Origin of the sequence: Streptomyces sp. NPDC005202, from assembly GCF_040608235.1 — a bacterium.
Classification (GTDB): domain Bacteria; phylum Actinomycetota; class Actinomycetes; order Streptomycetales; family Streptomycetaceae; genus Streptomyces.
This window is the reverse complement of sequence record NZ_JBEXHW010000002.1, coordinates 394,229-450,392: the sequence shown is the minus strand read 5'-3', so window position 1 is coordinate 450,392 and position 56,164 is coordinate 394,229. Positions and strand designations below refer to the sequence as shown.

Below are 56,164 nucleotides of genomic sequence, written 5' to 3'. Positions count from 1 at the left end.
CAGGGCGAGGAGCCGCGCGTCCCGCGCCGGGCCGGGCAGCACCCCCGCCGCGGCCAGTACGTCCCGCGCCCGTGCCTCGTCCATCGTCCGCCTCCGTGTCCGTGTCCGTGCTCGAAGCCCTCACCACCGTCCGTGGCCAGGACGTCCGCCGACGCCCGCGCACTGCCGCGCGCCCACCGGCGGATTCCCGCCATCCGACGGCCAGTGTCGCATCCGCACAGGTAGGACCCGGTGCGCGGTGCCTTGACGACGTATCCCGCCTTCACGACCATGACGGGGGCCCGCCGGGCCCGGACCGTCACGAGCCGCGCAAAGGAGCCGCTCACGTGACCTCGGTGACCGCGACGAGCCGGTCGGTACGGCAGGCGCCCCGCGCCCACGGGCAGGGGCGGCCCTCCGACCGCGGCGCCTGGTTCCTGGTGCTGCCCGCCCTGCTCCCCATCCTCGCCCTGAGCGTCGGGCCGCTGCTGTACGGGATCCTGCTGGCGTTCACCGACGCGCAGTCCGGCCGGACCGCGCCCACGCAGTGGATCGGCGGTCTCAACTTCCGGGACCTGCTGCACGACACGCTGTTCTGGGAGTCGTTCCGGATCGGCCTGGTCTGGGCGGTGGGGGTGACCGTGCCGCAGTTCCTGCTGGCGCTCGCACTCGCGTTGCTGCTGCATCAGGACTTACGGCTGCGGTGGCTGGCCCGCGCCCTGGCGATCATCCCCTGGGCGATGCCGGAGGTCGTCGTGGGCATCATGTGGCGGCTCGTGTACAACCCCGACGCCGGCGTCCTCAACGAGACCCTGCGCGACCTGGGCCTCGGCGGCGGCCGCGACTGGCTGAGCAGTCTGACGACCGCGTTGCCCGCGGTGATCGTCGTCGGCGTCTGGGCGGGCCTGCCCCAGACGACCGTTGCCCTGCTCGCCGGTCTGCAGAACACCCCGCGCGAACTCCACGAGGCGGCCGCGGTCGACGGCGCGGGTGCGTGGCGCCGCTTCCGCACGGTCACCTGGCCCACCCTCAGGCCGGTCGCCCTCGCCATCACCGCGCTCAACCTGATCTGGAACTTCAACTCCTTCGCCCTGGTCTACGTCCTGACGGGCGGCGGACCCGGCGGCCGCACCCGCCTGCCGACGCTCTTCGCCTACGAAGAGGCCTTCCGCTACGGGCAGTTCGGCTATGCGGCGGCCATGGGCTGCGTCATGGTCGCGGTGATCTCGGTGCTGCTCGCCGTCTTCCTGGTGGGCCGGCTCAGGGGAGGCGAGGACGCATGAGGACCAGCGCGAAGGCCCGCATCGGCCAGTACGCCGCCCTGCTCGCGTATCTGGTCTTCCTGGCCTTCCCCTTCCTGTGGCTGGTCTCCACCGCGTTCAAGTCGCCACGTGAGCTGGGCAGTCCGCACCCCACCTGGATCCCCGGGCACCCCACCCTGGACAACTTCCGGCAGGCCTTCGACGAGCAGCCGCTGCTGCATGCCGCGCTCAACTCCCTGCTCGCGGCCCTCGGAGCCGCGGTGATCGCCGTACTGATCGCGACCCCCATGGCGTACGTCATGGCACGGCGCCGCACCCTGCTCGCGCGGGCCGCCACCGGGTGGATTGTCGTCAGCCAGACGTTCCCGTTGGTGCTGGTGATCGTGCCGCTGTTTTTGGTGCTGAAGAACCTGCGACTGATCGACTCCCTGCCGGGTCTGGTCCTGGTGTACGTGGTGTGGGCGCTGCCGTTCGCACTGTGGATGCTCGTCGGGTACGTACGGGCCGTGCCGGCTGAGCTGGAGGAGGCGGCCGCGGTGGACGGGGCCGGGCGGGTTCGGACGCTGCTGTCGGTGACGGCGCCGCTGCTCGCGCCGGGGATCGCCGCGACGGCGCTGTTCGCGTTCGTCACCGCGTGGAACGAGTTCTTCTTCGCGCTGGTCATGCTGAAGACCCCGCAGAAGCAGACCCTGCCGGTCGTCCTCACCCACTTCATCGGCGCGGAGGGCGTCGCGGACCTCGGCCCGCTGGCCGCGGCCGCCTTCCTCGCCACGCTCCCCTCGCTGGTGGTCTTCGCGGTCGTCCAGCGGCGGATCACGGGCGGGCTGATCGCCGGGGCGGTGAAGAGCTGATGCGCACCAGACTCCTGGCCGGGCTCCTCACGGTCCTCCTGCTCCTGGCGGGCTGCTCCTCCGGCAGCGGTCACGGCGACGGCCGGATCACCCTCCGCTTCCAGTCCCTGGCCTGGCAGAAGGAATCCGTCGAGGCGAACAAGGAGCTGGTGCGGGAGTGGAACGCCGCGCATCCGGATGTGCGGGTCGAGTACGTCCAGGGCAGTTGGGACAGCGTCCACGACCAGCTCCTCACCTCCTTCGAGGGCGGTGAGGCACCCGACATCATCCACGACGCGTCGGACGACCTCGCCGACTTCGCCTACGGCGGCTACCTCGCCGAGCTGAGCGACCTACTGCCCGCACGCCTCAAGTCCGGTATTCCCAAACGCAGTTGGGAGACGGCGACCTTCGGGGGCGGAATCTACGGCGTGCCGTTCCTCCAGGAGCCGCGGGTACTGATCGCCAACGCGACCTGGCTCAAGCGGTCCGGCGTACGGATACCGATGCCCGAACACCCCTGGAGCTGGGCGGAGTTCCGGCAAGTGACCAAGCGGCTGAGCGGCAACGGCCGGTACGGCGTCGCCTGGCCGCTGAAGGAGCCCGTCTCCGCGACACTCAACCTGTCGCTGTCGGCGGGCGGGCAGCTGTTCCACCGGGGAGCGGACGGACGGGTGACCGTCCGGGCCGAGGCGGCCGACCAGGTGGTGCCGCGCACCATCCACGACCAGGTCAACAACGATCGCAGCGCGCCGAGTTCGACGCTGGGCAGCGGCGGCTCCGACACGCTGCCCGGGTTCTTCGCCGGCAGGTACGCGATGGTCCCGCTCGGCTTCTCGTACCGGCAGCAGGTCGTGCAGCAGGCACCCGAGGGCTTCGACTGGCAGGTGCTGCCCGCCCCGGCGGGCGCCGTCGGGCTCGCCCAGGGCGTCAGCCCGCAGACGCTGTCCATCGCCGCGGACAGCCCGCACAAGAAAGAGGCGGCCGAGTTCGTCGACTTCCTGCTGAGGCCGAAGAACATGGTCCGCCTCGCCCTCGGTGACTGGATGCTGCCCACCGGCACCCAGGCCCTGAAGGATCCCGCCCTGCACACCGCCGAGAACGGCTGGGCCACCGGTACCGCCCTCGCCGCCCGCCTCCACCCGGCGCCCGCCCAGTCGGTGCGCGGCTACCCCGAGTGGAAGGACAAGGTGGCGACCCCTGCCTTCCAGGAGTACTACAGCGGAGCAATCGGCCTCGCCGAGCTGCGCCGCCGCCTGGAGAAGGACGGAAACCTGGTGCTGGCCCGGTACCAGCGCTGACCGCCCCGAGGCGCCGGAACATTCCGTTGTCCGTCACCGCCGGACCGGCCCGGCGTGACGTCCGTGGCAGCTTGCGACGCGATCTTCGTCTCCGGTCACGGCCGGGGCTGCACGTACTCCCAGCGGGTGCGTAGCCGCCGTGGTGCCCTGACCGGCCCGGGGAGCCACGTCCCCGCCGTACCGCAGGCCGTCGACCAGTTCGGCAACGCCGACATGCTCCGCTTGAGCCGGTCACTGTCCTTGACATCCACCCCGCCCGCCGCCGAACCGAGCCCCATCGCCAGGACGACGAACAGCACCCATATGCCGACCGCCGCCCATCGGTGCCGGGCGCTCAAGCCGCCGGCCCGGGCGGCGAGGCCCCGCACCCGCGATTCTCCGTTCCCCATGACGGGCTTGCTCCCTCGTGTGCGGTGGCAGCCCGCTGCCGCCACCTTCCGCTTCGACGGTGTGGGCGGGACAAGGACGTCTCGTCGTGCTGTCCGGTGAAGTGCCGCGGGCGCGGGTCCTCCCCTCGGACCCCGGCTCCTCCGAGGAGGACAGCGGCCCCTTACAACTGTCCGGGCTTCTCGGGGGGGGGATGATCAGGGTGTCCGTTCCGCCGGGAGCGCTCGGCTTTGTTATTACGAAACCTTGTTGAACAAGTCACAGCTGCGTGTAGGAGTTGATCCGCGGGGCACGATCGGCAAGGGTTTCGTCCACCCCCACCCCACGGTCGGCGGCCGTCGTGCCCACCCCCACGGGGCACGACGGCCGCTTTATGGTGTGCGGATGACGACGTATGACGGCCGCTTAAGGTGTGCGGATGACGACGTATGCGGCGCTGCTGCGCGGAATCAACGTGGGTGGCAGCAAGAAGGTCCCGATGGCCGAGCTGCGCACCCTCATGGAGGGGCTCGGCCACGACGGCGTCCGCACCTATCTCCAGAGCGGCCAGGCCGTCTTCGCCTCCGGGCAGGGCGACGAGGAGTCCCTGGCGGCACAGCTCACGGAGGCGATCGAGGAGCGGTTCGGCTTCTCTGTGGACGTGATCGTGCGCGACCACGCCTATCTGAAGGCGATCGCCGGGGCCTGCCCGTTCCCGGCCGCCGAGCTGGAGGCCAAACAGCTGCACGTCACGTTCTTCTCCGCCCCCGTCGACGAGGCGCGCTTCGCGGAGATCGACCGGGCCGCCTTTCTCCCCGAGGAGTTCCGGATAGGCGACCGGGCGCTGTACCTGTACGCGCCGAACGGCCTCGGCCGCTCCAAGCTTGCCGAGCATCTGTCCAAGCCCCGGCTGAACAAGGGGGTGGTCGCCACCACCCGGAACTGGAACACCGTCGTCAAGCTGGTCGAGTTGACGGCTGAGGGAGGGTGACTTTGCGTATGCCGGTGTAGGTGGTGTAGGAGGTGATCACGTCCGGCACGGTCAGGCGCGGATCCTCGTACAGCCGGTGCAGCTCGTCCTCGGAGCGGGCGGCGGCGACCATGTCGACCAGCGCGAGGTCCTCCTCGGTGAGGGAGGCGTCGTCCAGGATCTCGGGGCCCCAGGCGTCCCAGGGGAGCAGCTCGACGCCGTGCAGCGCGGCCAGGTCGCGCTGGACGTCGGCGCGTACGAACCACAGCCCCCTGACCCAGTCGAGCCCCGTCACGCCGAACGTCCGCGGGTCGGTCCGCCCCTCGCGGCAGGCCCGCCAGGCGTCCCCGGCCACCAGGAACCGGTCCCGCGGTACGTCCATGGGGTCGAAGTCCACGTCGTACCCGTGGTGGACCTGCAAATCGGCCAGCCGCCAACTCCCCTCGCGCGTCCGGTACTCGGTGACCCAGTGGTCGTCGTGGAAACCGTCGTTGAAGTACGTCGCGAAGTCGCAGCGGATCCGCGCGGGCGTCCCCGTGGCCCGCAGCAGCGAGCAGTGCAGCAGCGCGAAGTCCCGGCAGGTGCCCACGAAGCGCTCCTCGGGCGGCCGTCGCTCGGTGAGCGGCGTGTCCCCGCGCTCGCGCAGGATGCGCAGCAGCTCGGTGACGTACCGCGACTCGGCGTCCTCGTGCAGCCGCTGCTCGGGGATGGCGTAGCCGAAGCACTCGCCCTCGCCCCGGTGGATGATCACGTCTCGTACGACGCGAGCGAGCTCCCCCACGTCACGCGGCAGGTCGCTGACGTCCAGGTCCCCCGGATCGCTGTACGGCGTCTGCTTCAGGTGGAAGTCGTCCATGCCCAGAACTCTCGGCCCTGCCCCAGGGGCAAGGTCAACCCAGGGCATCCAACCGGGACAGCTCGGCAGGGGAGAGCCGCAGGGCACCGGCGTCCAGGTTCTCCTCCAGATGGGCGAGCGTGCCCGTGCCCGGCGTCGGGCAGAGCACCGGGGAACGGTGCAGCAGCCAGGCCAGTGCGATCTGCCCCGCGGTGGCATCGTGCGCGGCGGCGATCTCAGATCGACCACGTCGGCTACTCGGCGATCTCCCTGGGCTGGGGCGGCTGGCCCGACAAGATCGGCGACCCGGCGACCAGTCACGACAACGCCGTCCGCAACAACCTGATCTTCGACTACATGCAGATGTGTACGACGCGTCGGGCTGGCAGGTGGGTGAAGCGGCCGTGACCGCCGCCGAGTTCCAGCGGACCGCGCTGCTGCGCATCGGCCTAACTGCCGTCGTCCGGTGGCCCGTTCACCGTGACGGTTACCGCGAGCAACGCCTATGGCAGCAGCGTCCCGTCCCTCGCCTCGGCGTCCCTGACCCCGACGGCCGCGAGCGTCCTGCCCGGCGCGCCGACGAGCCCCAAGCTGCGTACGGCAGCCACGGCGGCCACCGTCGGCTGGACCCCGCCGACGGCGACGGGCGACGCCAAGGTCGTCGGCTACCGCGTGACGGTCTCCGACGGCCGGGATCCGATCGACGTGACCGGCCGGGACGTCCTGGTCACCCAGCCCTCCGCCAAGGGCATGTTCCGGGTGATCGGCGGCCTGAAGCCCGGCCGGTCGTACACCGTGACCATCTCGGCGGTGACGGCGGCGGGCACGGGACCGGCGGCGACGGTCACGGCGACGACCGGGGCCTGAACGGCCGTGCCGTGACATGTACGTCCTGCCGGACGCTGACGTAAGAGCCGGCCACGGCACGTCGACCTCCGGCGGGCAGTGGTAGGCCCGTCCGCGGACCGGCACCACGGGGGAGTGCCGGGCCGCGGACCGGGGCCGAGGCCGGAAACCCTCCCCGCCACTCTCCGTCCCGTCCCGCCCAGCGCACGGCGGGACGCACCGTGAGCCCGGCCGGCGCGAACAGGAGCCCGGCGCCGCCCAGCCCGCCGTGCCGTGCCGGATGGCGGTCACCGAGACCAGGGGCCGGACCGTGCTGTTGGTGGCGGCATCCGCGAACGTCAAGCGCAGGCACCGGAAAGGCTGTTGGGCGTCCGTAAAGCCGTCGTGCTGCGGGGGCGGCCGCGTGCGGCCGTGGCCTCAGGCGCCCACGGCGGCCAGTACCGGCGTCCGCGCCGCGTCGTACCGCTCCAGCAGCACCCGCGCCACCTCTGGTGCCGGACCCAGCACGTCGGCGAGGACGTCCGCCTCCGCCGCGCCCCGCGCGATGCGGTCCGGCAGGAAGCCGGGGGCCAGGACGTACGGCGCCACCGCGACCTTCTCGCAGCCCAGCGCCCGCAGTTCGCGCACCGCGTCCTCGGTGCGTGGAAGGGATGCGGAGGCGAACGCAGGCCGCACGGCGCACCAACCGGTGTGCCGCCACTCCCGCGCGATATCTGCGATCACTGCGATCGCCTCCGGGTCGGTGGACCCCGCCGAGGCCAGCACGACCCCGGTCGAGGACTTGTCGGCGGGCGTCAGCCCCGCCTCGTACAGACGCCGTTCGAGGGCGTCGAGCAGCAGTGGGGACGGGCCCAGCACCTCCGCCTGCCGGATCCGCAGCCGCGACGGCGCCTCCCGCAGGACCGCCGGGATGTCCGCCTTCGCATGGAAGGCACGCGTCAGCAGCAGCGGCAGGGACACCACGTCGCGCACCCCCTCCGCCGCCAGCGACTCCAGCACCCCGTGCACGGAGGGGACGTTGAAGTCCAGGAAGCCGGTCTCCACGCGCAGGCCGGGCCGCATCGACCGCACCCGCCGGACGAGGGCGTGCACGGTCGCGGCGTGCCGCGGGTCGCGGCTGCCGTGGGCGATGACGAGCAGAACCGGCTGCTGGTGCATGGGGGTCAGCCCTTGACGAGGAGACCGCGGCTGCGTAGCACCCACCGCTCCAGCGGGCTGAAGATCAGCAGGTCGATGGCGATGCCGACGATCAGGATGAGCAGGATGGCCTCGAAGACCATGGCCATGTCGCTGGCGTTGCGGCCGTTCTCCAGCAACTGGCCAAGACCCACGCCGAGATCGGGGAAGGAGGCGATGATCTCCGCGGCCATGAGCGAGCGCCACGAGAACGCCCAGCCCTGCTTCAGACCCGCCACGTAGCCGGGGAGCGCGGCCGGCAGCACGATGTGCCAGGTGCCCTTCAGGCCCGTGGCGCCCATGGTGCGGCCCGCCCGCAGGAACAGCGGCGGCACCTGGTCGACGCCGGACACCAGGCCGTTGGCGATCGAGGGGACGGCGCCGAGCAGGATCACCGCGTACATCATCGAGTTGTTCAGACCCAGCCAGATGACGGCCGGCGGCACCCACGCCACCGACGGCAGCGACTGCAGGCCGGACAGGATCGGCCCGATGGCCGCGCGCACGAACTTCACCCGGGCCACCAGCAGCCCCAGCGGGGTGCCGATGATCAGCGCGAAGAAGAAGCCCAGCAGACCACGCGAGACGCTGGTCCAGATGTAGTCGAGCAGTGTGCCCTGCAGCCAGGCGTTTTGGACCGTGTGCCACACAGCGGACGGGGAGGGGAGCTTGGTGGGATCGGTGACGATCTTGAGGGATATCAGGGTCTGCCAGACCACGAGGACCACCGCGATCGCGACGATCGGCGGCAGGATCTTGTTCACGAAGGTCTGCCGGAAGGGCGGACGGCCCGTGACGGCGACCTCCAGTGCGTCGAGGCCCGCCTCGACGCTCGCGGCGTCCTGAGCCGTCTTCGTCTCAGTGCTGGCCATGGCGACGGATCTCCCCCCGCAGTACTTCGGTGATCTCGATGGACAGTTCCGCCACGGGGGCGTCCTCGATGCGGCGCGGCTGCGGAATGTCCACCGTCCACTCCCGGGCCACCCGGCCCGGACGGGAGGACAGCAGAACGACGCGCTGGGCGAGCCGCACCGCCTCGCGCACGTTGTGCGTGACGAACAGGACGGACAGCCCGGTCTCCTGCCAGATCCGGGTGAGCTCGTCGTGCAGCACGTCCCGGGTGATGGCGTCGAGGGCCGCGAACGGCTCGTCCATCAGCAGCAGGTTGCTCTCCTGCGCGAGCGCGCGGGCCATCGCCACGCGCTGACGCATACCACCCGAAAGCTCGTGCACCCGCTTGCCGTACGCGCCCCTCAGCCGCACGAGTTCCAGCAGCTCCTCGGCCTTGCCGCGCCGCTCGGGCTTGGCAACCCCCCTGAGCTTCAGGGCGAGTTCGATGTTCTTGCCCGCGGTCAGCCACGGGAACAGGGCGTGCTCCTGGAACATCAGAGCCGGGCGGCCGTCCGTCGTGATGGAGCCGGCGGTGGGCCGGTCGAGGCCCGCCACCAGGTTCAGCAGCGTGGACTTGCCGCAGCCCGAGGCCCCCAGGAGGGTGACGAACTCGCCGGGCGCGACATCGAGGCTGATGTCGTCCAGCACGAGCTGCTGCCCGCCAGGTCCCGCGAAGGACTTCGAGACATGCTCAAGGCGAGCCGCGTGCTCAACCGACTCGTCGGCCTTGGCGAGGGTCGTGGCCATGGTCGTCACCTCCTGGGTAATCATCGGGGTCGTGCGTCAGCTGGCGCCGAGACCGGCGTCGGAAACGGTGGTCTCGCCCTCGGCCTTGAGGACCTTGTTGAGGATCGTGAGGTCGTAGATGCCCTTCAGGTCGGGCTTGTCCAGCAGACCGGCCTTGACCGCGTGCTCCGCCTCGGTGTTGAGGGTGGCGGCCAGGGGGTCGTTGGTGATCTGGATCGACTGCCACGCCGGGTCGAGGACCTTCGCGGGCAGCGCCTTGCCGGAGTCCGCCTCGAGCCGCTTGTTCGCCGCGGCCTTCGCCTCGTCCGGGTTGGCCTTGATCCACTTGTTGGTCTCGACCGAGGCCTTCAGCACGGCCTCGACGACCTTCGGGTGATCCTTGAGGAAGCTCTGGCGCACGATGATGTTCGTGATCACGAACTTCTTGTCCGGCCACAGCGAGGCCTCGTCGAGCAGCACCTTGCCGCCCTCGGCGACCAGCTTGGAGGCGGTCGGCTCCGGCACCCAGGCACCGTCGACGGAAGCGGCCTTGAAGGCGTCCGGGGTCACCTTGTTGTCGCTGCGGACGACCGTGACGTCACCCTTGCCGCTCTGCGCATCGACCTTCCAGCCCTGGTCGGCGACCCAGTTGAGGAACGCCACGTCCTGCGTGTTGCCGAGCTGAGGCGTGGCGATCCTCTTGCCCTTGACGTCCTTGAGGGACGTGATCTTCTTCGGGTTGACGACCAGCTTCACGCCACCGGACGCCGCACCGCCGATGATCTTGAGGCTCTTCCCGTCGGACTTCGTGTAGCCGTTGATCGCCGGGGACGGGCCGATCCAGCCGATGTCGATGGAGCCGGAGTTGAGGGCCTCGATCTCGGAGGGGCCGGCGTTGAAGGTCGCGTACTGGGCCTTGGTGGCGCCCAGCTCCTTCTGGAAGAAGCCCTTCTGGCGGCCCACGAGCGCGGTCGCGTGGGTCAGGTTGCCGAAGTAGCCGATCTTCACGGAGTCGAGGCCGTCGATCTTCTTGGCCCCGGCGGCGACCTTCTGGTTGGACGAGTCGTCCTTGGCCTGGGAGCCGTAGCCGCAGGCGGCGAGCGTGAGGAGGGGAAGAGCGGCGGCCACGGCCAGACCGCGGCGAAGCAGGGACGAGCGGTTGGCAGGCACGGGAGGTGTTCCTCTCGTTGGCCCGGCGGTCACGGTCTTTCAGGTCGTGGCCGGGAGTTCGGCAGGGGTCTTCGTCGCTTCGGGGACGTCCGGTGGGGGGACAGGGCGCGCGGGCAGTGCGCGTACGTCAGCGCACACATCGGGCCACTCCGCCCTGTCCGCTGCCGAGGGCGCCGCCGCCGACACGGCCGCCCTCCTTGGCGAACGTCGAGTAGAAGTCGGTGATCTCCATACTCAGAAGTCCCACCCGTCGTCGGCGTCGTCCTTGACCGGCTTCGGAGCGGCGAACGACTCGCCGACCATGCCCGCGGTCAGCGTGGTGCCGTCGTTGGGGTCGATCAGGATGAACGAACCGGTGCGGCGCGAGTCGGCGTAGGAGTCGAGCGGCAGCGGCTCGGCGGTGCGGATCTTCACCCGGCCGATGTCGTTGGCGACGAGCTCTCCCGGGTGCGGGTGCAGGGACAGGTCGTCCAGGGTCAGCCGGGACGGGATGTCCTTGACGATCGCCTTCACCGTGCGGGTGCCGTGCTTGAGCAGCACCCGGTGGCCGACGGTCAGCGCCTGGTCGGCGACGTGGCACACGGTCGCCTCGACGTCCTGGGTGGTGGCCGGCGCGTCCTTGCTCGGCACGATCAGATCGCCGCGCGAGATGTCGATGTCGTCCTCGAGCAGGAGCGTCACCGACTGCGGGGTCCACGCCACGTCGACCGGCCGGCCCAGCAGGTCGATGCCGGAGATCTTCGACGTACGACCGGACGGCAGGACCGTGACCTCCTCGCCGACCCGGAAGGTTCCGGCGGCGATCTGGCCGGCGTAGCCCCGGTAGTCCGGGTGCTCCGCGGTCTGCGGTCGGATCACGTACTGCACGGGCAGGCGCGCGTGGCAGTGCGTCAGGTCGTGGCTGACCGGGACCGTCTCCAGGTGTTCCAGGACGGTCGGGCCGCCGTACCAGTCCATGTTCGCGGACGGTTCCACGACGTTGTCGCCCTCGAGCGCTGAGATCGGGATCGCGGTGACCTCCGGAACGCCCAGCTCGGTCGCGTACGCCGTGAACTCCTCGGCGATCGCGGCGAACACGGACTCCTCGTAGTCGACCAGGTCCATCTTGTTGACGGCCAGGACCACGTGCGGCACGCGCAGCAGCGCGGCGATCGCGGCGTGGCGGCGGGTCTGCTCGACGACGCCGTTGCGGGCGTCGACCAGGATCACCGTCAGCTCGGCGGTCGAGGCGCCGGTGACCATGTTCCGCGTGTACTGCACGTGGCCCGGCGTGTCGGCCAGGATGAACCGGCGGCGCGGGGTCGCGAAGTAGCGGTAGGCCACGTCGATGGTGATGCCCTGCTCGCGCTCGGCGCGCAGGCCGTCCGTCAGCAGCGCGAGATCCGGGCCCTCCTGGCCGCGGCTCGCCGAGGCGCGCTCCACGGCCTCCAGCTGGTCGGCGAGGACCGACTTGGAGTCGTGCAGCAAGCGGCCGACGAGTGTGGACTTGCCGTCGTCGACCGAGCCGGCGGTGGCGAACCGCAGCAGGGTGGTCGCCGACAGCTGCTCGACCGACAGCGGCTCGGTGGGTTCGGTGGTGCTGGTCATGGCTAGAAGTACCCCTCGCGCTTGCGGTCTTCCATCGCGGCCTCGGAGAGCTTGTCGTCGGCGCGGGTGGCGCCGCGCTCCGTCAGGCGGGAGGCGGCGATCTCCGCGATGACCTGGTCCAGCGTCACCGCGTCGGAGTCGACGGCGCCGGTGCAGGACATGTCGCCGACCGTGCGGTAGCGCACGAGACGCTTCTCGACGGTCTCGCCGTCCTTGGGGCCGCCCCACTCACCGGCGGTCAGCCACATGCCGTTGCGCTGGAAGACCTCCCGCTCGTGCGCGAAGTAGATCTCCGGCAGCTCGATGCCCTCGCGGGCGATGTACTGCCAGACGTCCAGCTCGGTCCAGTTGGACAGCGGGAACACGCGCACGTGCTCGCCCGGCGCGTGCCGCCCGTTGTACAGGTTCCACAGCTCGGGCCGCTGCCGGCGCGGGTCCCACTGCGAGAACTCGTCCCGCAGGGAGAACACCCGCTCCTTCGCCCGCGCCTTCTCCTCGTCCCGGCGGCCGCCGCCGAAGACCGCGTCGAACCGCTCCGACTGGATCTTCTCCGTCAGCGGCAGCGTCTGCAGCGGGTTGCGCGTCCCGTCCGGGCGTTCCTTGAGCACGCCACGGTCGATGTAGTCCTGCACGGAGGCGACATGCAGCCGCAGGTTGTGCTTGGCCACCGTGCGGTCGCGGTAGTCGATGACCTCCGGGAAGTTGTGCCCGGTGTCCACGTGCAGCAGCGAGAAGGGCACCGGGGCCGGGGCGAACGCCTTCAGCGCCAGGTGCAGCATGACGATGGAGTCCTTGCCGCCGGAGAAGAGGATCACCGGCCGCTCGAACTCGCCCGCCACTTCGCGGAAGATGTGCACCGCCTCGGACTCCAGCGCGTCCAGGTGGGAGAGGGCGTACGGGCTGTCCGTGCCCTCCTCGGCCTTGGCGACGGTCGTCATGCCAGTCCCCTTTCGCTGAGCAGCGCGTACACGGACGCCGCGGACTCCTGCACGCTCTGGTGCTGCGACTCGATCCGCAGATCGGGCGAGACGGGCTCCTCGTACGGGTCGTCGACCCCGGTGAGCCCCGTCAGCTCGCCGGCGGCCTGCTTGGCATACAGGCCCTTCACATCGCGCACCGAGCACACCTCGACCGGGGTCGCCACGTGCACCTCCAGGTACGCCGTCCCGTTCTCCTCGTGGCGCTTGCGCACCGCGTCGCGGCTGTCGGCGTACGGCGCGATCACCGGGACCAGCGCCTTGACGCCGTTGCGGGCGAGCAGTTCGGCGACGAAGCCGATGCGCTGCACGTTGGTGTGCCGGTCCTCGCGGCTGAAGCCGAGGCCCGCGGAGATGAACTCGCGGATCTCGTCGCCGTCGAGCACCTCGACGCGGTGGCCCTCCTCGCGGAGCCGGCCGGCCAGCTCGTACGCGATGGTGGTCTTGCCGGCACTCGGCAGACCCGTGAGCCAGACGGTGGCTCCGGTCGTCACGTGTGTCTCCTGAATCTGTGTCATGGTCAGCCGTGCAGCCCGCACTCGGTCTTGGCGCGCCCCGCCCAGCGGCCGGCGCGCGCGTCCTCGCCCTCCAGCAGACGGCGGGTGCAGGGGGCGCAGCCGACGGAGCCGTAGCCGTCCATCAGCAGTGGGTTGGTGAGGACGCCGTGTTCGGCGACGTACGCGTCCACGTCGTCCTGGGTCCAGCGGGCGATCGGGGAGATCTTGACCTTCTGCCGCTTCTCGTCCCAGCCGACGACCGGGGTGTTCGCCCGGGTGGGGGACTCGTCGCGGCGCAGGCCGGTCGCCCAGGCCTGGTAGCCCTTCAGGCCCTCCTCCAGGGGCTGCACCTTGCGCAGCTTGCAGCACAGGTCGGGGTCGCGGTCGTGCAGCTGCGGGCCGTACTCGGCGTCCTGCTCGGCGACCGTCTGCTTCGGCGTGAGCGTGATGACGTTGACGTCCATCACGGCCTCGACCGCGTCGCGGGTGCCGATGGTCTCCGGGAAGTGGTAGCCGGTGTCGAGGAACACGACGTCCACGCCGGGCATGGCACGGGAGGCGAGGTGGGCGACCACCGCGTCCTCCATGGACGAGGTCACGCAGAAGCGCTTACCGAAGGTCTCGGCCGCCCACTGGAGGATCTCCAGCGCGGAGGCGTCCTCCAGCTCACGGCCGGCCCGCTCGGCCAGCGCCTTCAACTCCTCAGCCGTACACTCTTCCTGAGCCGTCGTCATATCTGGTCGTCCCCTCCGTTGTCGGCTCGCTGAAGCCCCCGGGCCAGCAGCCCGAGGAACTTCAACTGGAAGGCCCGGTTGCACGCCGCGCATTCCCAGGCGCCGTGGCCCTGCTCGTTGGGGCGCAGGTCCTCCTCCCCGCAGTAGGGGCAGTAGAAGGGGGCGGCCCGCTCGCTCACGACAGCGCCTCCTCGGACGCCCGCGCGACCCAGGTGGCGAACCGCTCGCCTTCCTCGCGCTCCGCCTGGTACCGCTTCAGGACGCGCTCGATGTAGTCCGGCAGCTCCTCGGAGGTGACCTTCAGACCGCGGACCTTGCGGCCGAACCCGGCCTCCAGACCGAGCGCGCCACCGAGGTGCACCTGGAAGCCCTCGACCTGTTCGCCCTTGTCGTTGAGGACCAGCTGGCCCTTGAGACCGATGTCCGCGACCTGGATACGGGCGCAGGCGTTCGGGCAGCCGTTGAGGTTGATGGTGATCGGCTCGTCGAAGTCCGGCAGGCGGCGCTCCAGTTCGTCGATCAGCGCCGAGCCGCGCTGCTTGGTCTCGACGATGGCGAGCTTGCAGAACTCGATGCCGGTGCAGGCCATGGTGCCGCGCCGGAACGAGGACGGCCGGGCGGTGAGGTCCAGCGCCTCCAGGCCCTCGACCAGGGAGTCGACCTGGGACTCCTCGACATCGAGGATGATCATCTTCTGCTCGACGGTGGTGCGGACCCGGCCCGAGCCGTGCGCCTCGGCGAGTTCGGCGATCTTCGTGAGCGTGGTGCCGTCGACACGGCCGACGCGCGGGGCGAAACCGACGTAGTAGCGGCCGTCCTTCTGGCGGTGGACACCGACGTGGTCGCGCCACTGCTGGACGGGCTGCTCGGGAGCGGGACCGTCGACCAGCTTGCGCCCCAGGTACTCGTCCTCCAGCACCTGACGGAACTTCTCCGCGCCCCAGTCGGCGACGAGGAACTTCAGGCGGGCCCGGTTGCGCAGCCGGCGGTAGCCGTAGTCACGGAAGATCGACAGGACGCCCTCGTAGACGTCCGGGACCTCCTCCAGCGGCACCCAGGCACCCAGCCGTACGCCGAGCTTGGGGTTGGTGGACAGGCCGCCGCCGACCCACAGGTCGAAGCCGGGCCCGTGCTCGGGGTGCCGGACGCCGACGAACGCGACGTCGTTGATCTCGTGGACCACGTCCAGCAGGGGCGAGCCGGAGATGGCCGTCTTGAACTTCCGGGGGAGGTTCGAATACGCCTTGTTGCCCAGGACGCGGCGCTTCATCTCCTCCAGGGCGGGGGTGGCGTCGATGATCTCGTCCTCGGCGATGCCGGCGACCGGGGAGCCGAGCATCACGCGGGGGGTGTCGCCGCAGGCGGTGACCGTGGACAGGCCCACGGCCTCCAGCCGGTTCCAGATCTCGGGCACGTCCTCGATCCGGATCCAGTGGTACTGGACGTTCTGCCGGTCGGTGATGTCGGCGGTGCCGCGCGCGAACTCCTGCGAGATCTCCCCGATGACGCGCAGCTGCTGGGTGGTGAGACGGCCGCCGTCGATGCGGACGCGCATCATGAAGTAGCGGTCGTCCAGCTCCTCCGGCTCCAGCACCGCGGTCTTGCCGCCGTCGATCCCGGGCTTGCGCTGGGTGTACAGGCCCCACCAGCGCATGCGGCCGCGCAGGTCGTTGGGGTCGATCGAGTCGAAGCCCCGCTTGGAGTAGATCGTCTCAATGCGTGTCCGCACATTGAGACCGTCGTCGTCCTTCTTGAACTGTTCGTTGCCGTTGAGCGGGGTGAAGTGACCCACGGCCCACTGACCCTCACCGCGGTGACGGCTCACCTTGCGGCGGGGAGTCGCGGCGGCAGGGTTCGGCGGGGTGGCGGCCATGGTTGTACGTCCTTCGGGACAGGCGGGAAGCGGCTCTGACCTGCGTGTTGGTGCGCATCGAGGCATACGTGCGCGTCGTTGCGCAGCAGGCAAAAGGCGGGGGGTGCGGCGGTGCTGCCCGTGACCGGAGGCCACTAGGGGTGTTGCTCAGCTCGCCGGACAGATGGCGCTGGACATGCGGCCGAGGTCGACGTGCCGTCGACTCACCAAGGCGATTCCAGTTCCAGACATGACGGCAGCGTGTCACGGCGATCTGGACACAGTCCAGCTTCGTCCATCATGCGGACACCCTTGTCCCGGAATGCGGAACAAGGGTGTCGCCGGTCACACGCTTTGGAAGTGGCCCGGGCTGCCCAGGTCAGGCGGGGTACGCCCCCGGCCAGGGACCCGGAGTCGGCACCTCCGGCTCCTCCTCGACCTTGGTGTCGAAGAGCTTGAAGCCGCGGCGCAGATAGTTGTCCATCGCGTGCTCGCCGTCCTTGCTGCACGTATGCAGCCACACCCGCTTCGTCGGCGCCAGCCCCGGCCAGCGGTCGGCGAGGTCCCAGGCGCGTGCGGCGCCGTACGACAACAGGTGTCCGCCGATGCGCCGGCCGCGGAAGGCGGGGATCAGCCCGAAGTAGACGATCTCCACGACCCCGTCGTCCTGGAGTTCCAGTTCGACGTAACCCGCCGGCGTGCCCCGGTCGTAGGCGACCCATGTCTCGACACCCGGACGCTCCAGGTACTCCTGCCACCGCGCGTACGTCCAGCCGAGCCGCTCCGTCCAGCGGATGTCGCCGCCGACCGACGTGTACAGGAAGCGGCTGAACTCGGGCGAGGGCACCTCGGAGCGGACGATCCGGACGTCGCCCTCGGGTGCGGCGGCCGGGAGGAGGTCGGTCGGGGCGGTCTGCTCCAGGGACCAGGTGGTCACGGCGATGTTCGTCATGCCGGTCAGGGAATCATCCGCCCCGGCGTCCTGTCGATCGAGGGACCCCGGCTACCCCAGCGCCCGGTCGACCGACGACAGCGGCAGCGCGAACAGCACCCGCCCCGACAGCGACCAGACCTCGCCGGTCTGCTCCCAGTACGACAGGGACCCGGTGCCGTCCCCCCAGCAGCGGTGCGCGCCCCCGGAACCGCAGTGCGTCGCCTTCGCGCCCCGTACGTCCTGCCGCCACAGTGTGCCGTGCCCGCCCTGCGTGCCGGAGGCCCGGCCCAGGTACCAGTCGGTCCGAGCGGACCTACCCGTCCGGTGCGACAGCACGCCCCGTACGCCGTCGGCCTTCGTCTCGTAGGCCTCGTCCGCGACCACGGTCCCGGCGGAGTCGGCGGCCAGGAGCCCCGAGCGAGCGGGATCCCTGCTGAAGAAGTAGCGCCACAGGCGCGTGTGCCGGGCGCTGCCCGCGGGCACCGTCTCGCTCGCGACCAGGCTGTCGGGCGCGGAGCTGCGGTCGAGGGAGAGGCCCTCGGGACAGGGGGCCGCGGACCCGGTCGCGCGGTCGCACCTCCCGCCGGCCGGGCGGTAGGAGGCGACGGCGGGCAGCACCCACCGGTACCCGTGCGCCGACCAGCCGCCGGGCACCCGGCCGATCGCGTCGCTGTCGACGTCGGCGCGCTGGATGCGGTGCAGGTCGTAGACGTACAGCGCGTCGCGCTCACCGCCGGAGGTGGTGACCAGCAGCTTGTCCTGGTACCAGACCATGCCCGACATGTGCGAGACGAGCCCCCGGTAGTCACGCCCGCCGTCGATGGGGACCACGAGCAGCGCCCAGGTGTAGGTGAGGTGTTCGGGGTCGTTCGCGTTCACGAAGGCCACCCTGGCCGGACCGCGGTCGGCGCCGCTGCCGCCGCTGTGCGTCCAGCCGGAGAGGATCACACGGTTCGCGCCCCACCGGCCGTCGTCGTCGGCGTCCCCCGAGGTGGTCACCGACTCCGGCTGCCACTGGTGCGTGGCGGCGTCGGCGGCATCCCAGCAGTACGCACGCGTGGCCGCCGGTTCGACGGGCAGTGCCTTCTTCTCCTGAGGGGTGCAGTCGGCGGCGTCGCGCAGCGTGCGGTCGGCGCTCCTCAGGACCGCGCCGACGCCGACCGGCCTGCCCATTGCCGCGGCGAGCCGGTCCAGGGACCGCTTCGGCACCGGCTGCTCCGTCAGCCGCAGCCGGCCGAGCTCGGCGGCCGAGGTGAGCGGCTTCAGGGCCCCGGGGTTGTCACCGACCGTGGCCTGTGAGGCGCTGATCAGGGTGGCGGCGGCGGTCAGTGCGAGGGCGGTCCCGGACAGGACCGCGCGCAGGACCCTGCCCCGCCTGCGCCGGCGGTGTCGGCCGCGATGCTTCATACAACCTCCCGAGGCGGGCCAACTGCGCCAGGTGGTCCTTGCGTTGACCGAGGAGCAGGTGGGGTGACCCGTAAGGGATGCTACGGCAGTTGGGCGCGCCGGAGGCCGAAGACCCTGCAAATATGCGGAAGATGCCACCCATGGACCACGCGGGGACCCCTTGGGCTACCTCACGCAAACCTCTCACGGCGCGGGAGCCGCCCTGCGTCCCTGTGTCACCGCCGGTGCCGTCGAGTGCGGCAGCAGATCCCGCGGGTCGTCCGGAAGCAGCACCTCGACCTCCGCGTCCTCCCGGAAACGGTACGGCCGGTGCTCCAGTAACGCCCCGAGATAGCGCCGTACGCGCGACATCTCGGCGCGCACCGTCACCCTGCGGGCCGGATCGCCGAAGACGTCCTCGGCCAGGTCCGCCGCGCTGCGGCCGGTGCGGTGCACGGCCAGGAGGTAGAGCAACTCGGCGTGCCGGGGGCTCAGTTCATGGGTACAGGAGCCGGCGCAGCCCGAGACGGTCACCGACCAGCGGCGTGCCCGGGCCAGGTCCAGCACGACCCGGGCGGCACCGTGCGGCACCGGCTCCTCGCCGGCCCGCACCAACCAGCCGCCCGCCAGCGGCTCCAGTAAGCACAGGCCGATCGCGGGCAGCCACCGGCTGCCCGCCGACGGCGACTTGGGCAGCGCGATCCGTGGGGTGTAGGGCATTCCGGCCACCGCCGCGGTCCAGCCGTCCCGGTCCACCACCGCCGCCCGGCCGCTCAGCCGCGCCAGCACCGGCGCCGCGACCGCGCGCAACCGCTCCAGCGAGGTCAGATGCCGCTCCCGCAGCTTCGCCTCGGCCAGTTTGGCGACCGAGTCGACCCAGGCCAAGGTGGCCGGGTGCATCGTCTCCAGCGGCCCGCTGACGTCCACCACGCCGAGCAGCCGGCCGTCGCGGGGGTCCGTGACGGGGGCGCCGGTGCAGGTCCACGTGGCGTGCGAGCGTACGAAGTGCTCGGCGGCGAAGACCTGCACGGGCCGGCGCACCACCGCCGGGGTGCCCACGCCGTTGGTGCCGACGACGTCCTCCCGCCAGTCGGCGCCGAGTTCGAAGCCGAGGCCGTCGGCCTTGCGCAGGACCGACGGGCTGCCCTCGCGCCACAGCACCCGGCCCTCGGCGTCGGCGACCACCATGATGTGGTGGGCGACGTCCGCGACCGACAGCAGCCCTTCGCGCAGGACCGGCAGCACGTGCCGCAGCGGGGACGTCTCCCGCCGCCGCTTCACCTCCTCGCGGGGGAGCAGCCCGGAGCGGAAGTCGTGGTCGGGGTCGACCCCGCTGCGCAGCATGCGCTCCCAGGACTGCCCGATCACCGGGCGCGGGGCCATGCGCGTGGGCTGTCCCGCGAGCGTCGCGGAGCGCACCTTGCTGAGCACCCGCGCCGCCTGCACCGCGTCGACGGCGGCGAGCTGCGTCACGTCCACCGGCGCTTTCGCCACTGGGTCCTCCCGCCGGAAGGGGCACGGACAACCGGTTCCCGCGGGTGTTCTGGCCATGCCACCGGCGCCCGTCCTGCCTGTCTGCTTCATTTCATACTGCCGCGCGCCGGTGACGGAGGGGCGCAGTCCGGTCACGGAAAACCAACAAGTTGCAACCCCTTGCAACCCTGGTGAACAGGCGTGCGGTGATTGAAACTTGTCCAACGCCGCCCCGTGCGGCGTTCGTGGCCTCGAACTGGCCAGAAAAGCGGGGGTGGTGCCGTGTCGGCGCAGCACCACCCCTGCGTCGTGCCCGGAAGCCGTCAGGACACCGGCCGCGGAAGCCGTCAGGAAACCGGCCGCGGAAGCCGTCAGGACACCGGCCGCGGAAGCCGTCAGGAAACCGGCCGCGCCCGCTCCACCACCGACGCCAGGTTCAGCGTGTGCGGCAGCGTCCCGAAGACCGTGCCCCAGTCGCCGCCCAGCCGCGAGGCGCAGAACGCGTCGGCGACCTCCGGCGGCGCGTACTGGACGAGCAGCGCGCCTTGGAGCACCAGCGCGAGCCGCTCGACGACGCGCCGGGCGCGCGCCTCGATGCCGTCCAGGTCGGCGAGTTCGGTGAGCAGGTTCTTGATCGCCCCGTCCAGGCGGTGATCGGCGCCGCGCGCCCGGCCCACCTCCTGCAGATACGCGTTGAGCGCCTGCGGCTCCCGCTGGAGCGCCCGCAGCACGTCCAGCGCCTGGATGTTGCCGGCGCCCTCCCAGATCGAGTTGAGCGGCGACTCCCGCACCAGCCGGGGCATACCGGACTCCTCCACGTACCCGTTGCCGCCCAGGCACTCCGAGGCCTCCACCGCGACCGGCGCGCACCGCTTGGTCACCCAGTACTTGGCGGCCGGCACCGCGAGCCGCAGGAAGGCCCGCTCCTGCTCGCTCCCGTCGTCGTAGGCGGCCGCGAGCCGGAGCGCGAGTGTCGTCGCCGCCTCCGACTCCAGCGCGAGGTCGGCCAGGACGTTGCGCATCAGCGGCTTGTCGATCAGCTTGCCGCCGAAGGCCTCGCGATAGGTGCAGTGGTGGACGGCCTGCGCCACGGCCTGTCGCATCAGCCCCGCCGAGCCCAGCACGCAGTCGAGCCGCGTCGCCGCCACCATCTCGATGATGGTGCGCACCCCGCGCCCCTCCTCGCCGACCCGGCGCGCCCAGGTCCCGTCGAACTCGACCTCGCTGGAGGCGTTCGACCGGTTGCCCAGCTTTTCCTTGAGCCGCTGGATCAGGAACACGTTGCGCGTGCCGTCCTCCAGGACACGCGGCACCAGGAAGCAGGTCAGCCCGCCCGGGGCCTGGGCCAGCACCAGGAAGCCGTCCGACATCGGCGCCGAGCAGAACCACTTGTGCCCGGTCAGCTCGTACGTCCCGTCCTCGGCGAGCGGTCGCGCGGAGGTGGTGTTGGCCCGTACGTCGCTGCCGCCCTGCTTCTCGGTCATGCCCATCCCGAACAGCGCCCCCGCCTTCAGACGGGCGGGCCGCAGATCACGGTCGTAGATCATGGACGTCAGCCGCGGTTCCCACTCGGCGGCCAGTTCCGGGTCCGTGCGCAGCGCGGGTACCGCCGCGTGGGTCATCGACAGCGGGCAGCCGTTGCCGGCCTCGACCTGCGTCCAGACCAGGAATGCGGCCGCCCGCCGCACATGCCCCGCCGGGCGTGTCCAGGCCGCGGTCAGGCCCGCCGAGACGCCCTTGCCGAGCAGCCGGTGCCAGGCGGGGTGGAACTCGACCTCGTCGATGCGGTTGCCGTAGCGGTCGTGCGTGCGCAGCTTCGGCGGGTTCTCGTTGGCCTGCGCCCCCCACTCCTGCAGCTGGGCCGAGCCGGCGGCCCGCCCGAGCGCCGACAGCTCGCCGCGCACCTCGTCGAGCAGACCGGCGTCGACGTGCCGCTCGACGGCCTCGACCAGGGCGCGGTCGGCGGCGTAGACGTCGTAGCCGACCAGCGGCGGCGCCTGGTTGGTCACGGTGTGAGTGCTGGCTGCCATGAAACGGAACCTACCCTGCGGTACGGCGATGGGCACTGCACGGGCCGGCGGCCCCGGCGGCCGGGCCGCCCGGGGTGCCGTCCTGCCTGGTCGTCGCCCCTGGGGGATGAGTGCGGCCAGGCGCGACGGGGATACCTTTAGGTCGTGCAGCCAGCAAGCGAAATTCCCAACGCGCCGTCCGGCCGACTCCACCGGGCGCGAGCCCTCTACCGGAACGTCTCCAAGCGCAGGACCGCCTGGCTGCTGCTGAAGGACACCGTCAACTCGTGCATGGAGTACCGGATCCTGGGCCTCGCGGCCGAGGCCGCGTTCTTCTCCCTGCTGTCCGTGCCGCCCCTGCTGCTGAGCCTCATCGCCCTGCTCTTCTACGTCGACACCTGGACCGGCACCAACACCATCGCCAGCCTGGAGCGGAACATCCTCGACGCCTCCCGCACGGTCCTGTCCGACCAGGGCGTCAAGGAGATCGCGCAGCCCATCCTCCGTGACGTGATGAAGGGCGGCCGGCCCGACGTCATCTCCGTAGGCTTCGTGTTCGCCCTGTGGTCGGGCTCGCGTGCGGTGAACGTCTTCATCGACACCATCACCGTGATGTACGGCCTCGACGGCGTCCGCGGCATCGTCAGGACCCGGCTGCTGTCCTTCGGGCTGTTCATCGTGGCGCTGCTGATCGGCTCGGTGGCGCTGCCGCTGATGGTGGCGGGCCCGGACGCCGTGGTGCGGATCGTGCCGTGGTCGACGACCGTCGTCCAGGTGCTGTACTGGCCCGTGGTCATCGTCCTGTCCATCGCCTTCCTGACGACCCTGTACCACGTGTCCGTGCCGGTGCGCTCCCCGTGGATCGAGGACGTGCCCGGCGCCCTGGTCGCCCTGGCCATGTGGGTGGTGTGCAGCTTCCTGCTGCGCATCTACCTGACCAGCACCGTCGAGGGCCCCACCATCTACGGCTCGCTGGCCGCCCCCGTCGCCGTGCTGCTGTGGATCGGTGTGTCCGCGTTCGCCGTGCTCGTCGGGGCCGCGGTCAACGCCGCGATCGACCGGGTCTGGCCGGCCGCCGCGACGGCCGCGGCTCGCGCCGCCAACGAGCGGGTGCGCCAGGCGCAGATCGCCGAGTACGTCGCCCGCGCCGCCGCGGCCCGCGAGGCCGACCCCGACGACCCCGACATGCCGTCCGAGTTCCCGGAGCGCTGGTCGCGCTTCCTGCCGCCGGAGGACCTGACGGCGCGGCTGCGGACGCATGTGAAGAGCACGCACGTGAAGAGCCCGCACAAGGGGAACGGCGACGGGCCGTCGCCGGAGAAGTGACGGGGCGAGGTGGCGGCGGTCGCGGTCGCCGGACACCGCCGGGCTGCGCCGTCCCGCGTGTGGCCGTCGCCGCAGGGGAGAGGCGGGCGGGGTGCGCAGCAGGCGGGGACGCCGCTCGCTCAGGCCTGCCACACCCCCGCGGCCGCTGCCTCACGCGCGAACTCCGTGAAGTCCCGCGGCTCGCGCCCCAGGACCTGCCGCACACCGTCCGACAGGTACGCGTTCCGGCCGTCCAGCAGTGACTCGAACACGTCGACCAGGAACTCCACCTCCTCCGGAGGCACGCCGAAGCCGGTCAGGTTCTCCCCGTACTGGCGCGCCGAGACCGGCCGGTACGTCAGCGCGCGTCCCGTCGCCTCGGCGATCCGAGCGACCGCCTCCCCGAACGTCAGCAGCCGCGGCCCGGAGACCGTGAGCGCCTGCCCGACGTACCGGTCGCCCGCCGTCAGCGCGGCCACCACCACGTCCGCGACGTCCCGCACGTCGACGAACGGCTCCCGCACGTCCCCGCCCGGGAAGACCAGCTCCCCGGTCCTCCGCAGCCCCTCCACCAGCGGGCCCTCGCTGAAGTTCTGCGCGAACCACGCGGCCCGCACCACCGTCCAGTCCGCGCCCGACTCGCGCAGCGCCTCCTCGGTGGGCCGCGCCCGCTCCTCGCCCCGCGCCGACAGCAGCACCAGCCGCCGTACGCCGAGCGGGACCGCCTCGTGCGCGAGCAGACCGACCGCGCTGGGCGCGTCCGGCGCGCCGACGTCCGACGGGTACACCAGGTACGCCGCGTCCGCGCCCCGCAGCACCTCCGCCCACGTCGACCGGTCCTGCCAGTCGAAGCCCTGCGCCCGCGAAGCCGCCCGCACGGTCAGCCCCGCCGCCCGCGCGGCCCCGGCCACCCGGCTCCCCGTACGACCGGACGCACCGGTCACCACCACCGTCATGTTCCGTGTGTCCTGTGCCATGCAGCCAGTGAACTGCCGTGCGCGGGTACGGAACCATCGCTGAACGGCTCGTTCCCATAAGCGCGCGTCTACGCTGACCCCATGGACGCACTCGCAGGCCTGCTGGAGGGGCCACGCGCGCGTGGCGCCTTCATGATCCGTGCGTGCTTCGAACCGCCGTGGGGCGTGCGCGTCGAGGACCGTGCTCCCCTGACGGTGATGGTCATGGTGCGCGGCGAGGCCTGGGTCCTGCCGGACGACGGCGAGCGGGCGCGTCTGAGGGCCGGCGACCTGGCCATCGCGCGCGGCCCGGACCCGTACACCTGCGCCGACGACCCCGGCACCGCGCCGCAGGCGCTGATCCTGCCGGGCGGCGAGTGCCGTTACCCCGACGGCAGCCTGCTGAACGGCTCCATGGACCTCGGCGTCCGCACCTGGGGCGACCGCCTCGACGGCTCCATGGTGATGCTGATCGGCACGTACCTGATGCAGGGCGAGATCAGCGGCCGCCTGCTGGCCGCGCTGCCGCCGCTGCTCACCCTGACGTCGGACGTGTGGCAGTGCCCGCTCACCCCGCTCCTGACGGACGAGATCGTGCGCGACGAACCGGGCCAGGAGGTCGTCCTCGACCGCCTCCTCGACCTGCTGGTCATCGCCGCGCTCAGGGCCTGGTTCTCCCGCCCCGAGGCGGAGGCGCCCGCCTGGTACCGGGCGCAGGCGGACCCCGTGGTCGGCCGCGCGCTGCACCTGCTCCAGGACCACCCGGCGCACCCCTGGACGGTGGCGGAGCTCGCCGCGAAGGCCGGGGTGTCGCGGGCGGCGCTCGCCCGCCGCTTCACCGGCCTGGTCGGCGAGCCCCCGATGGCCTACCTCACCGGCTGGCGCCTCGCCCTGGCCGCCGACCGCCTGCGCGACACCGACGACACCGTCGCCGCCATCGCCCGCCGGGTCGGCTACGGCAGCGCGTTCGCCCTCTCCAGCGCCTTCAAACGGGTCTACGGGATCAGCCCCCAGGAACACCGGAGGCGGGCGGCGTAGCGCGGGAGTGGGCGCGTGTCGGCGCTGCGCCGAGATGGTGTTTGGGTTGCCTGGGCGGTAGCGCGGGATCCGGGCGCGTGCCTGAGGCGGGGCGCGGCGGCGTTTCGGCTGCCTGCCGGGCGGCCTTTCTTGGTCCGTGGGGTGCTGCGGGGCTGTCTTTCGCCCGTGGGGTGCCGCGGGGCTGTCTTTCGTCCGTGCGGTGCCGCGGGGCAGTCTTTCGTCCGTGGGGTGTCTGCGGCGTAGCCTTTCGTCCGTGGCAGTGGACGCTCTTGCCCAGGCTTCCGGATACGCCGAGCGGCCGTCCCGTCTGGTCGGCGGTGTGGACGAACGTACCGGACGCCTCCCGGGCGCGGCCCGTGCTGCCCGACGGGTGCATGGACCTGCTGTGGAGCGAGGGGCGGCTGCTCGTCGCCGGGCCGGACACACGCGCGTACGACCCCAGCGGGCCGCCCGTGCGCTGGGTCGGCGTGCGCTTCTCCCCGGGAACGGCGCCCGCCTTACTCGGCGTGCCCGCCCACGAGCTGCGCGACCGGCGGGTCGACCTGGCCGAGCTGTGGCCCGCGGCGGTGGTCCGGCGACTGCGCGGACGGATCGACGCGGCGCCCGATCCCGCGACCGCGCTCGAGGAGGTGGCCCTCGAGCGCGCGGCCGAGGCCGGCCCACCCGACCCCCTGCTGGGACGGATCGTCGCCGCCCTGAACGCGGGCCGCCCGGTCGCCGCGACCGCCGACGAACTCGGCCTCGGCGCACGCCGGTTGCACCGCCGCTCGCTGGCCGCCTTCGGCTACGGCCCCAAGACACTGGCCCGCGTGCTGCGGCTGCAACGGGCCCTCGCGCTGGCCCGGGACGGGGTGCCCTTCGCGGAGACGGCGGCTTGCGCGGGCTTCGCGGACCAGGCGCACCTGGCGCGGGACGTGAGGGAGTTGACGGGTAGGCCCCTCGGGGAGCTACTGGGCGGCCGCCGGTAGCGGCGCGAACAGGTCGACGCCGTTGCCGTCCGGGTCGTGCACGACCGCGTAGCGCATGCCCCAGAAGGCGTCCCACAAATCAGAGGTTGGCGCGGGCCAAAACTTTCGAAACCCCGAACACTTCCGAACACTTCGAAACCCCGAACACGGGGAGCGTGCGTGCGCGTCGGGGACGGCGCTTCGGGCAGGGGCGGCTCGTGAACGGCGCGGTCAGGCGACGTGGGACAGGTCCGCAGGGTGAACCTGGTACGCGAGGGGCAGCCCCGCGGCCAGGCGCTCCAGTTCCTCGACGGCGACGCGGCCCAGCCGCTCCAGCTCGTTCCCGAGGGAGCCCGCGATGTGCGGGGTGAGGAAGACGTTCGGCAACGTGTACAGCGGTGAGTCCGCGGGCAGCGGCTCGGGTTCCGTGACGTCGAGGATCGCGTGCAGCCGACCCGAGAGCAGCTCATCGGTGAGCGCGTCCTGGTCGATCAGGGCGCCCCGGGAGGTGTTGATCAGCACGCCGCCATCCCGGATGAGGGCGAGCCGGGAGCGGTCGAGCATGTGATGGGTCTCGGGGATGTCGGGGGCGTGCAGGCTGACGATGTCGCTGCGGCGCAGCAGGTCCTCCAGCGGCAGCGGTTCGGCGCCGAGCGCGGCGGCGTCGGCGGCGTCCACACAGGGGTCGTGGAGCAGGACCTCGACGTCGTGGGGTCGCAGCAGCTCCAGCAGGCGGCGGCCCACCCGCGAGGCGCCGACGATGCCCACCCGGCGGCCGACGTTTCCGGTGGCCGCGGTCTCGGCGGGGGCGGGCGGGGTGTGCGTGGCGCGGTAGCGCTCGCGGTGGGTGAACGCGCCCTTTCCCGCGAGCAGGATCATCGCGAGCGTGTACTCGGCGACCGGCAGTGCGTTGGCCGCCGCCGCGCTGGAGACGGCGACGCCGCGTTCCCACAGGGTCTCGCCGACCAGGGAGCGGACGGAGCCGGCGGCGTGCAGGACGGCGCGCAACCGGGGGGCCGCGGCCAGCGCGTCGGCGTCGATGCGGGCACAGCCCCACCCGGTGACCAGCACCTCGGCGCCGGCCAGCGGTGCAGCGGCGGCGGGGTCGGCGAAGTCCCGCACGACGAGCGTGGGGTCGATCTCGGCCGTTCGCTTCAGCCGGGCCATCAAGGGCGGTGGGAAGAGCAGGGGGAGGTGCACCGGGTCCATGGCGAACACGGCTCTGGGCAACTGGGCGCTGGGCATGATCCTCCTGAGGCGCGCGGGAAAACGATGTCTGAAAGCGCCTTCTACCGTAGATTCCGGTCCCCAGAAAGGGGGGTCGGGCGGAACGGGGGGCCGGCGCGGAGGCATCCCGTGCCGTCCCGGGCCGAACGCCGGCGGCACCTTGACGTACCCCGAACAGCGGTCCCTCGGCGCCGTGCACCGGAAGACCGGGAGACGATGGAGCGCTCCGTTGGTACTGGTGCACGAGCACGGCGAAGGGCTGGTGGGCGCATGACAGCAGGCCAGACGGATCCCGTGGTCAGGACGCCTTACGGGGCGGTACGCGGCAGGTACGAGCACGGGGTGGCGGTGTTCCGGGGCATCCCGTACGCGGCGCCGCCGTTCGGCCCCCGCCGGTTCCGGCCGCCGGTGCCGCCCGAGCCGTGGGACGGCGTGCGCGACGCGGGCTCCTTCGGGCCGACCGCGCCGAAGCCGCCGTACTCGGAGGCGTTCGCCCAGTACCTGTCCGACCCGGTCGTGCCCGGCGACGACTGCCTCAATCTCAACGTGTGGACACCTCAGCCGGGTCGGGGCGCCCGGCTCCCGGTCATGGTGTGGCTGCACGGCGGGGCGCTGACCCGCGGCTCGTCGGCCGTGCCGGTGTACGACGGGTACGCCTTCGCCCGCGACGGCGTCATCCTCGTCTCGGTCAACTACCGCCTGGGGGTGGAGGGTTACGGCCTGTTCCCGGACGCCCCCGCCAACCCCGGCCTGCGCGACCAGCTGGCCGCGCTGGCATGGGTGCACGAGTCGATCGAGGCCTTCGGCGGCGACCCCGACCGGGTCACCCTCTGCGGCCAGTCGGCCGGGGCGATCAGCGTCGGTGCCCTGATCGCCGCCCCGCAGGCACAGGGGCTGTTCCGGCGGGCCGTCCTGCAGAGCGGGCCGCCGGAGGCCTCCGACCGCGACAAGGTACGGCGGATGGTGCGCCGCATGGCGGCCCGGCTGAAGGTCCCCGCCACCGCCGAGGCCTTCGCCGCCGTCGACCGGGACCTGCTGCTGCGCACCCAGACCGAGGTCGGCCGGCGCAGCAGCCCGGTCCTCGGCGGCCCGGCGTTCGGCATCGTCGTCGACGGCGACGTCGTCCCCCGCGATCCTCAGGAGGCGCTGGTGGAGGGGGAGGCGGCGAAGGGCGTCGACCTGCTCATGGGCTGGACCCGTGACGAGTATCGGCTGTGGCTGGTGCCGGGCGGGCTGCTCGAGCGCGTCGACCGGCTCGGCCCGGTCGCCCTGGCCGGCGCCATGGCTCGCTGCTACTGCGGCCACGAGGTGGTGCGCGGCTACCGCGCCCTGCGCCCGGGGGCCGGCACCGCCGAGATCGTCGGCCAGCTGGTCACCGACCACCTGTTGCGCCTCCCGCTGCACCGCCTGGCCGACGCCCGCCCGGCCTCGGCGTACGTCTACGAGTTCGCCTGGCCCTCGCTGCTGCCCGGTCTCGGCGCCTGCCACGCCCTGGAGCTCGGCTTCGTCTTCGACACCGGCGACGTGCCGGAGTCCCGCAGGCTCGCCGGGGAGGGCGCCCCCCAGGAGCTGGCCGACGTGATGCACGCGGCCTGGGTCCGCTTCGCCGCCGAGGGCGACCCGGGCTGGGAGGCGTGGGACGCGACGCACCCCGTGCGGATCTTCGGCGACGGCGCGCCGCACACCGCGCACGGCCCACGCGACGCGGAACTCGCCCTGTGGACGGCCGACGCTACCGCTCGGGAGGCCGCGGCCGCGTCGGCCCCCGCCGGCGGTTCGCCCGTGCGGACCGCGGAACTGCGGTCAGTGATACGGCGGCTCCGGCGCTCGGGTGGGGTCCGCGGTCACTGACCCGCGCCGACGGGCGGGGTGAGGCGGCGCGACCGGCCCGTACCACGCCGTGCATCCCCGATGCGGTGGGGCTACGCCGCCGTCAGCGTCCGGGCGACCTCCGTGATCGCCTCCGGGCCCACCCGGCAGCAGCCGCCGATCAGCCGGGCCCCGGAGGCGCGCCAGCCCTCGACCTGCTCGGGGGAGAAGGTGGAGCGGCCCCTCCAGGCGCGGGACTCGGCATCCCACGCCTCGCCGCTGTTGGGGTAGACGACGACCGGCTTGCCGGTGACGCGGGCGGCCGTCGCCACGGCGGTGTCCGCGTCCCCGGGCGCGCAGCAGTTCACACCGACCGCGATCACCTCGTCCGCGTCGGCGGCCAGGGCGAACGCCTCCTCCAACGGCTGCCCGGCGCGGGTGCGGTCGCCGGCGACGGTGTACGACAGCCAGGCCGGCACCCCGAGACCGCGCACCGCCCGCAGCAGGGCCTCGGCCTCGTCGGTGTCCGGCACCGTCTCCAGGGCCAGGACGTCGGGCCGAGCGGCGGCCAGCACCTCCAGGCGGGGCCGGTGGAAGCGCTCCAGCTCGTCGACCGTGAGCCCGTAACGGCCCCGGTACTCGGAGCCGTCCGCCAGCATCGCCCCGTACGGGCCCGCCGACGCGGCCACCCACAGCGGCCGCCGCACGCCCTTCGCGCGCGCCTGCCGCGCTGCATCACGCGCCAACTCCACGCTGAGCGCGATCAGTTGGGCGGCCCGCTCACGGTCGATCCCCCGCTTGGCGAACCCTTCGAAGGTGGCCTGGTAGCTGGCGGTGATCGCCACGTTCGCGCCCGCCTCGAAGTAGGCGAGGTGCGCCTCGGTGATCGCCTCGGGCCGCTCGGCGAGCAGCCGCGCCGACCACAGCTCGTCGCTGAGGTCGTGCCCCGCCGACTCGAGCTGGTTGGACATCCCTCCGTCGAGCACGGCCGTCCCGGCGGCAAGGGCTTCGGCGAGGGTGGGGGAGGTGTCGCTGGTCATGTCACGACGCTAGTCGATGGGCCGGCGCGTGCCGGTCTGCGCCCAGTGCATGAACGGCTCGTCCACCATGTGGGATGCCGGGGTCGTACGTCGCCGTACGTCGCCGCCCGCGACAGCCTCTTCCCGAGCTTGGAGCAGGGCGCCGCCTGGCCCCGGCCGCACGACCCGTTGACCTCCTCGTGGCACACCCTTACCTTTTCGATGTTCGCAATGACAGATGTCGTTCGGGATGCCGAACCCTCGAGCGGCATGACCCTCGAGTTCGGCGGCGCTCGACTCACTCAGGACGTGTGGTGAGCGGCTCGGGGACGACGGGCTGTCTCAGCGCGGCGGTGGCGTTGCGAACGCGTCGCCCGGCATCTGGTGCCCGAGGGCAAGGTGCGGGTGGGATGAGCCCCTGGGGCGCCTCGACCGGAACCGGGGCGCCCCAGGCCCGAACAGCCCGTGCGAGAAGGAAGCCTTCATGCAGCTGCCCCCCGACGACCGCACCCTCAGCCCGTACACCGGCTGCACCCGCACCCACTGGGAGGCGGCCGCCGACGCCCTGCTCGCGGCGGTGGAGCCGTACGCCACCGCGGACCGCGCCCTCTACCACCTCCCCGGCGACCGCACCAGCTGGTCGGGCCGCCTCTCGGACGGTCTGGAGGGCTACGCCCGGACGCTGCTGCTCGCGGCCTTCCGCCGGGACGAGAACGCGCTCCAGCGGTACGCGGACGGACTCGCGGCCGGAGCGCTGGGCGTCTGGCCCCGCATCGAGGACCGCAGCCAGCCGCTGGTCGAGGCCGCGTCGATCGCGCTCGCCCTGCGGCTGACGAAGCCGCTGCTGTGGGATCGCCTCGACGACGCCGTACGGCGGCGGGCGGCGGCCTGGCTCGGCGACGCACTCACCGCCGAACCCTGGCCGTGCAACTGGGAGTTGTTTCCGGTCACCGTCGGCGGCTTCCTGCAGGAGATCGGGTACGAGCCGGACACGGCCCGCAAGGCGGTCGACCGCGGCCTGGAGCGCATCGAGCAGTGGTACGTCGGCGGCGGCTGGTACTCCGACGGCCCCGGCCGGGCCTTCGACTACTACAACGGCTGGGCCATGCACCTCTACCCGGTGCTGCACGCCTGGCTCGCGGACGACGCCCGCCTGCTCGACCTGTACGGCGGCCGTCTCGAGGCCCATCTGGCGGACTACGCCCGTCTGTTCGGCGGCAACGGCGCCCCGGTGCACCAGGGCCGCTCCCTGACCTACCGCTTCGCGACGACGGCCCCGCTGTGGCTGGGCGCGCTGACCGGCCGCACGCCACTGCCGCCGGGGCAGACCAGGAGACTCGCCTCGGGTGCGCTGACGTACTTCCTGGACCGGGGCGCCGTCGACGAGCGAGGCCTGCTGACCCTCGGCTGGCACGGCCCCGACGAGACCGTCCTGCAAGGCTATTCGGGTCCGGCGTCTCCGTACTGGGCGAGCAAGGGTTTCCTGGGCCTGCTCCTCCCCCCGGACCACGAGGTGTGGACGGCCGTCGAGGAACCCGGCCCGGCCGAGCGCGCGGACGCGGTCACGGCGGTCCCCGCGCCCAACTGGCTGCTCCAGTCGACCCGTTCGGACGGCCTGGTCCGCCTCCACAACCACGGCAGCGAGGACGTCCGCTACGACCCGTACTACACGCGGCTCGCCTACTCGACGGCCACGCGGCCCTCGCACACGTCGTACGACAACAGCGTGATCGTCGGCGACGACGCGAGCCGGACGGACATCGTGCCGCTCGGGTCCGGGGAGGGCTGGGCGGCCTCCCGGCACACGGCCGGCGGCGGGATCACGGTCACCAGTCTGGTGGCGGCCCACGGCGCGGTGGAGGTGCGCGCCCATCTGGTGGCCGGTGCGGCACCGGGAACGCCGGTACGGGTCACGGGCTGGGCGCCGACGGAGGGCGTACGGGCCGACCTCGAGCCCGCCTTCGGCCTGTCGGGAACGGACGCGCCGACGGGGGCGACGGGCGACGGAGCCACGCTGTTCGTCGCCCTCGCCCGCCTCACCGCCGAACCGGACCCCTTGCCGCTCGCGGAGCTGGTGTCCGTCGCGGTGGAGAGGGCCCATGACTTCTACGAGCTGAGCGCCCGCTGGCACACGGGTTCCGTCAGCCGCTTCCGGCTCACGGCTTCGGACGGGCCGTCCGCAGGGCCGTCGTGGTCGGTGGCGGCCCTGTGAGCGGGCTCGCGCAGGACGTGTTGCCCGGATCGACGGCCGGGCTCGCCGTCGCGGCCGGACGCGCTCCGGAGGGCACGGCTCCGTCGTACGACGAGGTGCAGGCGCTCAGGGGCGAGGGCGGAGGCCGCCGACAGACGAGCCGGCCGGAGTGAGCCCGAGCCGGCCGGAAATAAGCCCGAGCCGGCCGGAATAAGCCCGAGCCGGCCGGAGGGAGAAGCACGGCACGGCATCCCGCGCGCGATCCTGGTACCTTCGGTACTTTCGTGGGTATCAGACCCTTTGGACTCATCACCGGCGAGGGACCGAGGAACCATGGGCATGGAGATCCCCGGCGACAGGCGACTGGCGGCCGCCGTCGTGATGGACGAGCAGGGTCGGTTGCTCCTGGTGCGCCGCAGTGAGCGGGAGCGGTTCCTGCCGCGGGTGTGGGGCGTTCCGTGCGGCAAGCTGGAGCCGGGTGAGTCTCCCGGGGACGGCGCCCTGCGCGAGCTGAAGGAGGAGACCGGGCTGCTCGGCGAGGTCGTCTGCAAGGTCGGCGAGTCGTCCTTCGTCAGCGACTACCGTGGTCACGAGGTCAAGAACTGGCAGGACAACTTCCTGGTCCGGCCCCTGACCCGGCACGTCACCCTCCCCGAACCGGACCAGGCCTACGCCTGGCTGGCCCCGTCCCGGCTCACCACGGTCGACATCGACGCCTACAACCTCGACATCGTCCGCCAGGCCCTCACGAACTCCTGAGCAGCTCCGCGAGGGAGCCGAGCGCAGCCAGATAGTCCGGCACGCCGAGCGGCACCTTGGGCACCGCCCCGGGGTGCGGGCCCGCCGCGGTGAACACGTCGGTGTGGCTCCGCCGTTCGCTTCCCGTCTCCAGGAACAGCGTCACCGTCGGTACGTCCGTGTCGCACCAGGCCCGGTGCAGGGTGTGCGCGGGCAGGGCGTAGGCGCTGCCCGCCGCGTACTGTCCCGCGTGCGTCAGCCGCAGCCGTGCCGGCCCCGCCGGCTCCAGCAGCCAGTCGGCCGCCCGGCCCGGCGACAGGGACTCCTGGTAGCGGACCGCCTCGATGCCGCCGTCGCCCCCCGCCTCGTACAACTCCATCTCCAGTCGGCCGCGCACGACGTAGGAGGCCAGCGCCGAGCGGTGGTTGTGGATGTCCTCCGCGCCCGGCCCGCCCGCGCCGGCATGCCAGACGTGAGCGCGCAGCATGTGCCGCGACCCGCCGTCGACGAGCAGCAGCTTGTCGAACCCGAGCACGTGCCGGTACGACAGCCGGGCGCAGCCCTCCGGGTCGCCCTCGCCGGAGGCGAGTTCCGCGACCAGCTCCAACAGCCCTTCGGGAGCGCCCAGTTCGACGACAACGGCGCGGGCGGCTGCCATCCGCTCGTACTCGGGCAGGGGACCCTCCAGCGCCTCGGTCAGCAGCCTTTGCGCCGCCAGGACCTGCCGACCGCCCATGCACCCGCCTTTCGGCTCGCCCGCCAAGTTCAGTGATCCGGTTGGTACATCCATACGGCATGGGCCCGCAGCGCCGAAATGCCTTGATAGGTCATCCACATGGGCTGGCGCAGCCCCGTGCTGTCGCCGCGCCCCCACGTCCAGATGCCGCCCGCCTGCCCGGCCCACACCGCGGCCACCGCCCCGTCCAGCCGCTCCCGCCACTCCGCCTCCAGCCCGTCCGCGCGCGCCACGTCCTGCGCGCCCGGGGAGAGCAGGGCGCGCACCACCCAGGCGGCGGTGAAGTGCCGGACGTTCAGCACCTCGTGGCGCGACGGGTCGTCGGTGCGCGGCCGGCGCACCTCCTCCCGCAGGTTCTCCAGGTCCAGGCAGGCGTCGTGCGGGGCGTCCGGGCAGGCCAGCAGCCAGCGCACGCCGTCCTCGCGGGCGGCCCGCGCCCCGGCGTTCTCGCCCAGGACGCGGGCCGCCCGGTCGAGGGCGACCACGGCCTGCGCGGTGTGCAGCGGGGACGGCGGGCCGTACGGCGCGTCGAGGCGGTAGCTCCATGAGCGCAGGTGGTCGCGGCGCCCGTCGTCGAGCGCGCCGTCGACGAGCGCCTCGCGCAGCCGGGGCAGCACGTCGGAGCGGGGCGCGGCGCGCAGCAGTCCGCGCAGCACGGTCGTCACGACGTGTGTCGACTCCCGTCCAACGGCGTCGAGTTCCCGGGTGAAGCGGGCCTCGCAGCGCGCCACCTCCTCCGCCAGTCGCTCGCGGGACGCCCCGGCCCGGGCCAGCGCACCCAGCACCAGCGCGGTGACCTCCGGGCGGGGCTCGGACCCCTGCGAGCGTGCCGACCAGCCGCCGTCCGGCAGCCGGAGCCGCCACAGCGTGTCCACCAGGTCGCCGGTGCTCAGCCGCCCGTCGGACACGCCCAGGTCGAGCATGATGTGCAGGCCGTAGGCGGTGCCGACGGAGGTGGGGCGGGACGGGGTGCTCTCCCCGAGCGAGTGCGACCAGCCGGTGAGCCGCCCGCGGACCGGATCGTCGACCACGGCCACCTGGTCGACGAGCGTGTCGTACGCGGCGGCGAGGACCTGGGGGAGCGGACCGGGCGCCGGGCGGGCCGCGGCGGTGAACGCCGCAGTGGTCCGGGCGGGCCGGTCGGACCGGGCCCGGACCAGCCCCGCCGCCAGCCAGGCGGCCGCGGCCGTGCCGAGCCCGCTCACGCCTGCGATCAGGTACTTGGCGAGCTGCCCGCTCAGGGAGTCGGGCAGCACCTCGAACAGGAACTGGAACACGCCGTATCCGGCGGCCGCGCCGCCGAGGCCGCCCAGCCAGCCGACGAAACGCGCCCGGGGCGAGCCGCCGTCGCCCGGCCCGGTGGGCACGGGCACCGGGCCGCCGGTTCTCAAGGGACCGCGTCCGAGCTGTTGTTGGGACAAGGCGCGCTCCCTCCCCCCAGGGCGGCACATGGCATCCGAAGACGGCATCCGAAGATTCCAGTTTATGGAACCCGTCTCCGACTCACCGTTCGTACCGCTGTTTTCGTCCTCCCACACCCGTGGCCCGCCGTGACCCGGCGTCGGCGGGCCACGGGCGCGGGGCGGTGGTCAGGCCACCGGCAGCATGTTCTCGTGTGCGGGCGCGGACACGAAGGGCGCCGGGGCCGGTGCGGCGGCGGCGATCACCTTGCGGTACACCGCCTCGTACCCGGCCGCCATGGTCTCCGGCTGGAAGTGCTCGATGACGTGGTTGCGGCAGTCCCGCGAGTCGAGCGCGCCCACCGCCTCTATCGCTTCGGGCAGTTCGGTCACGTCGTCGCGGACCAGGCCGGTGACGCCGTCGGCGACGACCTCCGGCACCGAGCCGCGGCGCAGGGTGACCACCGGCGTGCCGCACACCATCGCCTCGATCATCACCATGCCGAACGGCTCCTCCCACTGCAGCGGGAACAGCAGGCAGCGCGCCCGGGCCAGCAGCTGCTTCTTGCGCTCGCCGGTCACCTCGCCGAGCCACTCCACGCCCGCGCCCAGGCGCGGCTTGATCTCGGCCTCGAAGTAGGCGCGTTCGGCGGGTTCGCTGCACTTGGCGGCCAGCTTGATCTCCCGGCCCGCGGCCCGGGCGGCGTCGATGGCCAGGTGCATACCCTTGTCGGGGGTGCAGCGGCCCAGGAAGAAGACCCAGTCCTCCTTGTCGCGCCGGTAGGGGAAGTCGCCGGCGCGCAGCGCGTTGTGCACGGTGCCCGCCCAGTTGAGGTCGGGGGCCTGGGAGCGCTGCGACTCGGAGATCGCCACGAGGTGCACACTGTTGCCCAACTGCCGGTAGTAGTCGGCGGGTTCGCCGTCCAGCGGGCCGTGCGTGGTGACCACGGTGGGCACGCTGCGGCCGCGGGCGAGCAGCGGACCGGCCAGTGTGTGGTCGTGGACGACGTCGACGTCGAGGTCTTCGAGGATGCGGCCGGCGGCCGCCGTGTGCAGCACCTCGGGCAGCGGCTCGCCCAGGCGCGGGCCCTGCGGCACGTCGTAGGTGCGCAGCATGCGGCGGGCGCGGGTGCCGTTGCGGCCCGCGGCGATCAGCGTGACGTCGTGGCCGCGGGCCACGAGCGCGTCGGTGAGGTCGGCGCACATCGCCTCGATGCCCCCGTAGCCGCGCGGCGGGAGCTCGAACCACGGCGGCGCGACCATGGCGATACGAAGCGGCCGGTTGCTCACGAACAGCTCCTTTCCGGTCGCGCCCGGACGTCCGCGCACGGCACGGCGGCGCCTCGCCACGGCGTGCCATGTCATGCCCGGATGCGCGGGCGACGGATGTGGGTGTCACCGGCCGCGGGCAGCGTCGACCGCGGCGGTGGTGCGGAGGAGGAAAAGCCGGAGTACGGACGGACATCGCCGACCGGGGGTGTCACCGCGGCGGATCGACCGCCATGCACGGGCACGGCTCCTGCGTCACCCGGAGGCCGGACGGCAGCCCGGTGACCTCGACGGCCCCGTCCTCGGCGACCGTCACGCCCACCCGCGCCGTGCCCAGCGGCACGTCGGTCAGGCGCAGCGCCCCGAAGCGGGCGGGCAGATGGGGGTCGAGACGGACGACGCCGTGCGGGACGCACACCTCGGCGCCCAGCAGCACGCGCAGCAGGTGCAGGGGCGTGGCCGAGGCCCACGCCTGCGGCGAGCAGGCCGCCGGGTACGGCACGGGCTGGGCGTACTCGGCGCGGTCGAAGCCGCACAGCAGCTCCGGCAGCCGCCCGCCGAAGGCCGCGGCGGCGTCCAGGACGGCCTCGGCGACGCGCCGGGCGTGGTCGGTGAAGCCGTAGCGCATGAGTCCCGCGGCGACGATGCCGCTGTCGTGCGGCCACACCGAGCCGTTGTGGTAGCTCATCGGGTTGTACGCGGCCATGGACGTGGCCAGCGTGCGCACGCCCCAGCCGCTGAACATCTCGGGCGACAGCAGGCGTTCGGCGACGGCGGGTGCCTTGTCGGCGTCGACGACGCCGGTCCACAGGCAGTGCCCCATGTTGGAGGCCAGCGCGTCCACCGGACGCTTCTCGCCGTCCAGCGCCTCGGCGTACCAGCCGCGCTCGGGCAGCCAGAACCGTTCGTTGAAGCGCTCCTTGAGCCGCTGGGCCCGCCGGCGCCACTCGGCGGCGCCGTCCGCGTCGCCGGTGTGCTCGGCGAGCAGTGCCCGCGCCAGGTAGGCGCCGTGGACGTACCCCTGGACCTCGGCGAGCGCGATCGGCGTCTCGGCCAGCCTGCCGTCGGCGCTGTTGATGCCGTCCCAGGAGTCCTTCCAGCCCTGGTTGGCCAGCCCGCGGTCCGTCGCCCGCCGGTACTCGACGAACCCGTCGCCGTCCCGGTCGCCGTACTTCTCGATCCACTCCAGCGCCCGGTCGGCGTGCGGCAGCAACTCCTCGACGGCAGCGGGGTCGACGCCCCAGCGGCACAGCTCGCCGAGCAGCATCACGAACAGCGGCGTGGCGTCGACGGTGCCGTAGTACACGGTGCCGCCCAGCGCGAGCGAGGCCTCGACGCCGAAGCGCAGCTCGTGCGGGATCCGGCCGGGCTCCTCCTCGGTCACCGGGTCGGACTTCGTGCCCTGGTGACGGGCGAGCACCTGGGCGGTGCCGAGGGCGAGGTGCGGGTCGAGGGGCAGCGACATCAGCGCGGTGAGGATCGAGTCCCGCCCGAACAGCGCCATGAACCAGGGGGCGCCGGCCGCCACCACGGGCGTGTCGGGCTGCTCGGGATCGAAGATGCGCAGGGCGCCCAGGTCCTGGCGGCTGCGGCGCAGCGTGAGCGCCAGCGACTCGTCGCCGATCCTGATGCGGGGCCCGGACGCCCGCCACTCGGTCGTGCGCACCGACGGGCCCGCCTGCTCCACGGGCCGCTCCAGCGGGAACGACGTCGGCGTCTCCACCTCGTCGATCACCGGCGTGACCAGCACGGACGCCCGCCAGGTTCCGCGTGGCGGCACGACCGCCCGGAAGGTGAGCTGACCGGGCGAACTGATCGCACCCTCCGCGACGATCCGCACCCCGCGACTCTCCCCCCGCCACTGCCGGTTGAGGGCGAGCATCCCGTCGCCGTAGTCCACCCCGTACTGGCCGCGCGGCCGGACCCGCCCCTCCTTCACCTCGAACAGGTCGGCGAAGTCGGCCTCGGCGCGCAGGGTGAGCCGGCAGGCCGCGGCCTCGTTGCCGAGGTTGCGCAGCACCAGGTCCTCGCGCATGCCCGCGCCCACGAACCGGCGCCGCTCGACGAGCAGGGTGGCCTCGCTGTGCCCGGGGCGCGGCCGGGCCCGGCCCAGGAACAGGGCCTCGTACGGCTCCTGCGCAATGACGGAGAGCGGGTCCACCTCCTCGTCGTCCAGCCGCAGCTGCCAGGTGGACAGGATGCGGGTGTCACGGTGGAAAAGCCCCTGGGGCGTGCCGGGTACGAGGTCCCCGCCCCGCGCGGACAGGCAGAACGACGAACCCTCGATCAGGGTCACGGAGTCGCCGCCGCTCTGCGTCGCTTCTCCAGCGAACGTCCAGCCCTCGCTCATCGATCACCTTCCTCGTGAGAAAGACGGTCGATCGACTTTTTTTATACGATGGAGCTCAACTTTCCTGCAAGTCGGCGCAGGACATTCCGCAGTGACCCCGACTGACGTCCGGCGCGTCCAGTACCCCCGCGAGTCGCTTCGCGAACGCCTCCGGATACTCGACGGCACCGAGGTGCCCGCCGGGAAACCCGGCAAACCCGCCGCCGGTCCGCTCGGCGAGGAACGTGGCGGTCCGGTGCAGGAGTTGCCCGCGCGAGCCGACGCCGGCGGCGAGGGTGAGACGGGCCGGAGAGGCGTCGAGCTCCGGCACGTACGACGTGAACGGGACGAGCACGTGGGCGAGGAAGACGGCCATCGGCGAGGACAGCTCCTCCGCGCGGGACAGCGGCTGCCCCACGCGGGCCTCCCCGGGCTCCCGCCCCTCCAGCAGGGCGGCCAGCCGCGCCCCGGCGGCGTGCGGCCCCGCCGTCCGGTAGGTGTCGTACACCTCCCGGAACCTCTCCCGCTGGCGCGCCCCGTCCGGCAGGACCGCCACGCACGGAGGCTCATGGGCGACGACGTACCGCAGCCGCCCGGGATGGCGGGCCAGCAGGTCGAGGGCGGCGATGCCGCCCGAGCTGGTACCGAGGACGTGGGCGGCCGCACCCTCCGGCAGCACCGCGTCGAGCACCTGGCGCGCTCCGTCACTCCACTCCTCGACCCGCTGGTCGGCGACGGGCCGGCCGAGGCGCCCGTGGGCGAGGCCGAGGGGGTCGTACGTCACGACGGTGAACCGCCGCGCGAGGTGCTCCGTCATCGGGTCGAGCCCCATGGGATGCCCGGCCCCACCCGGAAGGACGAGCAGCACGGGCCCGTCGCCGCGGACGTCGAAGTACGGGTCAGTCATCGGTCTTCGCCCCGCGGGGCCAGTGCTCCAGGGCCACGTGCAGAGCGTCGATCGCCCTCTCCCAGGACGCCTGTACGTCCCGGGGAGCGCCGAAGCCGCCGCTGGCCTCCAGGGCGCAGTAGCCGTGGAAGGTGCTGCGCAGCAGCCGGACGGCGTCGGTGAGGTCGGGCTCGTCGAGTCCGTAGGCGCGCAGCATGCCGTAGGTGATCTCGGCGATGCGCTTCAGGGCGGGGGACTCGGCGGCCACGGACTGCTCGAGGCGGATCTGCGTGGCCGCGTACCGCCCGGGATGCTCGCGTGCGTACGCCCGATAGGCGTCGGCGAAGGCGCCCAGCGCGTCCCGGCCGGCCCGCCCGGCCACGGCGGCGGCGATCCGGTCGATCATCTCGCCGCCGGCGAGCAGCGCCACCCGCCATCGCAGGTCCTGGAGGTTCCTGACGTGCGAGTACAGGCTGGCGTCCCTCACACCGAAGTGCCGCGCCAGCGCCGAGATGGTGACGTTCTCGAATCCGGCCTCGTCGGCGAGGGCGGCGGCCGCCGCGACGACGCGGTCGGTCGTGAGGCCGGCACGGGCCATGACGGTCACCCTTCCTCGAAACCTAATACATCTAGGGTATCACCTAAGGAGAGAAGGGTGCGCGCTCGACGAAGACGCGCGGGGGCAGGGGCGACGCCCCGGGACCCCCAGGCCACGCGGCGGACCTCGGGTCCGTGTCCGTCAACTGGTCTGCGAGAAGACGAAGGAGAACTCCGCAGGCTCGGCGCGCAGGAAGTACCGCGGAAGCGGACCCGGGCCGCAGGACTGCGAGCCGATGCCGTGCTGGCCGTGGTCGAGGTTGACCCAGACCGTCTCGCCGGGCGTGAGGTCGGTGAGGTGCCGGGCGGCGTCCAGCTGCTCGTTGGTCCAGCGCCGGGCGCTGAAGAAGAACTCCGGGTCGCCCTCGATGCGCAGTCCGCCGATCTCCGCCCAGCGGACGTCGGCACGGGCGCCGTTCTCCTGTGGACGGACGTACGGCGTCTGCATGCCGTCGACCGTCGACTGCCAACGGCCGACCATCGACGCCGACCTGGTGTCCGGATACGCCTCGCCGGGGCCGCCGCCGAACCAGCGCACGCGGTCCGCCGAGCCGGCCAGCCCGAAGCGGATGCCCAGCCGGGGCAGCGGCACCGTCCAGTCGCCCTCGGGGCCCACGGACACCGTCAGCTTCAGCCGCTCGCCGTCGGACGTCCAGCGGTACACCGTGGCGAGCCCCACCTCCCGGGCGGCGGGGGCCACCCGGGTCCGCACGGTCAGTGCGTCGTCGGTGAGCTCGACGGCGTCCAGGCGGTGCCGCATTCGGTGCAGTCCGAGCTTGCGCCACAGCAGGCCGTAGCGGACGTCGGTCTGCCACTCCGCGCCGTCGTCGTTGTCGGTGGGCGCCCGCCACACGTCCAGCCGCAGGCCGGTCACCTCGACCCCGCCGATGGTCTTCAGCGCGCCCGTGCGGGCGTCGAAGGAGGCGGGACCGAGGGTGATCAGGCGCTCGCCGGGCACGGGCCGGTCGGCCACGGCGACGGACGGCACCGCACGCGGTGCCACCGCGCCCTGTCCCCACGCCACGACGTGCCCCTTCGGCGCCCACGCGGTGTCGGACGCCAGCAGCGCCCGCACCGTCCACTGCGTCTCCCCGCCGTGCCCGTCGGACGGCTCCGGCAGCTTCACCTCGGCCGACTCGCCGGGTGCGAGCGCGGGTACCGACAGCGCGCCCGATTCGACCGTCTCGCCGTCGACCTGGTAGGACCATGCGAAGGCGAGCGCGGACAGGTCCGCGAAGTCGTGCTGGTTGGTCACGCGCACGGTCCCGTCGAGGCCGTCGACCTCGATCCGGACCGGCTCGATCACCTTCTTGTACTCGATCAGGCCCGGCGACGGCCTGCGGTCCGGGAACAGCAGCCCGTCGCAGACGAAGTTCCCGTCGTGCAGCTCCTCGCCGAAGTCGCCGCCGTACGCGAAGCCGTACCGCTCGTCCTTGATGCCGTGGTCGATCCACTCCCAGACGAAGCCGCCCTGGAGCCGGTCGTAGGACTCGAAGAGCCGCTGGTAGTCGGCGAGGCCGCCGGGGCCGTTGCCCATGGCGTGGCCGTACTCGCAGAGGATGAAGGGGAGTTCGCGTCTCTTGCGCGTACCGCCGTCCAGGCCCCGGCCGATCCGCTCGACCTCGTCGTGGAAGGCGTACATCCGCGAGTACACGTCCGTGTCCCGGCAGTCGATGTCGCCCTCGTAGTGCACGAGCCGCGAGGAGTCCCGCTGGTGGATCCACTCGGCCATCGCGGTCAGCCCGCGGCCGGTGCCGGCCTCGTTGCCGAGGGACCAGATGACGACCGACGGGTGGTTCTTGTCGCGCTCGACCATGCGGGCGGCGCGGTCGAGCAGGGCCCGGGTCCAGCGGTCGTCGTCGACCGGGTTGTCCCGCCAGGCCTGCTCGGTGAAGCCGTGGGTCTCCAGGTCGCACTCGTCGATCACCCACAGCCCGTACTCGTCGCACAGGTCGAGGAAGGCCGGGTGCGGCGGATAGTGCGAGGTGCGGACGGCGTTGATGTTGTGCCGCTTCATCAGCAGCACGTCCTCGCGCATGGTCTCCAGGTCCAGGGCGCGGCCCTTCTCCGGGTGCCACTCGTGCCGGTTGACGCCCTTGAAGAGGATGGGCCTGCCGTTGACCTTGATCAGGCCGTCCGACAGCTCGACGGTCCGGAAGCCGATGCGCAACGGCACCCGCTCGCCCTCCGTGGCCAGCACGCCGTCGTACAGCTTCGGGGTCTCCGCGGTCCACGGCTCGACGGCGACCGTCATTGACTCGCCCGTCGCGACATCGATGTCCAACGCGGGCACAATGACCCGGCCGTCCACGTCCGAGTCGACCTTCAGCGTGCCCTCGCCGGTGACGTGGTCGTAGGAGGCGTGCACGAAGAAGTCCAGGACGCCGCCCGCCGGGCTGTGCAGCAGGGTGACGTCCCGGAAGATGCCCGGCAGCCACCACTGGTCCTGGTCCTCCAGGTACGAGCCCGCCGACCACTGGTGCACCCGCACCGCGAGCACGTTTCCGCTCGGCTTCAGCAGGTGCCCGACCGCGAACTCGTGCGGGAGCCGGGACCCCTTGAACTCGCCGAGGTCCGTGCCGTTCAGCCAGACGCGGGCGCAGGACTCCACACCGTCGAAGCGCAGCACCGCCCCGCCGTCGGAAAGGTCCGGCCAGTCCTCCGGCAGGTCGAACACGCGCAGGTGGGCGCCGGTCGGGTTCTCGGTCGGGACGCGGGGCGGGTCGACCGGGAACGGGTAGAGGTGGTTGGTGTAGATGGGGGCGCCATGGCCCTGGAGGACCCAGTGGCCGGGGACCGAGACCTCCGCCCAGTTACCGGCGTCGTATCCGGGCTCGGCGAACGAGTCGTCCTCGGCGTCGGCCGTGGCCGACCGGCGGAAGCGCCAACTGCCGTTCAAAGAGAGCGACTTCGCGTCCGAGGACGCGTACCGGGCGCGGGGCGGCAGGGCCCCGCTGCCCGGCGAGACGTCCTCGACGTAGTCGATGGCCGACGGGGGTCCCCCCTGGTCATGGGGGTCCCCCCGCTCGAGCGAAGTCGAGAGTGGGGGAGAAGCCGAGAGCTTGGGGGTGCGGAAAGACATCGGTCTCCTAGGTCAGCCCTTGATGCCGGTCTGCGCGACGCCCTGGACCAGCCGGCGCTGGAGGAAGAGGAACACGAACAGCAAGGGCGGGATGGAAATGGTGGCGGTGGCCATGAAGATCAGGTGGTGGTTCACCGTCTGGTTGGTCATGTACGACGAGAGCGCGACCTGCACCGTCCAGGCGCTGGGGTCCTGGCTGATGACCAGCGGCCACAGGAAGGCGTTCCAGCCGCTGATGAAGGTGATCGTGGCGATCGCCGCGAAGAAGTTCAGCGAGTTCGGTACGACGATCCGCCAGTACGCGCCCCAGCGGCTGAGCCCGTCCACGCGTGCCGCCTCCTCCAACTCCCGCGGGAACCCAAGGAAGTACTGCCGGAAGAGGAAGCAGGTGAAACCACTGAACAGCACCGGGATGACCAGACCCCGGTAGCTGTCCACCCAGCCGAGTGACGACACCAGCACGAAGCTCGGCACGAAGGTGACGGCGGGCGGGACCATCAGGGTCACCAGGAGTGCGGCTGCGGCTCTCAGCGCGAGATGGCTCACATGCGGGTGCGGTGCCGGACGTTGACCTTCGGCTAAGGCTTCGGCAAGGGGTTGGACGAAGTCTGCTCGAAGCGTTGTCTCCGGTTCGGGATGCCGAACGTGAGGGGGCGCGAAAGGGGCTGCGGGGTCGGGGTGGCCGACGGCCCTCGGGCGTGGGGTGACTACTGCCTGGTCCAGGCCTCGTCGGACCCGCCGTCGCAGCTGTGGCCGGCGGCGTTCGCGGGCGGGGCGGGGAGCAGGGCCCTTGTGACAGCGAGTGCAGCTGCGGCTGCCGCGAGGACGGACCGGGGGGCGGATCTGCTGGTGCGCGTCCGCCGCCGGTGCGCGTGGCGCGGCGTGAGGGGACCCGGCACGGCTGATCCGCGGGCGGGGGCATACCGTGAGGAGTCGTACGCCTGAGCCGGGAGGAGAGACGGATGGGCAGCCGTACCGCGCTGGTCGAGGATCTGATGGAGCGCTTCCCGCACGTGCCGCGGGAGGCCGTCTTCAAGGAGGACCTGCTCCGCGGCGGAGTCGCCTTCGACGCGTCCGCTCTCAGCGACAACGAGAGTGGCGAGGTCAAGCCGAAGTCGTACTTCATCTTCTCCTTCGACCACGGCACTCTTCCCGAGCTGGGCGAGGCCGCGCTCAGGCGCCCGCCCGAGGAGATCATCCTCACCGGCGGCCCGTACGACCTGCGGCGCACCGTCGTCTCCGTACGGGTGAACCCGTCCTCGCCGTACCGGGTGGCGGCCGACGACGAGGGCCTGCTCGGGCTCTACCTCGACGGGAGGCGGATCGCCGACGTCGGCGTGCCGCCCATGCCCGAGTACTACCGGCACACCCTCTCCAACGGGAAGTCGGTGATGGAGGTGGCCCCGACGATCCAGTGGGGCTACCTGATCTACCTCACCGTCTTCCGGGTGTGCCAGTACTTCGGTGCCAAGGAGGAGTGCCAGTACTGCGACATCAACCACAACTGGCGCCAGCACAAGGCCGCCGGGCGCCCCTACACCGGCGTGAAGGACGTCGAGGAGGTACTCGAGGCCCTGGAGATCATCGACCGGTACGACACCCAGAAGGCGTCCACCGCCTACACCCTCACCGGCGGCGCGATCACCTCGAAGGTCGCCGGCCGCGACGAGGCCGACTTCTACGGCCACTACGCCAAGGCCATCGAGGAGCGCTTCCCGGGCCGCTGGATCGGCAAGGTCGTCGCGCAGGCGCTGCCCAAGGACGACGTGCAGCGGTTCAAGGACTACGGCGTGCAGATCTACCACCCCAACTACGAGGTGTGGGACCGGCGCCTGTTCGAGCTGTACTGCCCGGGCAAGGAACGCTACGTCGGCCGCGACGAGTGGCACCGGCGCATCCTCGACTCGGCCGAGGTGTTCGGCCCGCGCAACGTCATCCCCAACTTCGTCGCCGGCGTCGAGATGGCCGAGCCGTTCGGCTTCACGACCGTCGACGAGGCCATCGCGTCGACGACGGAGGGCCTGCGCTTCTTCATGTCGCACGGCATCACGCCCCGCTTCACCACCTGGTGCCCCGAGCCCACGACCCCGCTCGGCAAGGCCAACCCGCAGGGCGCGCCGCTGGAGTACCACATCCGCCTCCTGGAGGCGTACCGCGCCACGATGGACGACTTCGGGCTCTCCTCGCCTCCCGGCTACGGCCCGCCCGGCCCCGGCCGTGCGGTGTTCTCCGTCAGCTCGTTCATGGACAGCCTTCCGGCGCAGGAGACGACGGCGGTGTAGGTTTCCGGACACCGTGAGTCGGAGGGCGGCTCCGGTCCGTACTACGGACCGGAGTTGAGGACCACGGTATCCGTCACGACATGTGAATACGCCGCTTGTCAGTTGTATCGAAGACGTGAAAGGCTCGTGCTCTGCCGCGAGGTTCCCTCAACTCCGCTGTGAATATGGTGAGTTGACCTCGCCCGTGGATGCAGGAGCCCCATGCCCGACCTGCCGACCCCCAAGGACGCCGCAGAGGCCGCGCTGTTCTCCGAATGCTGGGACGCGGTGCTCTCCTACGCCGACCTGTGCACGGCCGGCTCCACGGCGGCCCAGCAACTGGCCACGGAGGCGTTCGCGCTCGGCCTGCGCGAGGCCCGCGCCGCCGAGGCCGGTACGTCCCGGGGCCGCCGCACCCCCCGGCTGCCCGTGATCCCGCTGCTGCTGACCGCCGTCCGCACCACGGCCGCGTCCTGGGAGGCCGACGGCCTCGGCCACAAGCTCGACCCCGACCTGCGCCTGTGGCTCAACTCCGACAAGGCCGCCCGCTACACCGGTCCACCCCTGCAGCGCCCGCTGGCGCTGCGCGGACTGAGGGACCTGCAGGAGCCGGACGCGGCGCTGCTGTGGCTGGCCGAGGTGGAGGCGCTGCCGCTGCCCGCCGTGGCCCGCCGGCTGGGCCTCGACCCGGCGGCCGCGTCCGAGGAACTCGCCCAGGTGCGGGCCCTGTTCCGGGACCGCTGCCACCGCAACCACCTCGACACGCCGATGGGCGCGAAGTGCCGCAGCTACGCCCGGCTGCTGGACGCGGTCACCCGCTCGCCCGCCGCCGGCACGCCCGAGGACCTCTCCCGGCACCTGGCCACCTGCGTGGAGTGCGCGGAGGCCGCCGCCTGCCTGCGGCTGCAGGGCGGCGGACTGCCCGCGGCCCTCGCCGGCGGAGTGATCGGCTGGGGCGGCCTTGCCTACCTGGAGCGCCGCCGGGCCGCCGAGGTGAGGCTGGGCGCGCGCCGCCCCGAGGCGGCGGACACCGAGACCGGAGAGCCGAAGGAGGGCGCAGCCAGGGCGCGGGTCGTGCGGGGCGGCCTGCTCGCCGCGGCGGTCCTGCTGTCCGCGCTGGCGCTGGCCGTGTCGATGATGCCGTTCGGCGGCTCCGCGAGCGACACCGCGCGCGTCGACGCCGGCCGCCGGCCGGTCGCCGACTCCAGCGCTTCCGCGCCGTCCGCCGTGCCGTCCGCCGTGCCGTCCGCCGGGCCGTCCGCCGACCCCGCGCCGTCGGCCTCGGCGTCCGCATCCCGCAAGCCGTCCGCGAGCGGCACGGCGACCAGGTCCCAGCGCAAAACCCCCGACCCGGAGCCCCAGGGCACCTCCTCGTCCACCGCCCGCGGCAGCGACACGCCCGCCCCCGGCACGAGCGAGCCGGTGACCTGCCGGGTCCGGTACGACCTCCAAAGCCAGTGGTCCGACGGCTTCCAGGCCGCCGTCACCGTCACCACCGCCCGGGCCCTCGACACCTGGCGCGTGGCCTGGTCCTTCCGCGACGGCCAGCAGGTCGGCCAGATGTGGGACGCGACCGTCGACCAGAGCGGCTCCCGCGTCACCGCCACCGCCCGCGACTACAACAAGTCCGTCCCCGCGAACGGCACCCTCTCCTTCGGCTTCGTCGGCTCCTGGCACGACAAGAACTCCACGCCGTACGACTTCACGCTCAACGGACACAGCTGCGCGAAGGCCTGACCCCGAGGGGCGCGCCTTAGAAAATGCGTTGACGCATCGCCGCGAAGGCGGGCTAGAGTTGCGGCGATCCACACGGTGGCCGGTGGCCGCCGTTCGCCGAGCATGCGCACAGAAGGAGGTGTTGACCGATGACCGTCGTTGCGATGGGCGTTGCCCGCATCCAGCAGTTCATCAAGTCCACCTCCGTGGCCGCCGGCTGACACCTCGATTCCTGCCGCGCCCGTGCGCGCGCCCGCCGGGGCCACCCTTGCGAAGGGTCTCCCTTGACTTCCACCTCCGCATCTTCCGCGTTCTCGGCCCTGGCTCCCTACGGCTGGGACGAGGCATGGGCGGACGCGTTCGCCCCGTACGCCGCACAAGGGCTGCTGCCCGGACGGGTGATCCGGGTCGACCGCGGGCAGTGCGACGTCGCCACCGCCGACGGCGTGCTGCGCGCGGACACCGCGTTCGTCACCCCGCACGACCCCATGCGGGTCGTGTGCACCGGCGACTGGGTCGCCGTCGAACCCGGCGGCAGCCCGCGTTACGTACGGGCGTATCTGCCGCGCCGCACGGCCTTCGTGCGGTCCACCTCCTCCAAGCGGTCCGAGGGGCAGATCCTCGCCGCCAACGTCGACCACGCGATCGTCGCCGTGTCGCTGGCCGCCGACCTCGACCTCGGCCGCATCGAACGCTTCCTGGCCCTGGCCTGGGAGTCCGGGGCGCAGCCGCTGGTCGTACTGACCAAGGCCGACCTGGTGCCGGACGTGACGGGGCTGTCGTATCTCGTCCAGGACGTGGAGACGACGGCGCCCGGCGTGCCGGTGCTGCCGGTCAGCGCCGTGACCGGGGACGGGCTCGACGTCCTGGCCGCCGTCGCCTCCGGAGGGACGTCCGTCCTGCTCGGGCAGTCCGGGGCGGGCAAGTCGACCCTCGCGAACGCGCTGCTCGGCGAGGACGTGATGGACGTACGGGCCACCCGGGACGTCGACGGCAAGGGCCGGCACACGACCACCACCCGAAACCTGCTCGCGCTGCCGGGCGGCGGCGTCCTGATCGACACGCCGGGACTTCGGGGCGTCGGTCTGTGGGACGCCGAAAGCGGGGTCGGCCAGGTGTTCTCCGAGATCGAGGAACTGGCCGGACGGTGCCGTTTCCACGACTGCGTGCACCACAGCGAGCCGGGATGCGCGGTGCTGGCCGCCATCGAGACCGGTGAGCTGCCCGAGCGGCGGCTGGAGAGCTACCGCAAGCTCATGCGCGAGAACGAGTGGATCGCGGCCAAGACCGACGCGCGGCTCCGTTCGGAGATCAGGCGGGACTGGAAGCGGAAGGGAGCGGAGGGGCGGGCGGCGATGGAGGCCAAGAGGGGGCGTTGGCGGTGACGCTGCCCTGCCTCGGCGCGGGCCTCGCTGGAGGCTGCGGGCCTGGCTGGAGGCTGCCGCACCCAGGCCCCCGCTTCGGCCTGAACGGCCTCGTCCTCCCCCAAGCCCTACGAGCAGGGGATACCCCCAGACGGGCCGGCGGGTGACCACCACGTCCGATTTCCGCCAGCGGCACCCCCGGCCGGAGGCGGACACTGGAGAGCGTGATGGACGAGGACACCAGGTACGAGGCCGTGCGCAGCCGGGACGGCCGGTTCGACGGGGAGTTCTTCTTCGCCGTCGAGACGACCGGGATCTACTGCCGTCCCAGCTGTCCGGCCGTGACGCCGAAGCGACGGAACGTGCGGTTCTTCGCCACGGCCGCCGCCGCGCAGGGGGCGGGCTTCCGGGCGTGCCGGCGCTGCCGCCCGGACGCGGTGCCGGGGTCCGCCGAGTGGAACGTGCGGGCGGACGTCGTCGGGCGGGCGATGCGGCTGATCGGCGACGGCGTGATCGACCGGGAGGGCGTCGCCGGGCTCGCCGCGCGGCTGGGCTACAGCGCGCGGCAGGTGCAGCGGCAGCTCACCGCCGAGCTCGGCGCCGGGCCCGTCGCCCTCGCCCGGGCCCAGCGGGCGCACACCGCGCGTGTCCTGCTACAGACCACCGGGCTGCCGATCACGCAGATCGCGTTCGCGGCCGGGTTCGCCAGCGTGCGGCAGTTCAATGACACGATCCGGGCCGTGTACGCGGCGACGCCGAGCGAGCTGCGCGCCGCCGCGCCCCGGGCCAGGAGCCGGCGGGCCGCCGCGCCCACCGCCGGGATTCCGCTGCGGCTCGCCCACCGGGGGCCGTACCAGGCCGGGCCCGTCTTCGACCTCCTGGAGCGCGAGGCAGTGCCCGGCGTCGAGGAGGTCAGCGGGCCGCCGGGCGGGCGGACGTACCGGCGCACCCTCCGCCTGCCGTACGGCACCGGGATTGTCGCCGTCGACGAACGGCCCGGCGCGGCGAAGGCCGCATCCGGCGCCCGTCCCGGCGGCTGGCTGGAGGCCCGGCTGCACCTGACCGACCCGCGCGACCTGACGACCGCCGTGCAGCGGCTGCGGCGGCTGCTCGACCTCGACGCCGACCCGTACGCCGTCGACGAGCGGCTCGCCGCGGATCCGCGGCTGGCCCCCCTGGTCGCCGCCCGGCCGGGGCTGCGGTCACCGGGTGCTGCGGACCCCGAGGAGGCGGCGGTGCGGGCGCTGATGGGACCGGCCGAGGCAGAGCAGCTGGTCCGGCGTTACGGCAAGGCGCTGGACGCCCCCTGCGGCAGCCTCACCCACCTCTTCCCGGAACCCGCCGTCCTCGCGGAGGCCGAGCCGGACGGCACCCTCGGCGCCCTGGCCGCCGCCCTCGCCGACGGCACCCTACGGCTGGACCCCGGCGCCGACCGGGACGACGCGCACCGGGCGCTGCTCGCCCTGCCCGGCGTGGACGCCGCCACGGCCGCCGCCATCCGCACCCGCGCCCTCGGCGACCCGGACGTGGCCCCGCCCTGCGTAAAGGTCCCCGACAGCTGGCGGCCCTGGCGTTCGTACGCCGTGCAACACCTGCGGGCGGCGGGGGAGCTGGATTTGCGATGACCACACCGACGTACGGGACGACCACCGAGATGACGTACTGGACGAGCCTTGGCAGCCCCCTCGGCCCGCTGCTCCTCACCGCCGACCCGGTTGGCGTGCTGACCTCCCTCTCCGTGCCCGGCCAGAAGGGCGGCCGCACCGTCCAGGACGACTGGCGGCACGACCCCGGCCCCTTCCGCGAGGCCGAGGAGCAGCTGCAGGCCTACTTCGCCGGCGAACTCAAGGAGTTCCGGCTCCCGTTGCGCACGCACGGCAGCGCGTTCCGCGAACGGGTCTGGGCCGCCCTCGCCACCGTTCCGTACGGGGCGACCACCACGTACGGCGAGATCGCCGCCCGCATCGGCGCCCCCCGGGCCGCCGTCCGGGCCGTCGGCGGTGCCATCGGCGCCAACCCCCTCCTCGTCCTCCGCCCCTGCCACCGCGTGATCGGTGCGGACGGCTCCCTGACCGGCTACGCGGGCGGCCTGGAGCGGAAGGTCCAGCTGCTCACCCTGGAGGGCGCGCTCCGGACGAGTAGGTCCTGACCGGGGGACCGACGCTCAGGAAGGCCCGCCCGCCGGCCGGTCGTCCTCCAGCCCCCAGCTGTGGATCCGCCGCGGATGGATGCGGATCACCTCCTCGCTGAAGTGGGGGCCCAACTCGTGCGGACCGACGAGGAGTTCGGCCTCGCCGCGGATGTCGACGCCGCGGACCTTCCAGGGGTTGAGGCTGACGACGTCGTCGACGACCAGGGCGACCTTCGGGTTGTGCCGCAGGTTGCGCCACTTCTTGGTGCGGCCCATCGCGAGGCCGCCGATCAGGATGGTGCCGTCGTCCTGCGGGAAGAAGCCGACGGGGTTCGCCTGCGGCTGCCCCTGGGGGTCTACGGTGGCCAGCCGCCCCAGCCGCTGCGTCTTCAGGTAGGCGCGCTCGGTCTCGGTGAATTCGGTCATGGCAGCAGCCAAGCACTCCGGTGCGGCCGGCGCATCGGATCCTCGCCCCAGGCCCGCGGGCCCACTTTGGGGTTGGGCCGGGCGGGTGGTCCCGGCGGTGAGGTTCCGCCGCCGGGCCGTCCCCGTGTGGCACGGTCGCCTCCTCGGGGCCGGCGGCAAGGGCGGACGCGCAGATGGTGACGGCCGGACGGATCCTCGCGGCGCTGCCGCCCCTGCTGTGCGGGACGACGGCGACGGCCAGGGCGGCGGCCGCCCCGCCGCCCGGGTGAACCGGCACCTGGGAGGCCGCCGCCTCCGGAACCGCCCCCCCGCGCTCCCCGGCACCTCCATCCGCAACGTCGTACCAGCGTCGGTGGTGGACTCCTGCGTCCCCTGCGCCTCGGCGCGGTCACGGCGGCCCGTGAGGCCGTGCGGCAGCAGGTCAACGCCCTGATCCGCGGCGGCGGTCTGTTCGACGCGGTCGCCGACTTCGACGCCGCCGTCCGCGACCCCGGGCGGCCGGACCGGATCCGGGCCGCCTATGACCCGGGCGACCACCTCCACTTCAACGACCCGGGCATGCGGGCCCTGGCCGACGCGATCGACCTGGCCGCGCTCAGGTGAGGGGCAGCCCCCAGCGGGGCGCCTCCCCGTTCGGCCGTACGGGCGCGACGGTCAGGTCGGGCCGGTCGCCCTTGGCCGTGATCAGCACCGACTCGCCCTCCTTCAGGGCCACTTGGACCGTGCCGTCGCCCGCGTCGGCGTACCGCAGCGGGCGGCCCCGCCCGTCCCGTACGTCCACCGGGCCCGCGATCCCGTGCCGTACGACGCAGGGCGCGCCCGCCTCGCTGACCAGCCGAACCCAGCGGGTCCTGCCGCCCTGGCGGACCGCGCTCAGCAGGAAGGCGCCCTGGGTACGGAAGCCGTGCACGGTCAGGTCCGCCCAGGCGGCCGGGAGCGCGGGGAACACCCGGACGATCCCGCCCCACGACTGGCACACCATGTCGTGCAGGGACTGGGCCGCCGACAGCGGTGTCTCGATGACCGGGCCCGACTCCTTGTACATGGTGTTGGGCTGGATGAAGCGGGCCATCAGCTCGCCGAGGTACTTCAGGGCGTCCTCGCCCTTGCCGAGCAGCGCGGACATCGAGGCGGCGCCCGTGAAGGTGTAGCCCTGCAACGCGCCCTCGAAGCCCACCCAGTGCGCCAGCGACTTCTCGATCAGGGCGCGTTCCTCGGGGGTGCGGCCGGTCAGCTCGTACAGCGGGTAGATCGCGAGCAGGTGCGAGTAGTGGCGGTGGGACTTGGCGAAGGGGATGTCCGCGCCGATCATGAAGCCGTTCTCGTCCGTCGGATACGGCGCCCGCCTGGCCAGTACCTCGCGCCAGCGAGGGGCCGGCTCGTCGTCGATGCCGAGGAGTTCGGCGGATTCGAGAAGGGTGCGGCAGCCCCACGTCAGGAGCATGAGGTCGTAGTTGCAGTCCCGCGAGTTGCCGCCGTACTCCGGGGAGAAGGTGGCAGGCAGGTGCAGCTTGCCGTCCGGACCCGGCTCCAGGAAGTGCAGGTAGTAGCTGACGGCCTTGCGCAGGAGGGGGAAGAGGACGTCCCGGAGGATCGACTCGTCCATCGTGTGGCGGTAGCTGAGCCAGACGTTGTGCAACGCCCAGGTCAGATTGCCCACTTCGGGCGTCGGCGGGTCCTGGCCGGGAATGCCGACGCCGTAGCCGGTGAGGGTGCCGGCCGCGCCGTTGACCAGGTGGGGGTCGGTGGTGCGCGGGATGCCGAGCGAGTCGGCGCGGTACTGCGGCGCCACCTCCTTCGCGAGGTTGTCCCGGAACTCGCTCAACGCCCGGGTGATCGCGTCGAGTTCGAGGTGGTTGGAGCCGTGGATGAGCCAGTACTCCAGCTGCGCGTTCAGGTTCCACCAGGTGTTGGGCCAAGGGGTGGGCTCCAGCCAGGGGCCGCTGGTGGCCATCACGGGGGCGTCGCGGCGGGCGGCGGACGCGGCCTTGTACAGCTGGATCCAGTAGAAGCGCTGCAAGCGGGCGTCGGGGAGGGACAGGAAGCTCTTGCGGTAGTAGGCGTGCCACCAGGCGCGGTGGGTCACCGCCAGGGCCTCGTAGGGGAGTCGGGCGGCGGTGCGCACCGTCTTCAGCGCCCGGTCCAGCGCCGTGGTCTGCGGGTAGGAGTGCGCCACGTGCACGTACAGCGTCCGGGTGCGGCTGCTGCTGCGCTCCCGCCATGCGGTGACGTGCTGTCCGCCGGCCAGCAGCGGCTGTACGGCGGCGGTCACGCCGTCGTGGTCGGCGACCTCGGCCGGCGGGTTGCCCCGGTAGCCGTCCGGCAGGGGCTTGAAGGCGGCCCGCGGGCTGATCGCGTCGGCCGGGTGGAACACCCAGCGGAAGCCGCGCTCGCCCTCGCTCGGCGTCACCTCCACGGCGAGCACCGAGCGGTCGGTGTGGACCAGGGCGCGCAGCGCGAGCGTGCCCTGATCCGTCGTCACCGTGCCGGTCAGCTCGGCGTCGTGGAGCACGAGCCGCCAGTCCAGTGACGTGATCCGGCCCACCGGCTCCAGGGTGAAGTGCCCGATGGGCAGGCGGGCGAGGCCGAAGAGGGAGCCGAACTCCGGTCGGTGGTCCTGGACTTCGGAGTGCTGGACGTTGAAGCGCACGGCCGGGAAGGAGTCCGGCTGCGCTCCCGGCTCGGCGTAGATCCCGGAGCCGAGGAAGCCGTTGCCCAGGAAGGGGCCCTCGTACCAGGTCGTCGGCATGCGCTGCCAGACGAGGTCGGCGTCGTCGAGGACCGTGCGCCAGGGGTCGGCGGGAGTGCCGGGGGCGGTGCTCCCGCGGCCGGAGGGGGCGGTGGCGCCGTCGGTCGCCGTCGCCTGCGCGGGCAGCCCTCCGGTTACCAGCGCGCCGCCCAGGGCGGATCCGGTGGCAAGGACGGTACGTCTGGACGGGCTGGGCACGGTGCCTCCAGGCAGCTCGGTGATTCATCGGAGCTTTTCTTCGAGGCAACGTAAGGAAGGGAAGTGTGCCCGTCAATACGACGGTAGAGATCCGATGTGTCAGCTCCAGATGAGCGCACCCAGCCAGACCCCCGCGATCAGCAGGCAGGTGAACAGCTCCACGAGCACACCGGAGCCGCCCGCACGCATCACCGCGCGCAGGGCCGTCATCGCCTCGCCGTGCCCGCCCAGCCGCAGCCGTTCGTGGAGGTAGATACCGCCCAGGAAGCCCGGGATCGCGCCGAGCACGGGGAGGAGGAAGAAGCCGGCGAACGCCCCGGCACCGGCGTACACGGCCATGCGCGGTGTCGCGCCGCTCTCGCGCAGCCGCCGGGGCGGCAGGGCCCAGCGCACCACCTGGGAGACGAAAAGCACGACGGTCGCCCCCACCAGCACACCCCAGGCCACCGGCTGAGGGTCCGTCAGCGCTCACCACAGGACCGCTGCCCACACCAGCCACGACCCCGGCACCCCGGGCACCAGCACTCCGCACAGGCCGAGCACGACGACCACGCCGACCAGCAGGAGCTCCCACACCGCCATCTGCCCAGGGTGCCCGAGCCGTCCCGCTGGCGCAGGTCAGCCGTGTCCGTCCCGGGCCACCCAGCGCGCGGCGGCCCGAACGCCAGAGCGATCTTGGAAGGCACAGGGGAGTCCCAGGATGGCGGCCCACACTCGGGACCGGCCCGAACGGCGGTGTTTCGGCCGTCCAGAACGTGACCCGGGCCGGGGCGTGCGACGGCACGCAGGGGATCCGGTGCCGGGTCACTCCGGTGTCGCCGGGCGGTTCTCCCATGGGGGTGGAACCGCCCGGCGACTTTGATACGCATCGGCATTCGACGCGTCACCCGACGCGCCGTTCGAGGCGCGGGCATCGGCCGGATTTCCGGATGCCCCGTTTTCATACGGCCCGCGCGGTGGACAATTGGGGGCATGAGCCAGCAGGGGGAAAGGCCCACCGGTCACGAAAATGACTGGTGGGGGCAGTTGTACGACGACTCCACCGAGGACACGGGTCCCACGGCCGCGGCCGATTCCCTGGACGACCGGTTCGCCTCGGCGGCGGGCGCGTTGGGGAGGACACCGCCGCCGACGCGAACGGAGCCGGCGACTCCGGAGGACCGGGTTCCGCCCGGCGACCGGCCCGGCACACAGGCCCCGATCACCCGCCCGCCCTCGACGGAAGCCGGGGTACCCCCGCCACGCACGGCCCGGCCCACCGGGGAGACCGACGTCCCGTCAAGTACATGGCCCACCGGCGATGCCGACGCCTTGCCAAACTCCCGGGCCACCGGAGGGACCGAGGCCCCCGGGAGCGCCCGGCCCGCAGGGGGAAGCGAGCCTTCGGAGAGGGCTTGGGCGGCTGGGCAGGGCGAGCCTTCGCAGAGGGCTTGGGCGGCCGGGGAGAGTGAGCCTTCGGAGAGGGCTTGGGCGGCCGCCGGGGAGGCCGGTGTCCCGTCGAGTGCTCGGCCCACCGGTGGTGATGCCGACACCTTGCCGGGCTCCCGGGCCTCCGGCGAGGGCGGTGCCGCACCGGACGCCGGTCCGGACTGGTGGCGCCGGGCCCCCTGGGAAGCCCCGCCCGAGGCACGTCCGGGGCCGGTGAGCTTCCCGGCCGCTCCGAAGCCGACGAGGTCTGCCGAGCGGGGACCTCGGCAGTCGGGTTCCGCAGAGGGGACCCGTCAGCCCCGTATGTCCTCCGCGACCGGCCTCGGTCCGCCCACGGACGCCCCCGTCCCCCCGGTGCCCGCCTCCCGCAGGCCCCCCGGCGCGCCACCGCCGCCCCCCAGCCCTCCGCCCGCACGGCAGGACGGCCCGACCGACGCCACGCCGGCTGCCCCCGCATGGAACGGCACCGCCGAATCCTCGGCCACCGCAGAGGGCGCCCCACCGGACCGGAACGGCTCCGTGGCCGGTCCCGCGAGCAGTGATCCCGCGTCGACGCCGGCG

At 72.6% G+C, this 56,164-nt stretch carries 48 protein-coding genes and 6 pseudogenes (1 of these 54 only partly in view); 19 read left to right on the top strand and 35 right to left on the bottom strand.

Annotation, left to right across the window (positions count from 1 at the left end; translation table 11 throughout):
* On the bottom strand, positions 1-84 hold the 5' end (the start) of the coding sequence (locus ABZV31_RS05860; protein ID WP_355888614.1) for an aminoglycoside phosphotransferase family protein. 780 nt of this gene lie to the left of the window's left edge; the window shows 84 of its 864 coding nt (coding positions 1-84); the start codon lies at positions 82-84; the stop codon falls past the left edge of the window.
* Positions 85-326: 242 nt separating this feature from the next.
* Here ABZV31_RS05860 and ABZV31_RS05855 point away from each other — a divergent pair, with 242 nt between their 5' ends.
* The 3 genes from ABZV31_RS05855 to ABZV31_RS05845 are packed head-to-tail and all read left to right on the top strand — an operon-like array spanning position 327 to position 3,372.
* Entirely contained in the window at positions 327-1,262 is a 936-nt protein-coding gene (locus tag ABZV31_RS05855) for a sugar ABC transporter permease (protein WP_355888611.1), read from the top strand.
* Positions 1,259-2,092 (top strand): carbohydrate ABC transporter permease, encoded by an 834-nt coding sequence (locus ABZV31_RS05850; RefSeq protein ID WP_355888608.1) that lies wholly within the window; start codon positions 1,259-1,261, stop codon positions 2,090-2,092. The genes ABZV31_RS05855 and ABZV31_RS05850 overlap by 4 nt, the downstream gene beginning before the upstream one ends.
* Positions 2,092-3,372, top strand: coding sequence for a sugar ABC transporter substrate-binding protein (locus ABZV31_RS05845; protein WP_355888605.1), 1,281 nt, complete (start codon positions 2,092-2,094; stop codon positions 3,370-3,372). The genes ABZV31_RS05850 and ABZV31_RS05845 overlap by 1 nt, the downstream gene beginning before the upstream one ends.
* A 95-nt stretch (positions 3,373-3,467) precedes the next feature.
* Here ABZV31_RS05845 and ABZV31_RS05840 read toward each other — a convergent pair whose 3' ends face one another.
* Complete coding sequence (locus ABZV31_RS05840; protein ID WP_355889055.1) at positions 3,468-3,761, bottom strand: hypothetical protein; 294 nt, start codon at positions 3,759-3,761, stop codon at positions 3,468-3,470.
* A 416-nt stretch (positions 3,762-4,177) separates the two neighbouring features.
* Between ABZV31_RS05840 and ABZV31_RS05835 the strand changes: the two genes are divergently transcribed.
* The gene (locus ABZV31_RS05835) at positions 4,178-4,729 is read left to right on the top strand and encodes a DUF1697 domain-containing protein (RefSeq protein WP_355888602.1); all 552 of its coding nucleotides are present in this window, start codon (positions 4,178-4,180) and stop codon (positions 4,727-4,729) included.
* Here ABZV31_RS05835 and ABZV31_RS05830 read toward each other — a convergent pair.
* Both ABZV31_RS05830 and ABZV31_RS05825 read right to left on the bottom strand, forming a co-directional pair.
* The gene (locus tag ABZV31_RS05830) at positions 4,695-5,564 is read right to left on the bottom strand and encodes a transglutaminase domain-containing protein (protein WP_355888600.1); all 870 of its coding nucleotides are present in this window, start codon (positions 5,562-5,564) and stop codon (positions 4,695-4,697) included. The two genes, ABZV31_RS05835 and ABZV31_RS05830, sit on opposite strands and share 35 nt — an antisense overlap.
* Before the next feature lie 34 nt (positions 5,565-5,598).
* Positions 5,599-5,784: pseudogene (locus ABZV31_RS05825) on the bottom strand (aldo/keto reductase); the annotation flags it as partial.
* On the opposite strand from ABZV31_RS05825, the gene ABZV31_RS05820 reads away from it, so the two are divergent.
* On the top strand, positions 5,739-5,951 hold the full coding sequence (locus ABZV31_RS05820; protein ID WP_355889052.1) for a hypothetical protein: 213 nt from the start codon (positions 5,739-5,741) through the stop codon (positions 5,949-5,951). The pseudogene ABZV31_RS05825 and the gene ABZV31_RS05820 sit on opposite strands and share 46 nt — an antisense overlap.
* 72 nt (positions 5,952-6,023) lie before the next feature.
* Positions 6,024-6,410: a fibronectin type III domain-containing protein gene (locus tag ABZV31_RS05815; RefSeq protein WP_355888597.1), complete on the top strand. Its 387-nt coding sequence runs from the start codon at positions 6,024-6,026 to the stop codon at positions 6,408-6,410.
* Positions 6,411-6,806: 396 nt separating this feature from the next.
* Here the strand turns inward: ABZV31_RS05815 and ABZV31_RS05810 are convergent, their stop codons facing one another.
* The 15 genes from ABZV31_RS05810 to ABZV31_RS05740 form a co-directional block, all read right to left on the bottom strand.
* Entirely contained in the window at positions 6,807-7,547 is a 741-nt protein-coding gene (locus tag ABZV31_RS05810) for a sirohydrochlorin chelatase (RefSeq protein WP_355888594.1), read from the bottom strand.
* Between the two features lie 5 nt (positions 7,548-7,552).
* A complete protein-coding gene (locus ABZV31_RS05805) occupies positions 7,553-8,437 on the bottom strand; it encodes an ABC transporter permease (protein ID WP_355888592.1) in 885 nt (294 codons plus the stop codon).
* Positions 8,424-9,227: an ABC transporter ATP-binding protein gene (locus ABZV31_RS05800; RefSeq protein ID WP_355888589.1), complete on the bottom strand. Its 804-nt coding sequence runs from the start codon at positions 9,225-9,227 to the stop codon at positions 8,424-8,426. The genes ABZV31_RS05805 and ABZV31_RS05800 overlap by 14 nt, the downstream gene beginning before the upstream one ends.
* 12 nt (positions 9,228-9,239) lie before the next feature.
* Positions 9,240-10,352, bottom strand: coding sequence for an aliphatic sulfonate ABC transporter substrate-binding protein (locus tag ABZV31_RS05795; RefSeq protein WP_355888586.1), 1,113 nt, complete (start codon positions 10,350-10,352; stop codon positions 9,240-9,242).
* Between the two features lie 234 nt (positions 10,353-10,586).
* Positions 10,587-11,939: a GTP-binding protein gene (locus ABZV31_RS05790; protein WP_355888583.1), complete on the bottom strand. Its 1,353-nt coding sequence runs from the start codon at positions 11,937-11,939 to the stop codon at positions 10,587-10,589.
* 2 nt (positions 11,940-11,941) lie between these two features.
* On the bottom strand, positions 11,942-12,877 hold the full coding sequence (gene cysD / locus ABZV31_RS05785; RefSeq protein ID WP_355888580.1) for a sulfate adenylyltransferase subunit CysD: 936 nt from the start codon (positions 12,875-12,877) through the stop codon (positions 11,942-11,944).
* A complete protein-coding gene (gene cysC, locus ABZV31_RS05780; RefSeq protein WP_355888577.1) occupies positions 12,874-13,410 on the bottom strand; it encodes an adenylyl-sulfate kinase in 537 nt (178 codons plus the stop codon). Before cysC ends, cysD begins: the two co-directional genes overlap by 4 nt.
* A 26-nt stretch (positions 13,411-13,436) precedes the next feature.
* Positions 13,437-14,147: a phosphoadenylyl-sulfate reductase gene (locus tag ABZV31_RS05775; RefSeq protein WP_355888574.1), complete on the bottom strand. Its 711-nt coding sequence runs from the start codon at positions 14,145-14,147 to the stop codon at positions 13,437-13,439.
* Positions 14,144-14,326, bottom strand: coding sequence for a hypothetical protein (locus ABZV31_RS05770; protein ID WP_355888571.1), 183 nt, complete (start codon positions 14,324-14,326; stop codon positions 14,144-14,146). The genes ABZV31_RS05775 and ABZV31_RS05770 overlap by 4 nt, the downstream gene beginning before the upstream one ends.
* The gene (locus tag ABZV31_RS05765; RefSeq protein WP_355888568.1) at positions 14,323-16,020 is read right to left on the bottom strand and encodes a nitrite/sulfite reductase; all 1,698 of its coding nucleotides are present in this window, start codon (positions 16,018-16,020) and stop codon (positions 14,323-14,325) included. Before ABZV31_RS05765 ends, ABZV31_RS05770 begins: the two co-directional genes overlap by 4 nt.
* Positions 16,021-16,167: 147 nt before the next feature.
* The gene (locus ABZV31_RS05760) at positions 16,168-16,251 is read right to left on the bottom strand and encodes a putative leader peptide (RefSeq protein WP_309486338.1); all 84 of its coding nucleotides are present in this window, start codon (positions 16,249-16,251) and stop codon (positions 16,168-16,170) included.
* Positions 16,252-16,378: 127 nt separating this feature from the next.
* Positions 16,379-16,951, bottom strand: coding sequence for a GNAT family N-acetyltransferase (locus ABZV31_RS05755; RefSeq protein ID WP_355888565.1), 573 nt, complete (start codon positions 16,949-16,951; stop codon positions 16,379-16,381).
* A gap of 51 nt (positions 16,952-17,002) precedes the next feature.
* The gene (locus ABZV31_RS05750; protein WP_355888562.1) at positions 17,003-18,340 is read right to left on the bottom strand and encodes a hypothetical protein; all 1,338 of its coding nucleotides are present in this window, start codon (positions 18,338-18,340) and stop codon (positions 17,003-17,005) included.
* 183 nt (positions 18,341-18,523) lie between these two features.
* Entirely contained in the window at positions 18,524-19,813 is a 1,290-nt protein-coding gene (locus ABZV31_RS05745) for a GAF domain-containing protein (protein ID WP_355888559.1), read from the bottom strand.
* A gap of 374 nt (positions 19,814-20,187) precedes the next feature.
* A complete protein-coding gene (locus ABZV31_RS05740) occupies positions 20,188-21,822 on the bottom strand; it encodes an acyl-CoA dehydrogenase family protein (RefSeq protein WP_355888556.1) in 1,635 nt (544 codons plus the stop codon).
* A 144-nt stretch (positions 21,823-21,966) separates the two neighbouring features.
* On the opposite strand from ABZV31_RS05740, the gene ABZV31_RS05735 reads away from it, so the two are divergent.
* A complete protein-coding gene (locus tag ABZV31_RS05735; RefSeq protein WP_355888553.1) occupies positions 21,967-23,127 on the top strand; it encodes a YihY/virulence factor BrkB family protein in 1,161 nt (386 codons plus the stop codon).
* 119 nt (positions 23,128-23,246) lie between these two features.
* Here the strand turns inward: ABZV31_RS05735 and ABZV31_RS05730 are convergent, their stop codons facing one another.
* The gene (locus ABZV31_RS05730) at positions 23,247-24,083 is read right to left on the bottom strand and encodes an NAD(P)H-binding protein (RefSeq protein WP_355888550.1); all 837 of its coding nucleotides are present in this window, start codon (positions 24,081-24,083) and stop codon (positions 23,247-23,249) included.
* 81 nt (positions 24,084-24,164) lie between these two features.
* Here ABZV31_RS05730 and ABZV31_RS05725 point away from each other — a divergent pair, with 81 nt between their 5' ends.
* Positions 24,165-25,100, top strand: coding sequence for an AraC family transcriptional regulator (locus tag ABZV31_RS05725; protein ID WP_355888547.1), 936 nt, complete (start codon positions 24,165-24,167; stop codon positions 25,098-25,100).
* 253 nt (positions 25,101-25,353) lie between these two features.
* Positions 25,354-26,068: pseudogene (locus tag ABZV31_RS05720) on the top strand (helix-turn-helix domain-containing protein).
* On the opposite strand, the pseudogene ABZV31_RS05715 reads toward ABZV31_RS05720, so the two are convergent.
* Both ABZV31_RS05715 and ABZV31_RS05710 read right to left on the bottom strand, forming a co-directional pair.
* Positions 26,048-26,143, bottom strand: a pseudogene (locus ABZV31_RS05715) (glyoxalase); the annotation flags it as partial. The pseudogenes ABZV31_RS05720 and ABZV31_RS05715 overlap by 21 nt on opposite strands.
* Positions 26,144-26,278: 135 nt before the next feature.
* Positions 26,279-27,292 carry a hydroxyacid dehydrogenase gene (locus tag ABZV31_RS05710; RefSeq protein ID WP_355888544.1) on the bottom strand — a complete coding sequence of 338 codons (1,014 nt, stop codon included), beginning with the start codon at positions 27,290-27,292 and terminating at the stop codon, positions 26,279-26,281.
* Between the two features lie 252 nt (positions 27,293-27,544).
* Between ABZV31_RS05710 and ABZV31_RS05705 the strand changes: the two genes are divergently transcribed.
* Positions 27,545-29,125, top strand: coding sequence for a carboxylesterase family protein (locus tag ABZV31_RS05705; protein ID WP_355888541.1), 1,581 nt, complete (start codon positions 27,545-27,547; stop codon positions 29,123-29,125).
* Between the two features lie 71 nt (positions 29,126-29,196).
* Here ABZV31_RS05705 and mmuM read toward each other — a convergent pair whose 3' ends face one another.
* Both mmuM and ABZV31_RS05695 read right to left on the bottom strand, forming a co-directional pair.
* Positions 29,197-30,123: a homocysteine S-methyltransferase gene (gene mmuM / locus ABZV31_RS05700; RefSeq protein ID WP_355888538.1), complete on the bottom strand. Its 927-nt coding sequence runs from the start codon at positions 30,121-30,123 to the stop codon at positions 29,197-29,199.
* 9 nt (positions 30,124-30,132) lie between these two features.
* Entirely contained in the window at positions 30,133-30,285 is a 153-nt protein-coding gene (locus tag ABZV31_RS05695; RefSeq protein ID WP_355888535.1) for a hypothetical protein, read from the bottom strand.
* Positions 30,286-30,586: 301 nt separating this feature from the next.
* On the opposite strand from ABZV31_RS05695, the gene ABZV31_RS05690 reads away from it, so the two are divergent.
* The 3 genes from ABZV31_RS05690 to ABZV31_RS05680 all read left to right on the top strand — a co-directional run bounded on the left by ABZV31_RS05690 (position 30,587) and on the right by ABZV31_RS05680 (position 33,052).
* Positions 30,587-32,314, top strand: coding sequence for a DUF2264 domain-containing protein (locus ABZV31_RS05690; RefSeq protein WP_355888531.1), 1,728 nt, complete (start codon positions 30,587-30,589; stop codon positions 32,312-32,314).
* Complete coding sequence (locus ABZV31_RS05685) at positions 32,311-32,466, top strand: hypothetical protein (protein ID WP_355888528.1); 156 nt, start codon at positions 32,311-32,313, stop codon at positions 32,464-32,466. Before ABZV31_RS05690 ends, ABZV31_RS05685 begins: the two co-directional genes overlap by 4 nt.
* 166 nt (positions 32,467-32,632) lie before the next feature.
* Positions 32,633-33,052, top strand: coding sequence for an NUDIX hydrolase (locus tag ABZV31_RS05680; protein ID WP_355889028.1), 420 nt, complete (start codon positions 32,633-32,635; stop codon positions 33,050-33,052).
* Here ABZV31_RS05680 and ABZV31_RS05675 read toward each other — a convergent pair.
* The 8 genes and pseudogenes from ABZV31_RS05675 to ABZV31_RS05640 form a co-directional block, all read right to left on the bottom strand.
* Positions 33,039-33,767, bottom strand: a complete 729-nt coding sequence (locus tag ABZV31_RS05675; RefSeq protein ID WP_355888525.1) for a hypothetical protein — start codon at positions 33,765-33,767, stop codon at positions 33,039-33,041. The genes ABZV31_RS05680 and ABZV31_RS05675 overlap by 14 nt on opposite strands.
* Positions 33,768-33,796: 29 nt before the next feature.
* Positions 33,797-35,188, bottom strand: a complete 1,392-nt coding sequence (locus tag ABZV31_RS05670) for a prenyltransferase/squalene oxidase repeat-containing protein (protein ID WP_355888522.1) — start codon at positions 35,186-35,188, stop codon at positions 33,797-33,799.
* A gap of 168 nt (positions 35,189-35,356) precedes the next feature.
* Positions 35,357-36,457, bottom strand: coding sequence for a glycosyltransferase family 4 protein (locus ABZV31_RS05665; protein WP_355888519.1), 1,101 nt, complete (start codon positions 36,455-36,457; stop codon positions 35,357-35,359).
* A gap of 190 nt (positions 36,458-36,647) precedes the next feature.
* Positions 36,648-38,786, bottom strand: coding sequence for a glycogen debranching N-terminal domain-containing protein (locus tag ABZV31_RS05660; protein ID WP_355888516.1), 2,139 nt, complete (start codon positions 38,784-38,786; stop codon positions 36,648-36,650).
* Positions 38,787-38,841: 55 nt separating this feature from the next.
* Complete coding sequence (locus tag ABZV31_RS05655) at positions 38,842-39,672, bottom strand: alpha/beta fold hydrolase (RefSeq protein WP_355888513.1); 831 nt, start codon at positions 39,670-39,672, stop codon at positions 38,842-38,844.
* Positions 39,665-40,249, bottom strand: coding sequence for a TetR-like C-terminal domain-containing protein (locus tag ABZV31_RS05650; protein ID WP_355888510.1), 585 nt, complete (start codon positions 40,247-40,249; stop codon positions 39,665-39,667). The genes ABZV31_RS05655 and ABZV31_RS05650 overlap by 8 nt, the downstream gene beginning before the upstream one ends.
* A gap of 141 nt (positions 40,250-40,390) precedes the next feature.
* Positions 40,391-43,330, bottom strand: a complete 2,940-nt coding sequence (locus ABZV31_RS05645) for a glycoside hydrolase family 2 TIM barrel-domain containing protein (protein WP_355888507.1) — start codon at positions 43,328-43,330, stop codon at positions 40,391-40,393.
* 12 nt (positions 43,331-43,342) lie between these two features.
* A pseudogene (locus ABZV31_RS05640) lies at positions 43,343-43,846 on the bottom strand (carbohydrate ABC transporter permease); the annotation flags it as partial.
* A 446-nt stretch (positions 43,847-44,292) separates the two neighbouring features.
* Between ABZV31_RS05640 and ABZV31_RS05635 the strand changes: the two are divergent.
* The 5 genes from ABZV31_RS05635 (at position 44,293) to ABZV31_RS05615 (ending at position 50,820) form a co-directional block, all read left to right on the top strand.
* Positions 44,293-45,612, top strand: coding sequence for a radical SAM protein (locus ABZV31_RS05635; protein WP_355888504.1), 1,320 nt, complete (start codon positions 44,293-44,295; stop codon positions 45,610-45,612).
* A gap of 201 nt (positions 45,613-45,813) precedes the next feature.
* Positions 45,814-47,328 (top strand): cellulose-binding domain-containing protein, encoded by a 1,515-nt coding sequence (locus ABZV31_RS05630; protein WP_355888502.1) that lies wholly within the window; start codon positions 45,814-45,816, stop codon positions 47,326-47,328.
* A 263-nt stretch (positions 47,329-47,591) separates the two neighbouring features.
* Complete coding sequence (gene rsgA, locus ABZV31_RS05625; protein ID WP_355888499.1) at positions 47,592-48,692, top strand: ribosome small subunit-dependent GTPase A; 1,101 nt, start codon at positions 47,592-47,594, stop codon at positions 48,690-48,692.
* A 206-nt stretch (positions 48,693-48,898) separates the two neighbouring features.
* Positions 48,899-50,296 (top strand): AlkA N-terminal domain-containing protein, encoded by a 1,398-nt coding sequence (locus tag ABZV31_RS05620; RefSeq protein ID WP_355889026.1) that lies wholly within the window; start codon positions 48,899-48,901, stop codon positions 50,294-50,296.
* Positions 50,293-50,820: a methylated-DNA--[protein]-cysteine S-methyltransferase gene (locus ABZV31_RS05615; RefSeq protein WP_355888496.1), complete on the top strand. Its 528-nt coding sequence runs from the start codon at positions 50,293-50,295 to the stop codon at positions 50,818-50,820. Before ABZV31_RS05620 ends, ABZV31_RS05615 begins: the two co-directional genes overlap by 4 nt.
* A gap of 15 nt (positions 50,821-50,835) precedes the next feature.
* Here ABZV31_RS05615 and ABZV31_RS05610 read toward each other — a convergent pair whose 3' ends face one another.
* On the bottom strand, positions 50,836-51,228 hold the full coding sequence (locus tag ABZV31_RS05610; protein WP_355888493.1) for a PPOX class F420-dependent oxidoreductase: 393 nt from the start codon (positions 51,226-51,228) through the stop codon (positions 50,836-50,838).
* A gap of 390 nt (positions 51,229-51,618) precedes the next feature.
* Between ABZV31_RS05610 and ABZV31_RS05605 the strand changes: the two are divergent.
* Positions 51,619-51,831: pseudogene (locus ABZV31_RS05605) on the top strand (SGNH/GDSL hydrolase family protein); the annotation flags it as partial.
* On the opposite strand, the gene ABZV31_RS05600 reads toward ABZV31_RS05605, so the two are convergent.
* Together ABZV31_RS05600 and ABZV31_RS05595 are read right to left on the bottom strand one after the other, a co-directional pair.
* A complete protein-coding gene (locus ABZV31_RS05600) occupies positions 51,824-54,175 on the bottom strand; it encodes a glycoside hydrolase family 95-like protein (protein ID WP_355888490.1) in 2,352 nt (783 codons plus the stop codon). The pseudogene ABZV31_RS05605 and the gene ABZV31_RS05600 overlap by 8 nt on opposite strands.
* Positions 54,176-54,274: 99 nt before the next feature.
* Positions 54,275-54,757, bottom strand: a pseudogene (locus ABZV31_RS05595) (DUF456 domain-containing protein).
* Positions 54,758-56,164 lie beyond the last annotated feature (1,407 nt).

Excerpts from the sequence above, each read along its gene's own strand:
- ABZV31_RS05765 (WP_355888568.1), bottom strand. The coding sequence starts at position 16,020 with ATGGCCGCCACCCCGCCGAACCCTGCCGCCGCGACTCCCCGCCGCAAG.
- ABZV31_RS05835 (WP_355888602.1), top strand. The coding sequence starts at position 4,178 with ATGACGACGTATGCGGCGCTGCTGCGCGGAATCAACGTGGGTGGCAGC.
- ABZV31_RS05760 (WP_309486338.1), bottom strand. The coding sequence starts at position 16,251 with ATGTCTGGAACTGGAATCGCCTTGGTGAGTCGACGGCACGTCGACCTC.
- ABZV31_RS05680 (WP_355889028.1), top strand. The coding sequence starts at position 32,633 with ATGGAGATCCCCGGCGACAGGCGACTGGCGGCCGCCGTCGTGATGGAC.
- ABZV31_RS05610 (WP_355888493.1), bottom strand. The coding sequence starts at position 51,228 with ATGACCGAATTCACCGAGACCGAGCGCGCCTACCTGAAGACGCAGCGG.
- ABZV31_RS05850 (WP_355888608.1), top strand. The coding sequence starts at position 1,259 with ATGAGGACCAGCGCGAAGGCCCGCATCGGCCAGTACGCCGCCCTGCTC.
- ABZV31_RS05645 (WP_355888507.1), bottom strand. The coding sequence starts at position 43,330 with ATGTCTTTCCGCACCCCCAAGCTCTCGGCTTCTCCCCCACTCTCGACT.
- cysD (WP_355888580.1), bottom strand. The coding sequence starts at position 12,877 with ATGACGACCGTCGCCAAGGCCGAGGAGGGCACGGACAGCCCGTACGCC.
- ABZV31_RS05710 (WP_355888544.1), bottom strand. The coding sequence starts at position 27,292 with ATGCCCAGCGCCCAGTTGCCCAGAGCCGTGTTCGCCATGGACCCGGTG.
- ABZV31_RS05740 (WP_355888556.1), bottom strand. The coding sequence starts at position 21,822 with ATGGCAGCCAGCACTCACACCGTGACCAACCAGGCGCCGCCGCTGGTC.
- ABZV31_RS05810 (WP_355888594.1), bottom strand. The coding sequence starts at position 7,547 with ATGCACCAGCAGCCGGTTCTGCTCGTCATCGCCCACGGCAGCCGCGAC.
- ABZV31_RS05650 (WP_355888510.1), bottom strand. The coding sequence starts at position 40,249 with ATGGCCCGTGCCGGCCTCACGACCGACCGCGTCGTCGCGGCGGCCGCC.
- ABZV31_RS05750 (WP_355888562.1), bottom strand. The coding sequence starts at position 18,340 with ATGAAGCATCGCGGCCGACACCGCCGGCGCAGGCGGGGCAGGGTCCTG.
- mmuM (WP_355888538.1), bottom strand. The coding sequence starts at position 30,123 with ATGACCAGCGACACCTCCCCCACCCTCGCCGAAGCCCTTGCCGCCGGG.
- ABZV31_RS05805 (WP_355888592.1), bottom strand. The coding sequence starts at position 8,437 with ATGGCCAGCACTGAGACGAAGACGGCTCAGGACGCCGCGAGCGTCGAG.
- ABZV31_RS05800 (WP_355888589.1), bottom strand. The coding sequence starts at position 9,227 with ATGATTACCCAGGAGGTGACGACCATGGCCACGACCCTCGCCAAGGCC.
- ABZV31_RS05790 (WP_355888583.1), bottom strand. The coding sequence starts at position 11,939 with ATGACCAGCACCACCGAACCCACCGAGCCGCTGTCGGTCGAGCAGCTG.
- ABZV31_RS05660 (WP_355888516.1), bottom strand. The coding sequence starts at position 38,786 with ATGAGCGAGGGCTGGACGTTCGCTGGAGAAGCGACGCAGAGCGGCGGC.
- ABZV31_RS05755 (WP_355888565.1), bottom strand. The coding sequence starts at position 16,951 with ATGACGAACATCGCCGTGACCACCTGGTCCCTGGAGCAGACCGCCCCG.
- ABZV31_RS05845 (WP_355888605.1), top strand. The coding sequence starts at position 2,092 with ATGCGCACCAGACTCCTGGCCGGGCTCCTCACGGTCCTCCTGCTCCTG.
- ABZV31_RS05620 (WP_355889026.1), top strand. The coding sequence starts at position 48,899 with ATGGACGAGGACACCAGGTACGAGGCCGTGCGCAGCCGGGACGGCCGG.
- ABZV31_RS05630 (WP_355888502.1), top strand. The coding sequence starts at position 45,814 with ATGCCCGACCTGCCGACCCCCAAGGACGCCGCAGAGGCCGCGCTGTTC.
- ABZV31_RS05775 (WP_355888574.1), bottom strand. The coding sequence starts at position 14,147 with ATGACGACGGCTCAGGAAGAGTGTACGGCTGAGGAGTTGAAGGCGCTG.
- ABZV31_RS05725 (WP_355888547.1), top strand. The coding sequence starts at position 24,165 with ATGGACGCACTCGCAGGCCTGCTGGAGGGGCCACGCGCGCGTGGCGCC.
- ABZV31_RS05830 (WP_355888600.1), bottom strand. The coding sequence starts at position 5,564 with ATGGACGACTTCCACCTGAAGCAGACGCCGTACAGCGATCCGGGGGAC.
- ABZV31_RS05705 (WP_355888541.1), top strand. The coding sequence starts at position 27,545 with ATGACAGCAGGCCAGACGGATCCCGTGGTCAGGACGCCTTACGGGGCG.
- ABZV31_RS05615 (WP_355888496.1), top strand. The coding sequence starts at position 50,293 with ATGACCACACCGACGTACGGGACGACCACCGAGATGACGTACTGGACG.
- ABZV31_RS05635 (WP_355888504.1), top strand. The coding sequence starts at position 44,293 with ATGGGCAGCCGTACCGCGCTGGTCGAGGATCTGATGGAGCGCTTCCCG.
- ABZV31_RS05730 (WP_355888550.1), bottom strand. The coding sequence starts at position 24,083 with ATGGCACAGGACACACGGAACATGACGGTGGTGGTGACCGGTGCGTCC.
- ABZV31_RS05655 (WP_355888513.1), bottom strand. The coding sequence starts at position 39,672 with ATGACTGACCCGTACTTCGACGTCCGCGGCGACGGGCCCGTGCTGCTC.
- ABZV31_RS05690 (WP_355888531.1), top strand. The coding sequence starts at position 30,587 with ATGCAGCTGCCCCCCGACGACCGCACCCTCAGCCCGTACACCGGCTGC.
- ABZV31_RS05675 (WP_355888525.1), bottom strand. The coding sequence starts at position 33,767 with ATGGGCGGTCGGCAGGTCCTGGCGGCGCAAAGGCTGCTGACCGAGGCG.
- ABZV31_RS05840 (WP_355889055.1), bottom strand. The coding sequence starts at position 3,761 with ATGGGGAACGGAGAATCGCGGGTGCGGGGCCTCGCCGCCCGGGCCGGC.